This is a genomic window from Flavobacterium erigeronis, from assembly GCF_054075165.1.
The window spans coordinates 1-57,671 of the sequence record NZ_JBSKGP010000006.1; the positions used below are offsets into that span (position 1 = coordinate 1).

Here is a 57,671-nt window from a genome sequence, read left to right on the forward strand (position 1 = left end):
GCAAGATCAGCCCAGTCGTAAGTGTAAGGTCCAACTCCGCCAGATGCTGTAATGTTGATGGCGCCTGTTGCAGCTCCGAAACATAATACATCGGTCTGAGAAGTTTTAGCTACAGCTACGCCAGAAGCAGGCTGAGTGATAGTTATTGCAAGCGGTGCAGAAGCACATCCGTTATCGTCTTTTACCGTTACAGTATATGTTCCAGCAGGAATATTGGTTCTGTCTTCAGGATCGTTTGTTCCCGCAAGATCAGCCCAGTCGAAAGTGTAAGGCCCAACTCCACCAGATGCTGTAATGTTGATCGCGCCAGTTACGGCTCCAAAACACAATACGTCAGTTTGAGAAGTTTTAGCTACAGCTACGCCAGAAGCAGGCTGAGTGATGGTAACTGAGAGAGCCGTAGAAGAACAACCTTTTGAGTCTTTTACCGTTACGGTGTAAGTTCCAGTTGGAAGTGCTGTTCTGTCTTCAGGATCGTTTGTTCCCGCAAGATCTGCCCAGTCGTAAGTGTAAGGCCCAACTCCGCCAGATGCAGTTATGTTGATCGCGCCTGTTGCAGCTCCAAAGCATAATACGTCAGTCTGTGAAGTTTTTGCAACTGTTACCGCTGCAGCAGGTTGTGTTATCACAACTCCATTTACATTTGCAGAGCAGCCGTTTGCATCAACAACTTTGATGTTGTATGTTCCTGCTGTTAAATTTTGTAAAGTATTTGTAGTTGTTTCTCCGTTGATGTAATATTTAAATGGACCAGTTCCATTGGTTACATTTATTTGAATTTTTCCATCATTTCCTCCAAAACAAGTTACATTACTTGTTGTTCCAAGGGCAACAGTGTAAAATGGAGGCAATACTATAGTAGAAGTTACAAAGTCTCTATTAGCATACCACCAAGTATTTATGGTATTTAAATTACCATACTGTGGAGAGTTATTGTTGTCATCATTAAAACCATTCCATCTATGGCAATTGCCAGGAGGAGTGTTATTAGGTGTGCAGCCTGTAAGGTTTACTTTGGCATCAAATGAACCGCCAGTATACGTAATGGCACTATCATCCCAATAAAATTTTAACACATACCCAGATGGTGCGGCAGGACGAACGGTTGTACAGGAAAAACCATATTGATTTTCCTCAACATCATATATTGGAAAATGGAAAGCAGCTTGCCCAAAAGAAACCACAATAGGTATATTTGTTCCTTGTGCTATAGTATTTCCTAAACCATCTTTTCCATTCCATGGAACACTCACGGCATAGGGAGGTGCTCCCGATGCAGTCACAGTCTGAGTTGTCAATACATCTTTGGTTCCTGGAGTATAAACGCCATCTCCGCCATTAAAGTCAAGAAGTATTTCAATAGTTCCGCTTTTAAAAACGCTAATGTTTATATTGCTTTCACCAATACCGCAATTCGTAATTCCGTTAATTACGATGTTACCATTATACGTTCCGTTTTTCCAGATATTAATATCAGGGTCGTTTAAGAAAACTTCATATTTCGGACTCATTTTTGTAGCATCAGAAGCATTGTAAACACTTTTCTGATCATTAGCCGCATTTCCTGAATTTCCAGGACCGGTATTGTTAAATGCAACATTAAAGTACCAAGGTCTAAAACCTGCACCATTAAAATTGATTTTATTCACAAAACCATTTTGAGTTGCAGCTCCAGTTGTAGAACCGTTATCAGGAGCAAAAACATAGAAAGCTCCAGTAAAATCAATATTAACATTGTTCATTGCAAACGCCCAGCGTTTAGAATAAATACGGCCAGGAATAGATTTTTTAGAACTATTATTTGCTACCGTAATGTCATAATAATTATAGTAAAGTTCTGAGTAACTTGAACTATTACTTTCAAATTCGATCCAGTAATCACCAGCTGGCATTCCCGTCGGGTCAAAAATAATAGGTGTGTAACCAGCAGTAGTAACGCCATCTATTCCATTTGGTCCATTTTGGGCTCTTGAAAGGCGTTGACTTTCATTACCAGTTATGTTTGCAGTAGAGCTGGTCAAGTTATAACTTGCAAAAGCAATAGTACCATCAGGTTTCATGATTCTAAATTTAGAATCTATTTCGTTACTATTATCTGGTGCAGTTCTTCTAGCTCTAGTAAACCCTAAATATACTTTCTCGCTGTTAGGGTTCTGAATTCTGATATACAATCGCTGCACATCTGTCGAACCGTATCTGGCAAAATTTCCGTATTCATCGTTGTTTATAACAAGCGAAGCCCTGTGATTAACATCTGGAGTGGTTTGTTTAGAACCTTCTCCAGCATAAACACTGAAACACAAAGTGCACAATATAAGGCTTAAAAGAATTTGTAATTTGATCTTAAGTGTAAAGTTTTTCATATTAAATATTTTTAATATTGCTGTAAATTAAACTACGGGTAGAAACGTATTCAACTACATTTGAGAGTAGTGGTAAGCATAAATTGTTTTAGGATCCGTTATCTTTTTAAAATTTAAGATGGAGTCGCTAAACCCAATTCCCTTTGTTTTTTTTGGAGGGACATAGGTGTAAACAATTGTTTGGCTTTTGCTTTGAGGACAGGCAGAAGATGTTGCAGTAATCTTAGTGCCATTCCATTGGTCAAGTTTACTTATATCAGCAGGACTGAGCTTTACGTAAAATTCTTTGGTTTCTCCGGGAGCAAGTGTAATTGTTTTCTTTTCCAATCTGTTATTAAACAGTACATTGCTTTTTGAAGAGCTTCCATCTGGATTTTCATTGAAGTCTGAAAAGTTATCAGCAGATAATTGAAAAGTATCTGTTGTGGTTCCAGTATTTTTAATTTGAAGCACAAAAGAGGCTTCCGCACCTGTAAACTTTTGCTCATTAGATCCATCAATCGTGATTTCAGAACCACACGAACCAGACTGAGCAAATGAAACCGTCGTAATCAAGTAGAGTAGCAGTGAAAAAATGTTCTTTTGAAAGATATTTTTCTTTGAGAGAAAAATCATCTTACAATCGCTTACAAATTTCATTGCTTTTTCAAGAGTAGATTTAGTTTTCATAACTTAAGATTTTGTTTTAAACTATTTATGAAATTTTAACAGAATCAAAGTTATATTAGAGTTTTTCTAATATGTTTTTTTTATCTGTAACTAACCTAAAAACTCGTTGAAATGTTGTTTTTTTATAAAAAATTGACCCAAAAAAGCTTTTTTTTAACTCAAAAAAAAAAAATTTTTTCGTACAATTTTTTGCTTTTTTAGTGAAATTGACTTTGTTTGAAGTGATTTAAATATCTAATAATCAAGTATTTAGTTAAAATTTTAAAATATTGCATAATATCGACTAAATACTTATTTTATGGATGAATTACATAAAAAGCATTTTTTTGAATTTGCATTTTGTGTTAATGTTAAAGTTTTGAGAATTATATATTCCTGTTAAATTTTCACTAGAATGTTAACAGAAATAAAAAATAGAAAAGGTTTAAAATAACTTTTGTAAATTAGGAGTTAATTAAAAAAATGACCTGCAATCAGGTTTTAAATTTTGCTGCTTATGAAAAATCTTGTTTTAATTCGTCATGCCAAATCTAGTTGGGAAGCACCGTTGAAAGATTTCGATCGCCCTTTAATGAAAAGAGGAATTTTAGATGCGCATGATGTTTCATTAAATATTTCAGAGTATCTTCCTAAAACGTATATTATTTGGAGCAGTAGTGCCGCGAGAGCTTCAGAAACAGCTTTAATATTTGCGCAAAACCTGTCGTACCCTCTAGAAAGTATCATTTTTAGAGACGACCTTTATACTTTTGATGAGAAACAGCTCGAAAAAGTTATCAAATCGTGTGATAATAGTTTTGAAAGCGTTATTCTTTTTGGACATAACGAGGCTATTACAAATTTTGTTAATAAATTTGGGGATGTTTTTATAGAAAATGTTCCAACTTCAGGTTTTGTATCGTTGCAATTTGATGCCGAAAGCTGGGATACGATCCATAAGGGCAAAACACATAAAACTATTTTCCCCAAAGATTTAAAATAATAACCGTGTACGAACAGAAATATATCGATAGAGAAAAAAGCTGGTTAGCGTTTAATGCAAGAGTACTTCAAGAAGCAGCAGACAATACAGTACCACTTTTAGACAGACTGCGTTTTGTTGGAATTTTTTCAAACAATTTAGACGAATTTTTTAGAGTTCGATACGCAGCCATTCGGCGATTAAGCCTTTCGGGCATTTCTGGTGAAAAATATTTAGGGGGTATTTCTGCCCACCAATTAATTAAAGACATAACAGAAATCGTAATTCAGCAGCAATCTGAAAGTTTACGTATTTTAGGAAATATTGAAGCTGAGCTGGAATCTGAAAACATTTTTATTATAAATGAAACGCAGATTACGCCAAAACAAGAATGTTTCTTAAAAGACTTTTATACCCAAAAACTAAGTCCAGAATTGGTAACAATCATTTTAAATGATTTGGCCGTTTTTCCAATTCTAAAAGATACCTTAGGATATTTGGCAGTTCGTTTAGAATTGGCCAACGATGAGGTTCGTTATGCTTTAATCGAAATTCCAAAAAACATCAATAGGTTTGTTGTACTTCCTTCTGAAGACGAGAAGCAATATGTTATTTTAATTGATGATGTGATCCGTTTCAAACTGAAAAACATCTTTAATATATTTGATTATAAGAGCGTTTCGGCCCACATGATCAAAATTACCCGTGACGCACAATTGGACATTGATAGTGATTTGAGTAAAAGTATGCTCGAAAAAATCGCGACTTCTGTAAAAGACCGCCGAATCGGAGAGCCAGTTCGTTTTATTTATGATAATTTAATTGAAGAAGATACGCTGCAATTTTTCTTAGATAAAATGAAAATTGTAGAAACAGATAGTATAATTCCAGGTGGAAGATACCATAACCGCCGAGATTATATGAGTTTTCCAAACCTTGGCAGATACGATTTGCTTTATAAACCAAATGAGCCTATGCCGGTTCCAGGTTTAAGTTTGGAAGGTAGTATTTTAGAAAAAATCAGTAAAAAAGATTATTTAGTTCACGCACCTTATCAGTCATTTTCTTATTTGACTAAATTTTTGCGTGAAGCAGCTTTAGATCCTAAAGTAACAAGTATCAAAATAACACTATATCGTTTAGCTAAGAATTCGCAAGTAATTAGTTCTTTAATAAATGCCGCTAAAAATGGTAAAAAAGTAGTGGTTCAAATCGAACTTCAAGCTCGTTTTGATGAAGCTTCGAATATCTCGTATGCAGAACAAATGCAGATGGAAGGAATTGAACTTATTTTTGGAATGAAAGGACTGAAAGTGCACAGCAAAATTTGTGTAATCGAAAGATTGGAAGAAGGCAAAAATCGTCGTTACGGATTCATTTCAACTGGAAACTTCAACGAGTCAACAGCTAAAATTTATACAGATGTCACTTTGTTAACCTGCCATCAGGGAATTCTAAAAGATACCTCAAAAATATTTGAATTTTTCGATATCAATTACAGAGTTCACCGATACAAACATTTAATTGTATCGCCACATTATACGAGAACTAAATTTATCAAATTAATTGATCGTGAAATTCTTCATGCTCTTGCAGGTAGAAAAACACACATAAAACTTAAAATGAATAGTTTATCGGATTTTAAAATGATCGATAAACTATACGAAGCAAGTAATGCGGGAGTAAAAATCCAGCTTCAAGTAAGAGGAATTTGTTCTTTAATTCCTGGAATTCCTGGAATGAGCGAAAATATCGAAGCCATAAGTATTGTAGATAATTACCTAGAACATTCGAGAGTTTATATTTTCGGAAATGCTGGTTTAACTGAAGTTTACATTTCATCTGCCGATTTCATGACTAGAAATCTCGATGCAAGGGTAGAGGTAACCTGTCCGATTTATGACCTTGAAATTAAGAAAGAACTAATCGACAACTTCAATATTGGATGGAAAGGAAATGTGAAAGTAAGATATCATTCGTACAAATTAGATAATAAATATAAGCCGAAAAATCATCATGCCCCATTTAGAGCACAATTTGAAACCTATAAGTATTATCAGCATAAAGTAGCAAAGCTAGAAGAGGTTCCTCAAAAAGTAAATTAATAATAAAAACCAATTTCAAATCATAAAGTGAGCATGATTAATATTAGGAAGTTTGCAGCGATAGATATCGGTTCAAATGCCATGAGGCTTTTGATCGCTAACGTTGTGGAACAAGAAGGTAAAGAACCACAGTTTAATAAAAGTTCCCTTGTTCGTGTGCCAATTCGTTTAGGACAAGACGCCTTTACAGTTGGAGAAATTTCACAAGAAAATATAGATCGAATGGTTGATGCCATGAAAGCATTCAACCTTTTGATGAAAGTGCATAAAGTTGAGCGTTATATGGCATTTGCAACTTCTGCAATGCGCGAAGCTTATAACGCAAAAGAAGTAGTGGCTTTAATTAAGAAAAAAGCCGACATTAAAATCGAGATTATCGACGGTAAAAAAGAAGCGGCAATTATTGCTTCTACCGATTTGCATCATTTAATTAAATCTGACGAAACGTATCTTTTTGTTGACGTTGGAGGTGGTAGCACCGAGTTTACGCTGTTCTCTGATGGAAAAATGATTACTTCAAGATCCTTTAAAGCAGGAACTGTTCGTTTGCTAAACAATATGGTTCATGATGTCGTTTGGGATGAAATCGAAAAATGGATTAAAACCAACACAGCAGATTACGACGAAGTTACACTAATCGGTTCTGGTGGAAACATCAATAAATTGTTTAAAATGTCTGGAAAACAGCAGGAAAAACCACTTTCATACATTTATGTGAACTCGCAGTATGCATTTTTAAATTCGCTGACTTACGAACAGAGAATTGCCGAATTGGGTCTGAATTCTGACCGTGCCGACGTAATTATCCACGCAACACGCATTTATTTGAATGCGATGAAATGGAGTGGCGCACGCCAGATCTATGTTCCTAAAATCGGACTTTCTGATGGTATCGTAAAAGCAATGTATTACGGTAAAATTTAATATTTTATATTTTTTGTAAATGAATAAAGGCAGATTAGAAGCTTTTAGTGATGGTGTTTTGGCAATCATTATAACCATTATGATTTTGGAAATTAAAGCACCCGCAGGACACGAATTTGCAGATTTAAAAACGCTTATTCCGAAGTTTTTGAGTTATATTTTGAGTTTTATTTACGTTGGAATATATTGGAACAATCACCATTATTTGCTTCACGGTTTATCGAGAGTAAATGGGAAAATATTATGGAGCAATCTGCATTTTCTGTTTTGGTTGTCTTTAATTCCCGTTTCTACTGCATGGATGGGAGAACATAATTTTGCAAAGCCTGCAATGACATTGTACGGCGTTGTATTGCTTCTTTCTGCAATCTCTTACATTATTTTGCAATATACGATTATGTGTAGTGAAGGAGCCAATTCTGCTTTAAGAAAAGCGCTTAATAAAGATTATAAAGGTAAAATCTCCTTAGTTTTATATGTAATCGGAATTGTAACAGCATTTTACAATCAGTGGGTTTCTGGAGCGGCTTATTTTACAGTTGCAATGTTATGGCTTATTCCAGATAAAAGAATTGGCAAGATTTTTTCTTAAATGAATAACTTATGAAATCTATTTTTCAGTCTATTCAAGATTTTTCTGCGGACGAATTAAATCTTTTAGACGATTTAATTACATTTCGCACCTTAAAAAAAGGAGAACTTCTATTGACTGAAAATCAGGTTTGCAACGAAATAGTTTTTATAGAAAAAGGAATTCTCCGTTCTTTTTTTGTGAATCATAAAGGAGACGAAATCACCAATTGTTTTGCTTTTGAAAATGAATTTATGGCGTCATTTGCCAGTTTTATAACCCAAGAAAAAGCAGAAGAAAATATTCAAGCGCTAACCGATACAGAATTGCAGATTCTAAATAGAAAAGGTCTCGAAAAACTCTATCAATCAGGTTTTAATTGGCAGGAAACGGGCAGAAAATTGACCGAATTAGAATTTGTAAATCTTCATAAGAGAATGATCTCTTTTCAAAAACTTTCAGGCGCACAACGTTATCAAGAATTATACGAAAATCATCAAAAATATCTACAGTTAATTCCATTGCAATATTTAGCCTCTTATTTAGGAATCACACCCAGACATTTAAGCCGAATTAGAAAAGCGGTGGTTTAATTTTCATTCTTTTTAAAAGAAATCTGCGGAATCAATTTACAGCAAACAAAATCTGCATAATCTGCCAAATCTGCGAGAAAAAAAGTATCAAGTGCATAAGATTTAAAAACCAATTTATTGATTTCACTCTCCCAATATATCTCGGCATTTAAGCAGCTTGCTTGATTTTTAAGTTTTATTAAAAATCAAGCAAATCTAAAGCAACAGCAAAATCTCCATAATCTACCAAATCTGCGAGAAAAAAACAGCAAAGAAAGATTAGGCACATTTATAGACATTTGTCCAGTAAAAGAAAATATACGAACAGTATTTTTGAAAAAACTTCGATATGAAAAAAATACTAATTATAAACGGGCACCCAAATCCTGAAAGTTTCAATTTCGGAATTGCAGAATCGTATAAAAACGGAGCCATCGCTTCTGGCGCCCAAATAGAAACCATAACAATTGCTAATTTAAACTTCAGTCCAAATCTTAAATTCGGTTACCAAAAGCGAACCGATTTGGAGCCAGATTTAGTAGAATCATGGGAAAAAATCAAAAGAGCCGATCATTTAGTTTGGATTCATCCCGTTTGGTGGGGCGGACTTCCAGCGATTACAAAAGGATTTATTGACCGATTATTTTTACCTGGAATGGCTTTTCAATATAGAGAAAATTCTGTCTGGTGGGATAAGTTGCTTAAAGGAAAAACAGCTCACATTATCACAACCTTAGATCAGCCAAGCTGGTATTATAGATTGATATACGGAAGACCAAGCGTCAATCAGTTAAAGAAATCAACTTTAGAATTCTGCGGCGTAAAACCAGTAAAAGTCAGTTACATCGGAATTGTAAAAGGGTCCAGTGAAGAACAAAGAAAAAAATGGCTCGAAAAAGTCTACAATTTCGGACTTAGAAATAAATAATTTGAGCAATTTTTATAACAGTAGCAAAGGACATTTAGTGATAAAAAAAATTCGTGAATTCGTGGCGAATAAAAATTAACTATTCAATTCCAATCCAAATGTTGAGCGCAAAAGTTCAATATTTGGGTTGATTTCTAAGAAACGATTATAGCGATCCTGGTCATTAAGAGTTCTCTTCAGTTCTACGGTCTCATTTACAATAACATCAATAGTAATATCATGATTGTGCAGATGCCCTTTTAAATGCCCTAGCAAACCATTTATCATGCCTTCAAATTCAAGTTTAGAACCTTCATTTGGAAGCTCATAAGTAATTGTTGTTCCATTCAAAACTGGATCATTGATCAACAAGATAGATTCCATGATTTTGAAACCTTTTTGCCCTAAACGCTCCGCATATTTGTTCCAATGAAGACGCATATCGGTTTCGTTAAATTCTTCTGTCATAAAAACGGAAGAAGAAGCTGGCTTAACGTACGATTTACTGCTTTCTTCCATTTCTTTTTTCTTGCGGATGCTGGCAAGAGAAAATGCAGAAACTTTTGGAGCACCGCTTGTGTCTGTTTTAGGAGCTTCTGGAGTCTGAACTTTTGGTTCTACAGTAGGAGTTTGAGCTGTGTTTTGAGTATTTGTAACAGTATTACCATTGCCATTTTCCGCAGAAGTTGGAATTTGGGATTTTATATTTGGAATTTCTGTCTTTGAAATTTCGGTCTTTGGACTTACAACTTCAACAATAGAATAACCTCCATTTTTAAAGTAAACAGGAGGAATTATGAATTGCTCAGCTTTTTTTTTTCTCCATCAAAGTTGATAGAGGCCAGTTGCATCAAGCATAATTCTACTAAAAGTCGCTGATTCTGACTTAATTTGTATTTTAAATCGCAGTCGTTTGCAATGTCAATTCCTTTCAATAAAAATTCTTGAGAACACTTTTGCGATTGAGTGGCATACATTTGCTGCGCTTGTTCTCCAACTTCTAATAAAGCAATAGTTGAAGGCGTTTTACTTACTAATAAATCTCTAAAATGCGAAGCCAGACCAGCAATAAAATGATGTCCGTCAAAACCTTTAGCTAGAATATCATTATACGCTAATAAAAGCTTCGGAATTTCATTTTCAAGAAGTAGATCTGTAATAGAAATATACGTTTCGTAATCTAAAACATTCAGGTTTTCAGTTACTGCCTGACGTGTTAGATTAGTTCCGCAATAAGAAACTACACGGTCAAAAATAGACAACGCATCACGCATAGCACCATCTGCTTTTTGAGCAATAATGTGCAGCGCATCATCTTCAAAAACGATTCCTTGACTTTCAGCAACATCAGCCAAATGTTCTTTAGCATCTTTTACTGTAATTCTTTTGAAATCGAAAATCTGACAGCGAGATAAAATCGTTGGAAGGATTTTATGTTTTTCTGTTGTTGCTAGAATAAAAATAGCATGTTTTGGCGGTTCTTCTAACGTTTTAAGAAAAGCATTAAAAGCGGCAGAAGACAACATGTGTACCTCGTCGATGATATATACTTTGTACTGTCCAGTTTGTGGCGGGATTCGAACCTGATCGATAAGGCTACGAATATCATCAACCGAGTTGTTGGATGCAGCATCCAGCTCAAAAACATTAAAAGCAAAATCTTCTGTAGGATCGTCATATCCAGGCTGATTTATCTTTCGAGCCAAAATACGGGCGCAAGTCGTTTTACCAACTCCACGCGGTCCTGTAAATAAAAGAGCAGAAGCCAAGTGATTGGTTTCTATGGCATTCAACAAAGTGTTGGTAATGGCTTTTTGCCCCACAACATCCTTAAAGGTCTGCGGGCGATATTTACGAGCCGATACTACAAATTGTTCCATATTCTCTTTTATTGGATAGCAAATATATGACTTTTGTTTCGTTGTTTAAAACCGATTTTATTTATTTGGCGAAATTCTTTTTCTTCAAAATAACAAAGACTAAACTAAGGAATAATACGATGTTGACAATCAAAGAAATGATGATGTATTTGCTGTATGTTTCCAATTTTGTTGCGATTATTTCTTTATCAGAAATTTCTTTTTGTGCTTTTTTATAGATTCTTAATTTTTCTAATTGATAAATCCAATTTTGTAAATTTCGATTTTCAAAACTCAAATTCCAAGCATAAAAAGTCAATGTTTTTAGTTGGTCTTCTACCTTTTGAGAAATATGGATTTCTGGTGGAGAAGGCATGGAACCACTTCCATAAGGTTTGAATCCAGTACTTGGAGAACAACCGCTCACCTCAATAGTCTTATCATCGTTAAAATCAGCATAAACAATCCAAAATTGTTTTACTGACGGAATAATAGAACAATTGCCAGAGTATTTATGTGTAATGAATTGAGAATTGTATTTCCCTTTAAAAAGTTCAATAATTTTAAAAGTGTAAATCCTTTTTATAGAATCTACTTTTATAACTTCTCCGTAAAATACAATTTCGGCTTTTTTTAATCCAAACTCAACCATATTTTCTCTATCGATCGGTTTACATTCGCAAGAAAAAGAATAATTGTAAAGACATAAAAACAATAAAAGGAAAAAGCATTTTAATTTCATGCGAAGTTTTTTAATTACAATGATAATCTTTTTGAATGATTCTCAGCTAATAAAATAATAGTATTTTTAGCACGAATTTGAATTCAATAACATTTTCTACTCTTTAATTAATCCTAAAAAAAATATGAACGCAAAACAAATTGTCAGATTAAGTAATATTATCGGAATTACATCTATTCTTTTATTGGTTTATTGGGTATTTACCTTTATTGTAATTCAGGTTTTCGGACTAAAAGTGTTTAGAGAAAACATGACCGAAAGCTTTTATTTTAGTATTCTCGGGATTCTTGCACTCATGACAGGATCTCTTATTGTAAACCTGATGTTTAATTTGACAAGAATTGCAGAAAGAAACAATGAAGATGCCGTAAATGCAAAATCTAATAAACGCAAGTTTATTACGTTGCTTTTAATTTTTCCTTTAATTCTGATCATTCTTTTTGGCGGAGATTATTTAACTTCTTCAAAAAAAGAAAAAATGCTGATTGACTCTGCAAAATCAATTGTAGAATCTAACAAATCCAATAGCGATAAACTTTTGAATTACGCTTTTTCTAAATCCTACATTAAAGAAACAACAGGAATTTTAAGAGTTTTATCTGAAACAGATAAAAACTTTCCAGGCGTGACTTTAATTGTAAAAGATTCAATTAAAGACTCTCCTGTTTTTCTTGGTTTTAATGCTTTCTATAATGAAGCTTTGGATAATGATACCATTCAGCCACAAAAAATAAATTATATTTATCAGACTACTAAAGAAGAAAGAATTTATCTGAATGAAGTTTTTAATGAAGATAGCGATAAGCTAAGATACAGTTCAGATAAAGGGAGCTATGAATTATTCTATCCTTATAAAAAGAATGGAAAAACGATTATTATCTATTTTTCTGAGCAGCAACGATATGGTAAATTAGGTAGTTAGATTTATGATAAGCAAGATTTTAAATAAAATTTTAGCTGCTTTAATCATCTTTAAAAGTTTAATCGTAAATAAAAACTTTCTTCGTTCAAAATAAATTGTAAGAATATTTGTAATATTTAGTTGATTGTTGCGTTATGCTAATTAAATAATCAATTAAAAAAAATATTATGAAAACTAAATCTATTTTATTGGGAGTTTGTCTCTCTTTGGCTTTGGTAGCCTGCAAACCGAACGATGGGCAAATTCAAAAAGAAATCACTTCAAAACTAAGTGCTTTTCCAGGTGTTGAAGTTACAGTAACAAAAGGAGTTGCTACTGTTTCTGGAACTTGCAAAGACGATGCCTTTAAACAAAGCGTTGAAAGCATGGTGAAAGGCATTAAAGGAGTTAAATCTGTGGTAAACAACTGCGAAATACCTGCTCCTGAACCAGTAGTAGAATCTACTGTAACTATTAACCCAGATGCTGTTTTGACAACTTCTATTAATAAAGTAGTAAAAGCTTACAGCGGTGTTAGCGCTACAGTTAAGGATGGCGTAGTTACGTTGACAGGAGAAATCAAAAAAGCGCAATTGCCTAACTTGATTAAAAGTGTGCAGGAATTAAAGCCTAAAAAAGTTGAAAATAAGTTAACCATTAAATAAAAAGCCATGACTTTAGTAGATAAATACAGAGAGCTGACAGATTTAGCGGTTAATTTAGGAACGGCAGATCTGCAGGTAAGAGAAGAAGATAATGTCTTGTATATTGACGGAACAGCAAAATCTGCTGATGATAAAGAAAAATTGTGGGAAGCTTACGGAAAACTAGATCCAGACTTTAGATCGGCTGATGTAGTGATGAATATTAATGTAAGCGAAAGTGCTGTAACCGAATATACCGTTAAAAGTGGCGACTCGTTATCAAAAATTGGGAAACAGTATAATGTTTCTTGGCAATCAATTTATGAAGCCAATAAAGACATCATAAAAAATCCAGATTTAATTCAGCCAGGCTGGAAGTTAAAAATACCTACAGCTTAAAAATAATGCAAAGTCCGTCTTTTATGACGGACTTTTTCTTTTTTATTGAATGCATAACGCATCAATTACTGGAAACCATATAATACCTTAGGCATATCTTATAAAATAGTACATCATAATCTGTTTAATTTTAACTAGTTAATTATTAAAAAAATGTATTATGAAAATGAGATCCATTTTATTAGGAATGAGCCTTTGTATTGCCTTGGTATCCTGCAAGCCTAACGATGCCGAGATTGAAAAAGCAATTAGTGAAAAACTTGGAGATACTCCAGAAGTGCAAGTTGCCGTTCATGATGGTGTGGCTACCATCACAGGAACTTGTGAAGATGAAATTTTCAAAAAAAATATTGAAAAAAGCGTAAGAGCTGTTAAAGGCGTGAAATCTGTTGTAAATACCTGTGAACTTGCCAGAGCCAACCAAGAGCCAGCTGCAGCGACTGTTGTAATTAACTCTGATGCAGAATTAGATAAATCGGTTCATAAAGTTGTAGATGCTTATGATGGCGTTAGCGTGACTGTTGTTGGTGGTATTGTTACACTTTCGGGAGAAATTAAAAGAGACAAATTGCAGCCTTTAATGCAAAGTATTCAAGAATTGCATCCTAAAAAAGTAGACAATAAATTAATTATTAAATAAGGAAATTATGAGTTTGCAAGATAAATACAGAGAAGTAACAGATTTAGCTTCAGAACTTGGAGTGTCAAATCTTCAAGTGAGAGAACAGGATAATGTTTTATACATCGACGGAACTGCCCAGTCTGCGATGGATAAAGATAAAATTTGGGATGCTTATAATAAAATTGATCCAGATTACAGATCTGGAGATATGGTAATGAATATTGACGTTGCTCTAGGCGCTACAAAAGAATATACTGTTGAAGTAGGAGATTCATTGTCGAAAATCGGAAAGGCGTATGGTGTTTCTTGGCAGGATATTTTTGAAGCCAATAAAGATATAATTTCAAACCCTGATTTAATTCAGCCGGGTTGGAAACTTAAAATACCGACCGTTTAAAAACTGAAATTCCAATAAAAAAAATCCAAATTCCAATTTCATAGATTGATTGGAATTTGGAATTTTTTAGTTTTAGATTTTAATTTTTTTACCTCCCTCTAATACTCAAATCAAATAAAAATTTTGCTGTTTCTTGATCTGAGTCGGCTGAAAAGCCAGCTACATAGACTCCTTTTTTTCCAGAAGTCGATTTAATTCCGTATACAACTGCCTCATCCGCCGGGTCCGACTCACCCTCGTATCGATACACATGAACAATTTCAAATTTCTCAGGATTCTTTTTAATCGCATCAGCATTTCGATTAAAATCGCACGTAAATCCTTTTTCATTCAATTGATCTAAAGCCTTTGAAACAGTTGCGTAATGATACATTCTTTTCATGATAAACTGAATTTAAAATTATAGATTTCTAAAGATAACTATTTTAGAATTAAAAAGTTAGGATAAAAATCATAAAATCTGAAATTTAAAATCATTATTGTTAGTTCTTAAATCGCTACTTTTGCAGCGCAGACCGCCTTATCGTCGTTCCGATTTATCGGGAGGGAGGAAAGTCCGGACACCACAGAGAAGCATAGCGGGTAACGCCCGTCGGCTCCGTCTCGTTCTTTAAAACGAGACGGGGTTAGGACAAGTGCAGCAGAAAGTATGTACAGGTAATGCTGTAGTGAAACCAGGTAAACTCTATGCGGTGAAATACCAAGTATATCGGCATTTAAGGGCTTCTCGTCCGTTGCCGAAGGGTAGGTAGATTGAGTCCAGTAGTAATGCTGGATCTAGATAAATGATAAGGTATTGTTTCGAATTAAAAACGAGGCAAGAACAGAATCCGGCTTACAGGTCTGCATTTTTTATATATTTGTGAACATCTAACTTCTTTTCATGAATATTACCACTCCAAATTCTTCTGCAAAACCTAAAAAAAGCCTTTTTAGAACCATTGCCACCAATCTTACATTTTGGGTTTTAATTGCCATTATTGCAGGCGTTTTGCTTGGACATTTTTCTCCTGAAAATGGTGTCAAGATGGAATTTCTGGGCAAGAAGTTTATTCAGCTTATTTCTCTTTTTATCGGACCAATTATTTTCCTGACTATAGTTTTGGGAATTTCAGGAATGGGAAACTTAAAGAAAGTCGGCCGAATTGGTGTAAAAGCACTGACTTATTTTGAAGTAGTTTCGACAGTTGCTTTGGCAATTGGCGTAGCAGTTGCTTACATATTTAAACCTGGAAAAATTGACAAATCGGGACTTACTTTTGGTGATGCAAGCCAATATACTCAAGGAGCTGCAAAAGATTTTTCTTGGTTGCAGTTTTTCTTATCCAATTTTACCCTTCAAGTATTACTGGCCGCAATTATCTGCGGAATTGCATTGAATTTTTATCAAAAAAGAGAACAGACGATTTTAGTTTTAGAACGATTTTCCAAAGTCGTTTTCTTCGGTTTAAAATACGTTATGTACCTCGCTCCAATTGGTGCTTTTGGCGGAATGGCATACACAATTGGGAAATTTGGTCTGGCAACTTTAATTCCGTTAGGAAAACTGATGCTTTGCGTTTATTTGACTATGGCGTTATTTGTCTTTTTAGTTTTGGGAAGTATCTTGAAATATTATAAAATAAGTATTCTTTCTGTTTTAAAATATATAAAAGAAGAACTTTTACTCGTTCTCGGAACTTCCTCGTCAGAAGCTGCTTTGCCAAGTATTATGGTCAAATTGGAAAGAATGGGATGCAGTAAATCGGTTGTAGGATTGGTAATTCCGACGGGATATTCTTTTAATCTGGACGGAACTTCGATTTATCTTTCGATGTCAGTATTGTTTATCGCGCAATTGTACGATGTGCATTTGAGTTTCTTCGAAATTCTAACCGTTATCGGAATTCTAATGATTACTTCGAAAGGCGCAGCAGGCGTAACAGGAAGCGGATTTATAGTTCTAGCTTCGACCTTAACAGCTTTGCATAAAATTCCAGTTGAAGGTTTAGCGTTTTTATTAGGCGTAGACAAATTCATGAGCGAAGCCAGAGCCATTACCAATTTAATTGGAAATACAGTCGCAACCATTATAATCTCCAAAACAGAGAGAGACTTCACAGAATTAAATCTTGATCCTGTAGCAGAAGTATAGTCTTTTGCCAATATTTTGTGATGTGTTTTGCCACGAAGGCACAAAGGCGCTAAGTTTTTAAGTCACAACCATACTGATTATGTTAATGATTTTTCTCTCGCAGATTTTGCAGATCTAGCTGATTTTTTTATCTCCATAATCTGCCCAATCTGCGAGAGAAATAAAAACTTTGCGCCTTTGTGCCTTCGTGGCAAGTTTTTAGCTTTCGTCTTTTGTAGTTCGCACCAAGCTGATTCCCGACATGAAAAACACAATTCCTAATATTCCGTAAATAATAAGCGATTTTATATCTCTGGTTTCCCCAGAAGTGCCAGCAAAAATAACGGCTGTATAAATAAGTCCAATGATTCCGAGGATTGTAAGCAATCCGCCGAAAAATCTTTTTAGGTTCATGATTGTTAGATTTAAAAGTTCTCTAACAAAGTTAAATTCCATACAGTTAATTGCTGTTATACAATTGCTTATGAAAAATTATATGATTTGCAGAATGCTATTTTTCAATTTTAAATTCTAAACCAATATTACGCGTACTTTCGATCTTGATTTTCGGATCTGAATTAAAATATTTTCTCAATCTGCTGATAAAAACATCCATGCTTCGTCCAGAAAAATAATCATCTGTTTTCCAGACCGACATTAAAATCTGCTCTCTCTTTAATAATTGGTTATGGTTTAAAAATAAATATTCAATAAGAGAAGCTTCTTTCTCCGTAAGCTTCTGAACATGATTTTTATTATTAAGAGTTAAACGCTCGTTATCAAAGATATAAGAACCAATTTCAATGGTATTGTTTCCGTTAAGCGTTCTCTTTTGTTCCAGTCTTTTTAAAATATTCTGTAAGCGAAGAATTAACTCATCGGCTTCAAAAGGCTTTGCGATGTAATCGTCTGCTCCAAGCTTCAATCCAATGATTTTGTCTTCCTGTAGCTTTCTAGCCGTTAGAAAAATAAAGGGAACTTCTGGATTGATTTTTATGATTTTTTCAGCCAAAGAAAAACCGTCCAATTTGGGCATCATGACATCAAAAACACAAATATCAAAAGTCTGGTTTTTAAAATAATCCAAAGCTATTTCGCCATTTTCTGCCCAAATTACTTCAAACTGATGCAGTTCTAAATATTGTTTTAAAATCGCGGCAAAATCAAAATCGTCTTCGGCTAAAAGTAATCTTTTCAAAATAAGGGAATTAAACTTTTAATAAAATAGTAAACTGAGCACCTTTTCCTAAATCGCTAATAACATTAATCGAGCCTTGATGTGCTTTTACAATTTGATCAACATAATACAAACCAAGACCTAAACCTTTTGTATTGTGAATATTTCCTTGTTCAACGCGATAAAATTTTTCAAAAAGAAGTGCTTGTTTGTTTTTAGCAATGCCAATTCCATCATCTTCAAAACTAATCGAAAATTGTTTTTCGATAATTTTTGTTCTGACAGTAATCGTATTCGAACCATATTTTACAGCGTTTTCTAGTACATTTAAAAATGCTGTCGTTAAATGAAATTTATCCAGCACCAAAATAGTTTTCTCCGTCTGAAAATCAGTTCTAAGATGGATTTTAGGAAAAGTGGTTTTAAAATCATTTACGATAGAAAGCAGAAAATCTTCAGCTTCTATTTTTTCTTTTTGCAATTCAATTTCATTTTCAGCCAGCGAATTGGCCATAACCTGATCAATTAAATTCTGAAGACGATTGTTCTGACGCGAAATAGTATTTACTATCGAATTAAAATTTTCATCGTTATCACGAATGTTCCTCTGCGCTAAAATTTTGGTCGAAATGCCCAAAGTTGCCAATGGTGTTTTCAGTTCGTGCGTAATATTATTGATAAAATCAGTTTTAACGTCGCTTACTTTTTTCTGTTTAATTAAAGCTCTGATAGCAATTACAAAAAGACCAATTAAGGTTGCAATCGAGAACAGCGAAAGAATCAGGATAAAAGTCATTCGTCTCAAAATAATCATTTCCCAATCAATAACAGAAACATACATTGAATCTTCGGTCAATAACTGATATTCGTTATTTTCAAAAGTTCCGTTTGTCGTGCCTACATAACTTCGCACTAAAAAAGCATGGTTTAAAGAAGACAGATTTCCGTACAATTTGTTTTGAATAAAAGGTTTTTCAGAGAAAATCGTATCCGCTTTTTGTTGGTTTTTATACAGAATAAATTTGTTTAGAACAACAGCAAAATCAATTTTGAAATTCGGTAAATCTCTTTCAAATTTTCTTTTAATTTTCTGCGTAATAATGTTCTGAAATTCGGTATTCAAAACACCATTTTTAATATCCAATCGGCTATTTTTCCCCTTCATATATTTTTCTGAAAGGCTTTTGTAGAGCGTTTCTTTTTTAGAAACCAAAGCCGAATCGATATCGCTGTAATTATTGGTGATTTGAGCAATTTCGTTTTTAATCTGCGTATGAAACTGTGCGACTTTGTATTCGTAAGCCGTTTTTACCAAATAACATTGCACCGTCATAAGCACGAATAGCGCTACAACAGAAAATGCGATTAATAAATTGATTCTTTGTTTCATACTCATTTTAAAATCTGGTTCAAAAATACAGCTTTTGCTAAACAAATGGGAGATTAACGCTGTATTAACCTACGATTAACTTTCAGAATTGAGTTTTCAAAGCATTTTTGCAGCAATGCTAACCCAATTTAAATTTTAAAATGAATTTTTATCTGCCCTTAAAATTGCTTATTACGCTGTTGCTTTTCTGCCTTTCTTTTTTTGCGAATGCTCAAAATGAAACGCCAAAAGATTCAATTTCTAAAGAACTGAATGAAGTTGTAATTACTCAAAATAAAAACACGTTTACGAACTCAAACGGAAACATAAAAGTAGACGTTGCCAATTCGGTTTACAATGCAATTCCGAATCCTGTTGATCTAATTTCGAAATTACCGACAGTTCAAGTAAGTGCCAATCGCGAAAATATTTCAGTAGTAGGAAAAGGAACGCCGCTAATTTACATTGACAACCAAAGAGTAGGAATGAACGAATTGAATGCTTTGGTTGTAGACGATATTAAAACAATCGAAATCATTCAGAATCCATCTTCTAAATACGAAGCAGAAGGTCGCGCCGTTATCTTGATTACTAGAAAGCTGAGTAAAAAAGACAGTTTTAAAACTGATATTTCCGAAACCGCTTCTTTCAAAAGGAATTACAATAATTATTTAGGTTTTAATTCGAGTTTTAAAAAAGGGAAACTAGAATGGAAAGCTAACTTTAATTATAATCGCTTAAATCCTTGGGAAAACCATAGTATTGCTTACCAAATTCCGCAAGCCAATATTATTTCAGATTATGATGTATCGGCAACGACCTATCGAAACCAATATATTTTTGGTGGAGGTTTGTTCTATAAAATAAATGACGACGATTATTTTTCTTTTAGTGTAAACGGGAAATCTCAAAACGACACTTTTGATATTAACACCTTTACCTTCAACAAAAATCAAGAGGAAGAAAATAATGTTTTTACATTAAGCGATAATTCAAGCTCAAAGAATTTTATCAATTCATTTGTAAATTATTCAAAGAAAATAAAAGCGATTGACACCAAGCTGTTTGCTGGTTTTCAGTTATCCAATTTTAATCAGCATTTGTGGAGTTTGGTTCAAAATAATTTTAACGAAACAGATTTTCAATTGTCTCAAAACCGAGATCAGAAGTTTAATGTTGATGTTTTTTCGGGTCGAATAGATTTAGAAAAAAAGTTTAAAAACGAAATGAATTGGGAATACGGCGCGCTGTATTCTGCAGCAAAATCAAAATCTGATTATGATATTTTTGATTATGAAAAAAATGAAAGCACAGCTTTTCGATATAATTTTAAAGAAAAAAATGCTGCCGCATATTCGCAGCTTTCGGGTAAAATCAAAAAAGCAGATTTTTCATTGGGACTGCGAATAGAAAATACGAGAGTAAATGGAAAATACAGTACAGAAAGTACGGCGTTAATTGATAAAAATTATACAAATGTATTTCCGAAAGCGCAAATTTCATTTCCAATTGACAGTACAAAAAGCATTAGTATAGATTATTCAAAAAGCATTTCGAGGCCTAATTATTCGGCTCTAAGTATGATTGCGACCTATATAAATCCTTATTTTATTTACGGAAGCAATATCAATTTGGGACCAACATTTATGGATGTAATTTCTACTACTTTCCAATATCATAACAAATCGGTTAAGCTGACTTTGTATCAAAATAAAAATCCAATTTATCAAGATTTTGTTTTTGATAATCAGACCAATGTATTGACTTTTACAGAGAAAAATTTTGAAAAAGAATCGGGTTATAATGTAGAGTTTACGCTTCCTTTTAGCTACAAAATCTGGGAATCGACTAATTCTTTAATTTTTGCAACCAATAAAATTGAAGACAAATTAGCCGTTTTTAATTCTTCTAAAACCTATTTGTATTACTATTCTAATAATACTTTGAAGCTGCCAAAGAATTTTACATTCGTTCTGTCTTTTTGGGGAGCTACAAAACAAAAAGAAGGTGTTTTTGAACGAAATGCAAAGCTAATTTTTGATCTTTCGTTAGCAAAATCATTTGGCAAAAATTGGAACTGTACTTTGAGTTACAATGATATTTTCAAAAACACCATTTACACCGAAAGATTTACAGTCAATAATATAAGTTCGAGAGCCAGATATCTGGTTGATGCAAATGAAATTGCTTTAACGCTTCGTTATTCTTTCGGAAAAATAAAGGATTCTGAATTTAAAGAAAAGAATGTGAATGAAAGTGAAAACCGCATTCGATAAGAATTAGAAATTCCAAAATAAAAATTCCAAATTCCAATCCCATGCTTAGGAAATTGGAATTTGGAATTTAGGATTTGAAATTTTATTTTTTAAAATTATCCTTCGTCTTCCTCAGATTCTTTTTTAGAAATGTCGTGCGGTAATTCTTCATCGTCGTCGGTAGAATTTAGTTCGAAGAAACTAAAAAAAGAACCGCCATAACTTTTCTGAAACGAAAAATTACTCATATGATCGAGTTTGGTATATTTAGAATGCTCGATAATCATCATGCCGTCGTCTTCCAATAATTCTTTTTCAAAAACAGTCGAAACAATTTTCTCAAAAGTAGCCTGATCCAATCCGTAAGGCGGATCTGCGAAGATAATATCGTAAGTCGTTCTGCAATTTTCTAAAAATTTAAAAACATCGCTTTTGGTTGCGGCAATATCAAAATCATATTCTGACGAAACCTGTTTGATAAATTTAACGCATCCAAAGTCACCGTCAACTGACGTAATAGGAGCACTTCCGCGTGAAGCAAACTCATAGCTAATGTTTCCCGTTCCCGAAAATAGATCTAAAACCTTTAAACTGTCAAAATTAAAATGATTATTCAAAACATTAAACAATGCTTCTTTACTCATGTCAGTCGTAGGTCTTACAGGTAGATTTTTTGGCGGAAAAATTCGGCGTCCTTTGTATTTTCCTGAAATGATTCTCATGATTGAAATAAGATATAATGTTTTTGATTTTGAGCGGCTGTAAAATTGTTTCTTTCCTGAAGTTTAGTAACATCTAAGAAAGAAATATGGCGTACATATTTGTAAGCGATAGCATAAAAAGGATCATTTTCTGAAATAGTTCCTAATAATTCTAATTTGAAACTTTCCGGATTCATGCTCATTTGTTCTGCTGTAAATAAAATATAGTAGATAAAATCTTCTGGAGTTACGTATTCAAAAGAATTAAACAGCAAAAGTTTCTGATTTTGCACCACGATAATTTCGAAATTACCTGGATTAAAATTGACGATCATTTTCTTGTCGTCGTTGTTTCTTGAACTGTCTAGAATTTTTTCGACCAAAATACTATTGGCGTGTTTATAATCAAAAGACCCCACATTATCGATCAGGAAATTGTTGATATTCACATGTGGAATATAAACCGAATTCATCTGATAATTAGGAATTTGATCAAAATTAAAATGGTCTGTTTCAAATACTTTTGTAGTGTATTGCAGATAACTTCCTAAATAATTTTCATCAAACAAAGCAGTCGGAACAAAAGTCGAAAGGTTATTGTTATGAATAACCATTACTTCATCGTAAGTGTTTTTTAATTCAGGATTGTTTTTGAAAGCATCACTGAATAAATCCTCAATTCGATGTGTTTTGGAAGTATCAAATTTTATTTCTTTAAAAGAAGTAATAATATTATTTAAAGTATCAAAACAGCAATAAGAAAATCCAGTCAGAGAAACCTGAATAGAAAGTTTTCTGTAATTTTTTGAAGTAATGTTAGTGTTTTGTAATGACATAGTTGATTTACAATTCGTTACCTGTTTTAAATCAAGAAAGAATTTAAGCGACCACAAACTTACAAATTAAAAAGGAACAATTATAATTGCAATTTCGAAAAACAATTTCAATTAAACTTAAAAGAAAGGTTAAGAAAAGGTTTGGTTAAGGTGCTTTTGAACCATATAAGTGCATATAAGACATTTAATAGAACGCTGATGACGCAGATTCGCTATCGCGAAGACGCTGATGAAACGGATTTCTTTTAGTAAAATGCTAAAAAAATTAGCGAAAATCCGCGTCTTTGCGATAGCAAATCCGTTTTATCCGCGTCCAATATATATGCATTCCAGCCTAAATTAACTTATATAACTTATATGGTTTAAAAAAATAAAAGCCGAACTTTGTATTTCAATATTACTTTATGAATTCTGCACAGTTTTACGGCACTTTACAAAAACGATTTCCTTTTGCACCAACTTACAAACAGGATATTTTTTTTCAGAAAATAGCAATCTTTCTTACCGAATCTCAAAACGACACCATTTTTGTTTTGAAAGGATATGCCGGAACGGGAAAAACGACCGTTATTTCTACCATTGTCAATAATTTGGGCGACATTAATAAAAAATACGTTTTGCTAGCTCCGACGGGACGCGCGGCAAAAGTAATTGCCAATTATTCGAATAATCCAGCCTTTACAATTCATAAAAAAATATATTTTCCGAAGAAAGCATCTGGCGGCGGAGTGGCTTTTACAAAGCAGGTCAACAAGCATAAAAACACCATTTTTATCGTCGATGAGGCTTCGATGATTTCAGACAGCACTTTAGACAGCGGATCGCTTCTCGACGATCTGATTAATTATGTGTATTCTGGAAACAATTGCAAAATGATACTTTTGGGAGATACCGCTCAGCTGCCTCCCGTTAATTTAGATATAAGTCCGGCGCTTGATATTCAGACTTTGGGCGTTCATTATGATAAAGAAATCGAACATATCGAATTGGACGAAGTAATGCGTCAGGAAGAAAGTTCGGGGATTTTGTACAATGCAACCGAATTACGCGAATTATTGAAGGAAAGTTTTATTACGGAATTTAGATTCAATGTCAAAAAGTTCAAAGACATTGTTCGTTTGACGGACGGTTACGATATTCAAGATGCCATAAATACGGCCTACAGCGATTGGAGCATTGAAGATACGGCGTTTATTGTTCGTTCTAATAAAAGGGCAAATCAGTACAACGAACAGATTCGAAGCCGAATTTTATTTAAAGAAAGCGAACTTTCGGTTGGCGATTTCCTGATGGTGGTAAAAAACAATTATTTCTGGCTAAAAGAAACAGACGAAGCTGGATTTATTGCCAATGGAGATATTATTGAAGTTCTGGAAATGTTCGGTATCAAGGAACTGTACGGATCTAAATTTGCAAAAGTAAAAATTAGAATGGTGGATTATCCGAACCAAAAACCTTTTGAAACGGTTTTGATTTTAGATACTTTAACCAGTGAATCTCCATCTTTAACCTACGAAGAATCGAATCGTTTGTACGAAGAAGTGATGAAAGATTATGAAGATGAACCAACGAAATACAAGAGATTCCAGAAGGTAAAAGAAAACGAATATTTTAACGCATTACAGGTTAAGTTCTCTTACGCCATTACTTGTCATAAATCGCAAGGAGGGCAGTGGAATACGGTTTTCATTGAACAGCCGTATCTTCCAGACGGAATTGACCGCGACTATATCAGATGGCTTTATACTGCTATGACACGTGCCAAAAATAAGTTATATTTGATAGGCTTTAAAGACGAGAGTTTTGAGGAATAAAAACACGAATTTCACAAATTAGCACGAATTATTTTCACACCAGAATTAGTGCAAATCGGTGCAATTTGTGTTTAATTTTTTTACATTTTAAAAATTCGACTAATTTGTGCAATTCGTGGCAAAAAACAACTGCAATGACAACACTAAACGACTTACATTCGATTTCATCTGCGTTTTCGAATACCGATAAAATGCCGGTTCTGTTTTTAGGACACGGCAGCCCGATGAATGCTATTGAAGAAAATCAATTTGTGGCGGGTTTTCGCAATCTGGCAAAAACATTGCCGCAGCCCAATGCTATTTTATGTGTTTCGGCACATTGGTTTACAAAAGGAACAAAAGTGACCGCAATGGAAATGCCAAGAACGATTCATGATTTTGGAGGTTTTCCGCAAGCGCTTTTTGATGTCCAATATCCTGCAAAAGGAAGTCCAGAACTGGCTGTAGAAACACAGAAGATTTTAGATCCAGTTATAGTCGAATTAGATGAACATTGGGGATTGGATCATGGTGCTTGGAGCGTTATTAAACACTTATATCCAAATGCAGACGTTCCTGTAATTCAGTTGAGTATTGATTATACTAAATCGGGACAATATCATTTTGAATTGGCTCAAAAACTGCAAGCACTTCGTTATAAAGGCGTTTTAATTATCGGAAGCGGTAATATTGTGCATAATCTTCGAATGGTCGATTTCAGAAATTTTGATAAAGATAATTATGGTTACGATTGGGCAATTGAAGCGCGAGAAACGATAAATAATTATTTGCTGGACGGAAATTTTCAGCCGTTAATTGATTTCGAAAAAATGAATAAAGCCGTTCAATTGGCAGTTCCAACTCCAGAACATTATCTTCCGCTATTGTATACTTTGGGTTTAAAAGATAAAACAGATGAATTGGATTTGTTTAATGATAAATTATTGGCAGGTTCTTTAAGCATGACTTCTGTAAAAATCATGTAAAACTTAGTGAATCTCTGTGGAAAATCTTTGCGAATCTCTGCGAAATAGCTATAGCACAAAGTTGCACAAAGATTTTTCGCAGAGATTCACAAAGAAAATTAGTTATTTCGCTAGTTTATACGCATAAAGATAACCGTCTGAACTTCCATAAAAAATAACATTATTGCTGACGAATGGAGAAGAAACAATAGGGCCCAATTTGTAAAATTCATTCATTATCTTTTGGTTTTCGGCATAAATCGATAAATCGGCTTGTTTGGACAAGAAACCAAAATCAAGATGATTATTGTTGAGAATAGTTGCGGCGTATTTATTTCTGTTTTCTGTCGGAATGGTATTCGATTCTTTTCCGTCAGAAAGCAGATTTAAATCAAAGAAATTTCCTGAAAAGTCACCGAAATAAATCGTGTTTCCCGCAATTGCAGGCGAAGAATACACATAACCATTGCCTTTAAATCGATATTTTTCTTTTCCTGTTTTTGCATCTAATGCCAACAAAGCATAAGTGTCTGAAGTTCCAACATAAACCGTATGGTCTTTAACGACAGCCGAACTCAAAATCCAAGAGTTTTCAGCATTGTATTTCCAGATTAGTTTTCCTGTTTCGGCGTCAAGAGCAAAAAAATACGGATCTCTTGCACCAAAATAAACAATACCGTCAGAAACTGTTGCTGAAGCTTGAATTCCAGTAAAACCCATTTTAATTTCGGTAGAAAATTTCCATTTTTCTTTTCCAGTCTTGCAGTCCAAAGCATAAAATATTCCATCCCAACCGCCAAAAAATAAAGTTGATTTTTCTATAACAGCTGTGCTATGAATTGGTTTATCGGTTTTAAAAGTCCAATTTAACTTTCCTGTTTTAGCATCAACAGCGTACATATTTCCGTCACTGCTTCCAAAAATAGCCAATACCGATTTATGGTCTAAATAAATAATGGGTGTAGAAAGATAAAAATCCCATAAGTCAGCCATAAGCAAGTCAGTTGGTTTCATTCCCCACATTCCAATTTCGCTGTACCAATGTTCGCCTTTGGTTTTAAAGCGCCAGATTTCTTTTCCTGTTTTCGAATTTAAAGCATAATAATAGCCGTCAAAACTTCCGAAATAAACTATATCATTATAAATGCTTGCTGAACTATGTACAGCGCCATTTGTTTTAAATTTCCACTTTAAACTTCCAGACTTTTCATCAATAGCATAAAAATAGCCGTCTTCACTCCCTATGTAAACCAAGCCGTTTTGTACAATTGGAGAAGAAAAGATTTTACTTTCAGTCTTGAATTTCCATTTTAAATCTTGAATTGGCTGATATCCTTTTCCTGAAAAAATGCGGTTCGAAAAAGAATTTAAAATTTTAGAATTGCTGTTTTGTGAAAAAGCATTCGAAGTAAAAATTAAAAAGAAATAGAGCAGGAGTGAAGTAACGTTTCTTTTCATATTTTTTCTTATAAAAGTAAAAATATTATAACATATTAAAATGCAATGCTTTAAGAAATATGTTAGAAATAAATTCAGCGAAATATTAAAATCTTTTATTTAAATTTGTTTGTGTTTTTATTAAGTATTTGTTTGTCAGTTGGTTATTTTTATTTTTTCTTCCTCTTTTTTCCATTCTTCTTTTTGTAATTAATGATTTAAGCGCCTTTGTGATTGACTGATGATGAGACGTTTAAAAAATTAATTAAAAGTGCGGCATCAGCACTATAAACACTGATAAAAATAAGATGAATCCGAACAAAGCATTATGGGAAAAGGGCGATTTTACACGCATTGCAGAAACGATGAGAGAGAGCGGTGCGGAATTGGTTGCTAAAATTGGAATTAAAAAAAATCAAGACGTTTTAGATCTTGGCTGCGGCGATGGGACAACCGCAATACCTTCAGCAAAATTAGGAGCCAATGTCTTAGGCGTTGATATAGCAAGAAATCTAGTGGAAGCGGGAAATATTCGAGCCAAAAATGAAGGACTCAATAATATTGTATTTAAAGAAGGAGACGCAACCGATTTGAATGAATTGAAAGATCAATCATTCGATATTTCGATGAGTATTTTTGGGGCAATGTTTGCGCCAAAACCTTTTGATGTGGCTAAAGAAATGGTTCGCGTTACACGGCCAGGAGGTAAAGTTATTATGGGGAATTGGATTCCAGGTGACCCAACGTTGATTGCGCAAATCTTGAAAATTAGTTCTGAATATACACCTCCACCTCCTGAGGGTTTTGTAAGCCCAATGCTTTGGGGTATTCAAGATAATGTTATCGAAAGGTTTACAAATGCAGGAGTTCCTAAAGAAAATATTTCTTTTGAGAGAGACACCTTTACGTTTGAAGCTGCATTTCCGCCTTCAGATTGGCTAAATAATTTAAAAAATTACTACGGTCCAACAATGAATGCTTTTGAAGCAGCAGAGCAAAATGGGAAAGCTTCTGAATTGTATGCTAAGCTCGAAGATTTAGTTAACAGACAAAATACTAGTAATGAAAATTCTACATCAATTCCTGCAACGTATCTTCGCGTTACGGTTTCGGTTTAATTTTTAATAAACTATTGCATATTGTTTGCTGAGTGTAGAAAATTCAACGTAAGATTTAGATCCCGTACAAAGAGATGAAAAACAGGAAACTTAAAAGCAATTTTTGCATATTTGCAAAAGGTTAAGCCTGAAAAAAATCAGGCACTACATTTTCAGAATAACAAATACTAAATTTTGAGTTTTTTAACTCAGTAAAACAATATAATGAAGGTAATAGCAGTAATTCCCGCAAGGTACGCCTCAACACGTTTTCCCGCAAAATTAATGCAGGATTTAGGAGGTAAAACGATCATATTAAGAACTTATGAAGCAGCAGTTGCAACAAAACTGTTCGACGATGTTTTTGTAGTAACCGATTCTGATTTGATTTTTGATGAAATTGTTTCGAATGGCGGAAAAGCCATCATGAGCATAAAAGAACACGAATCTGGAAGCGACCGAATTGCAGAAGCTGTTGCAAATCTTGATGTGGATATTGTAGTAAATGTGCAAGGTGATGAACCTTTTACTGAAGCTGGACCATTAGAACAAGTTTTATCGGTTTTTAAAAACGATCCAGAAAAAAAGGTAGATTTAGCTTCCTTAATGCGTGAAATCACAGATGAAGAAGAGATCAATAATCCGAATAATGTGAAAGTGGTGGTAGATCAATCACAGTTTGCCTTGTATTTTTCTAGATCTGTAATTCCGTATCCAAGAGAAAAGAATGTTGGAGTGAGATATTTTCAGCACATCGGAATTTACGCTTTTAGAAAACAAGCCTTATTAGACTTTTACAGCCTTCCAATGAAATCTTTAGAAGCTTCTGAGAAATTGGAACAGCTTCGTTATTTAGAGTTCGGAAAACGAATTAAAATGGTAGAAACCACTCACGTCGGAATCGGAATTGATACGGCAGAAGATTTGGAAAGAGCGAGAGCTATGCTGAGAGATCTTTAGTTATGGTTTTAATTCAGCTTTTGGAATTAGACGCGGATGAAACTGATTCGCTTTCGCGAAGACGCTGATTTATACGGATTTTTTATTGTTTTTGATATTGATTTCCATTAAGTTTGTCATTTCGACGAAGGAGAAATCTTCGCAAGTAGCTCGACATGTAAAATCGCCAATCTTTGTAGAGTTTCTCGCGAAGATCCCTCGTTCCTCGGGATGACAAACTGTAAGTGTAAAAAATAAAAAAAGCTCCAGAGGAGCTTTTTTTATTATATAGTAAAATCTAAAATCTAATACAAAGCAGGAAACTTAGAAGGATTCACTTCATGCATCATAGCGTAAACTTTCTCGTAGATATCTTCTGCAGAAGGTTTAGAGAAATAGTCACCGTCAGTGCCGTAAGCAGGTCTGTGTGCTTTTGCTGCTAGAGTTTGCGGTTTGCTGTCTAAATGTTTATAAGCGTCTTGCTCTTCCAAAATCTGCTGTAAAATAAAGGCCGAAGCTCCTCCAGGAACATCCTCGTCAATCACTAACAAACGATTTGTTTTCGCAACACTTTTTACAATGTCTTTGTTAATATCAAATGGGAGTAAAGATTGAATATCAATAACCTCACAATCAATTCCTTTTTCAGCCAATTCATTAGCCGCTTGCATAACCAATCTTAAAGTCGATCCGTAAGAAACTAAAGTGATATCAGAACCCTCTCTTAAAGTTTCTACAACACCAATTGGCGTTTTAAATTCACCAAAATTCAAAGGCGTTTTTTCTTTTAAACGGTATCCGTTCAAACATTCGATAACCAAAGCAGGTTCGTCACATTCTAACAAAGTGTTATAAAAACCTGCAGCTTGTGTCATATCTCTTGGAACCAAAACGTGAATTCCGCGAATCGCGTTGATGATCATTCCCATTGGCGAACCAGAATGCCAGATTCCTTCCAAACGGTGTCCACGAGTTCTAATGATTAACGGTGCTTTTTGTTTTCCAACCGTTCTATATTGTAAAGTAGCTAAATCGTCACTCATGATCTGAATAGCGTACAATAAATAATCTAAATACTGAATTTCAGCAATTGGGCGTAAACCTCTAAGAGCCATTCCGATTCCTTGACCAATAATAGTCGCTTCACGAATTCCGACATCGGCAACACGAAGTTCTCCGTATTTTTCCTGCATGCCTTCTAGGCCTTGATTTACGTCTCCGATGTTTCCAACATCTTCACCAAAAATTAAAGTTTCCGGATATTTAGCAAATAAAGCGTCAAAATTGTCACGCAAAATCATTCTTCCGTCTAAATCTGGTTTTGCATTTTCTGCATATTCTGGAAGAACTTTTTCTACAGAAAACACATTTTGAGCAGATTCAGAGTGCAGATTACTGCTGAATTTTTCCTGAGTTTCACCCAAGAATTTCGTAATCCAATTCGATAAAAGAACTTTGCTGTTTGGAACTTCAATAAAACGAAGAATCTTTCTGGCATAAACCAAAATTTCCTTTTTTAAAGGCGCTTTAATCGCCGCTAATTCAGAAATTAATTTTTTGATTCTTTCTTTATGATTGATGCTTGCTTCAGCAATTTGCTCCAATAATTCTAAAAGATTTTTTTGATCTTCAATAATCGGATTAATAAAAGCATTCCAAGCCTCTTTTTTAGCTTCTAGAACTTCTTTCTTTAATTGGAAATCAAGTTCTGCCAATTCTTCTGGAGAAGCAATATTAATGGCGATCATCCATAAACGCATTTGGCGAATACAGTCATAATCTCTTTCCCAAGCCAGTCTTTCTGCACTTTTGTAACGTTCGTGAGAACCAGAAGTAGAGTGGCCTTGCGGTTGTGTCAATTCATTTACGTGAATTAAAACGGGTATATGTTCTTCGCGCGCGATTGCTCCGGCTCTTTCGTAAGTCGAAACCAGTTCGGCATAATCCCAGCCTTTTACTCTAAAGATTTCGTAACCTTTAGAATCTTCATCGCGTTGGTATCCTTTTAAAATTTCAGAAATATTTTCTTTAGTAGTCTGATGTTTAGCATGAACAGAAATTCCGTATTCATCATCCCAAACGCTCATTACCATCGGAACCTGAAGAACTCCTGCAGCGTTTATGGTTTCAAAAAACAAACCTTCAGAAGTACTTGCGTTACCAATAGTTCCCCAAGCCACTTCATTTCCGTCAACAGAGAATTTATCTTTAATAGTAATTCCGTCAACGTTTCTGTAAATTTTAGAAGCTTGAGCCAAACCTAATAATCTTGGCATTTGCCCTGCGGTTGGCGATATATCTGAACTTGAATTTTTTTGTTTCGTTAAATCTTTCCAAGATCCGTCTTCGTTTAAACTGTGCGTTACAAAGTGTCCGCCCATTTGTCTTCCCGCAGACATAGGATCAAAAGCTAGATCGGTATGACCATATAAACCGGCAAAAAACTGTTTGGCATCCAATTCACCAATAGCCATCATAAAAGTCTGATCGCGATAGTATCCAGAACGGAAATCTCCGTTTTTAAAAGCTTTTGCCATTGCCAGTTGCGGAACTTCTTTTCCGTCGCCAAAAATTCCAAATTTAGCCTTTCCTGTTAATACTTCTTTTCGACCTAAAAGACTACATTCACGGCTTGTTACAGCTATTCTATAGTCATTCAATACCTCAGTTTTGAAATCTTCAAATGTCAGTGTAGTATTGTTTTTTTCTTTTATCATCATCTTGAAGGGGGTCATTGTTTATGACGCGAAATTACTTAAAAACAATCAATAATCATAATTCTTTGAAATAAATATAATTTAATTATTTCTATTCAAAACCAAAAAACTACGTATTTTATTTGTGTTATTTTTACTTAAATTTTTATATTGTTGATAATTTCGCAAGTTTTTCTTTAATTTTTATTTGATTAAAACCATTTTCGAGTAAAAAGAGTAACTAATGTTCTTGGGGAGAAAGTGATTATAAATCGTATTTTTTCATTGTATCTAGGTTGTGATATTTCCCATCCATTATTAGAATAAACAGGGAAATAAAGTTCAAAATAGTCAGGAACCAAGTTTAAGCGTACTCCAGTGTCGTAAGCAAAGAACTCGCTTTGATGTTTGTTTTTCAAGAAACCAATGTCGCCATAAAGCTCTACCCAGTTCCATACCGCATAACTGGCATTCAAAGTAGTCATCCATTGATTGGCATACGATGGTTCAAGTTGTGATTTGAATCCTCCTTCTGCAATAACATACTGTTGGCTAAAAAAGCCAGTGCTTTCCGATCTTCCAAATAAATTATAATCAAATAAATAATCTGTCGGACGGTCTAAATTAAAACTAAAATAATCTGAGTTTGTTGTGTTGTACAAGAAACTTCCAACGTATAATCTTAAATTTAACTTTTTGTTGTTTTCAAATAATCTTCTGTATTCTATTTCTCCAGAAACTTTCCCGAATCCGCTAGAAAACTGCAAATCGGTCATAAAGTTAAAATGATCTATTAATTCTGTTTTTGTATTCGAATAGCGGGCATTGAAAACAGAGTAATTAGGTGTTGAATTATCTGTTATATATTCGCTCGCTTCACGGTTTACGATAACCTGACGGAATAAAAACATTTGCTTTCTGTTGTCTCTGAAATCTTTTTCGCGAATGCGAAACTGCACCATCGGATTTAATCTCAAATATGTCGCGTCTGGAGCATAATGAAAATAATTCTGGCTGATAGAATATCGAACATTATATAAAGTGTTATTTCTATAATACTGATTCCATGAAAAAGCTGATGAACCGGAAAGCGTTCCTGCTTTTATAGAATAGGCTGGATTAATGTCAAAATTAAAGGGTTTGTCTAAAATGGTCTTATTGCTAAAACGGATTCCCGGCGTGATACCGTCATAGTAATTGTAATTAAGCGTCGGAAGATAGAGTATTTGATTATAATCTGGATCTTCTAAATCTTTGGCAAAATTGAATTTTATAGGACGATTCAGTGCAACATGTTTTAGTGATCTCCAGTTATTTCTCTGGTTGTATTCTGGCACTTCATTATCATAATTGATTACAATTTTGTCTGCGTTTTTTCGGCTGAAAGTATAAACAGAATCTTTTGTTTTTGGTTCAATCCATTCTTTAAAAACAACTTCTTTCTTTTTGATTCCGTAAATCGGAATAGGGGCGTAGATTCCAGTTTTGTTTTTAACAGAAAAGGTAATACTGTCTGCTGTTCTAGAAACATCAGAAAATTTATAGTCGATAATATCTCTCGAATCGATAATGATTTTAAAGAACCAATCAATATCTTTTGGACTTTTTTGAATTAAGATTTTTTCAAAATCATAACGATTCGATTGTCCAATTTGGTTCAGGTTATAAAATTCTTTTACGCTATTCGGAACAATGTCGTGATTAAGATAATCGTCTAAATAGCTCAAACTTAACCCTGCACGATACTTACTAGCAATCTGTTCGTTAAACTTTATTAGCGTATTTTTCGGATCTCCAAGCGGCTGATCTAGATTTTTACGCGCCATCAGCATATAATAATAGCTGTATTGCTCGTTAAAAGTCAGATTAGTGATATTGTAACTTTTAAAGAGCTTCATGTCTGAAAGCTTGCCAAGCATTTTTTCATCCTGATGATGCTCTTCCATATACTTCATCATCGAATAAATCTGAATGGCATCGTAAACCCAATTGTCTTTTCTCGGGTCTAAACGGAGACTGTTTTTAAGATAATTATTTAAAAAAGTCTTTAAAAATTGAATCTCAAACATAAAGTCATCCTCAAACGGACTAATAAATGAAGGCAACTGATTTAAGCCATAAAACGGATTTCGATCATAATCGGCCTGAGAAACGGTTATTTTTTCATGCGGATATTTGCCAATAAATTTTTCCGCATAAGAAACCACACGATTGATTATAATCGCTTTCTGAATTTCGTCTATTTTTTTATTTTTTAAATTCGTCTCAACCAGTAAAGAGCCATTATCATAAGTTCTAAAACCGTTTTGTTTTTCAATATAAAGACTAAAATCGGTTCTATTTTTTCCAGAAAAAGAGTAAACGCTATAGTTTTGATTGGTGATATCTTTTGAAACCGAATTTAAGTCGGTCGTAATAGAATATTCGTTCGGAATTTTAATTTCAACTTCGTAATCGCTTACGGCATTTGCAATATCATCCAGATTGTAGTTGTTGTACTTTACAAACAGACCATTTTCAAAACGAGCAGGACTTATAAACCAGTTTTTTAAAGCCATACCGCCATTTTGATCAAAACCAAAATGAGTGAATTTGTCGTTTGGTATTTTGGCAATATAATTAAGATGCAAATCGATTTTTTCGTTTGGAAGAAGTTTGCGGTTTAGTTTGACAATAATATAATCAGGATCCTGAGCGCTTCTTTCCCATTCTAAAGCCGAAAAATTAGTTTCGGTTAAACCAATAATGGTGGTTTTTCCTCTGTCTGCGGCTTTTGCCAAATGAAAACCTCTGTAAAATTCATCAGAAAAGCGTTTGGCCAGAGGTGTGTTTTTGTCAGCAAAAGCATTGTTCCAATCGTTTAAAACAATCGAGACCAAAGTATCATTCGTAGTATTATGATACGTAATATCTTGTTTAATATTTAGTGTTTTTAGCTCAAGATTTACCGCCACTTCCATCTTAGACTGATGTTGTGCGGTTAGTTTTATCGAAAAGGATAAAGCTAAAAAGAGACAAATAATTTTATAAAGTGCTTTCAAATAATGGCTTAAAAAATTATCAGATATATTATGTTACGGACATATTACGATTTCGGATTTTTGTAAAAATAGTATAAAAAAAGCTGTTTAAAAAAACAGCTTTCAATTTTTGCGATACTTTATGGTATTTTAACCATATAAGTGATATAACTTCACGTAAAATGGCTTTGTGAGCTCGAATTTAAATTTACTGATATCACTTTTATGTTTTCAAAATTTTTAGAAATTCGGACTTAAATCGTATTTTTTATAGAATTTATCCAAAACGTCAACAACATCATCTTCCGTGTCTACGATTTTAAACAGATCTAAATCACCCGGACTTACGGTTTGCATTTTTTCTACCAAAACCGTTTTAACCCATTCAATCAATCCAGACCAGAATTCAACTCCAACTAAAATAATTGGGAACTTTCCAATTTTCTTAGTCTGAATCAAAGTAATCGCTTCAAACATTTCGTCTAGAGTTCCAAATCCTCCTGGCATCACCACAAATCCTTGTGAATATTTGACGAACATTACTTTTCTAACAAAGAAATAGTCAAAATTCAAGTTTTTATCGTGATCAATATACGGATTAAAATGCTGCTCAAACGGAAGCTCGATATTCAAACCAACCGAAGTTCCGCCTCCCAAATGCGCACCTTTATTTCCAGCTTCCATAATTCCGGGACCACCTCCTGTAATCACACCGTAACCCGCTTTACTGATTTTGTAAGCGATTTTTTCAGCCAATAAATAGTACTTATCATCTGGTTTTGTTCTTGCAGATCCAAAAATTGAAACACACGGACCAATACGTCCCATTGCTTCGTAACCATTTACAAACTCAGACATAATTTTAAAAATTGCCCAGCTGTCATTGGTTTTAATTTCATTCCACGTTCTTTGTTTCAAACGGTCCTGAATTACTTTATCTTCGTCATTATCAAAATCTTCTAATCTCATTTTAGGTATTTTAATTTATTATTCATTTATGTTTTTGGCGGATTTATAAGGAGCTTGATCCTGCTGTCCGCTATAATCCCGATTTAGAAAAACAAGGCTTTTTAGCCATAGTTTTTGTTAATCGGGAGATGCCACTCCCGTCACGGCTAGGGCATTTGGTTTCAAATAAACGACAGGTTTAATTGAAAGATTTTTTTCTTTAAATCATGGAATTTTTCAGAAAAAGCGGATACTAAATTAACGCTTTTTTCTAGAATTGTTACAGAAATGTATATTTATTAATTTAAATGTAACATTTGTTCGTGAAATAATTTTGCTTGTATTTCATTACCAATAGGTTAATGATTCAGTGATTTCTTTGCTTTTTGTAGAAATGACAAGTATCATGTAAAACACACAGTAACCGTAGAGTTTGTCATTTCGACGAAGGAGAAATCTTAGCAAGTAGCTCCATGTAGAAATTCGCCAATCTTTGTAGAGTTTCTAACGGAGATTTGCTTCGCCTATTCGCTATCGCTCGGGTCTCCTTCGTCGAAATGACAAAAATGCGGAAGAGAACTGTTGTTATATCTTATTTTGTAGCGACGGATTTTAATCCGTCGAAACGGAATAGCACATAATCAAAAGAACCGTAGGTTCGGCTAATATTATAAGCATAGTTTATAATCTTTGGCAAAGTTTTAAACTTTGCCAAAGATGTTTGTTTTACTCCAACTCTTTTTTCAAAAACTTAGCCGTATAACTCTTTTTATTCTTCGCAACTTCCTCAGGAGTTCCTTTAGCAACAAGCTGTCCTCCACCTTTTCCTCCTTCAGGACCAATATCGATAATGTAATCCGCAAGTTTAATTACATCCATATTATGCTCGATCACTAAGATTGTGTTTCCTTTGTCAACCAATTTATTGATTACTTCCATTAAAACTCGAATGTCTTCAAAGTGTAATCCTGTAGTTGGTTCGTCCAGAATATAAAATGTATTTCCAGTATCTTTTTTAGATAATTCTCCTGCTAATTTAATACGCTGTGCTTCACCGCCAGATAAAGTTGTACTCTGCTGGCCAAGTGTAATATAACCTAAACCCACATCCTGAATCGTTTTGATTTTTCTGTAGATTTTCGGAATATTTTCGAAGAACGGAACAGCTTCATCAACCGTCATATCCAAAACATCTGAAATAGATTTTCCTTTATATCTGATTTCTAAAGTTTCTCTATTGAAACGTTTTCCTTGGCACGTTTCACATTCTACATAAACGTCTGGAAGAAAGTTCATTTCAATCGTTCTTACACCAGAACCTTCACAAGTTTCGCATCTTCCGCCTTTCACATTAAAACTGAAACGTCCCGCTTTATAGCCACGAATCATACTTTCAGAAGTCATTGTAAACAGGTTTCTAATTTCAGTAAAAACCTCTGTATAAGTCGCTGGATTCGAACGCGGCGTTCTTCCAATCGGACTTTGGTCGATATCAATTACTTTGTCTATATGTTCTAAACCTTCAATCTTTTTATAAGGCTGTGGTTTTTTAACGCCATTAAAATAATACGCATTCAAAATAGGGTAAAGCGTTTCATTGATCAAAGTCGATTTCCCGCTTCCAGAAACTCCTGTAACGCATGTCATTTGTCCAAGCGGAATCTCAATGGAAACATTTTTTAAGTTGTTTCCAGTAGCTCCAGTCAATTTCAAGAATTTACCGTTTCCTTTTCTTCTTTCTTTCGGAATGTCAAATTTCATTTTACCATTCAGATATTGAGCAGTAATAGTATTTGATTTTAAAGTTTCTTTTGGAGTTCCAATGCTGATGATTTCACCTCCATATTTTCCAGCCTTTGGACCAATATCAATTACATAATCTGCTGTTTCGATCATGTCTTTATCGTGTTCAACCACAATTACAGAGTTTCCGATATCACGCAATTGTTCTAGAGACTGAATCAGTTTTTCGTTATCTCTTTGGTGTAAACCAATACTTGGCTCATCCAAAATATACAAAACTCCAACTAATTGTGATCCAATTTGAGTTGCTAGCCTAATACGCTGTGCTTCACCACCGGAAAGCGATTTTGAACTTCGGCTTAAAGCCAAATAATTCAAACCAACATTCATCAAAAAGTTCAATCGGTCTTTGATTTCTTTTACAACTTCAGAAGCAATTAAAAGCTGTTTGTCAGTCAAATGATTTTCTAAATCTAGAAACCAAGCCGTCAAATCTGAAATGTCCATATCACACAATTCTGTGATATTTTTTCCATTTACTCTAAAAAATAAAGCTTCTTTTTTAAGTCTCGAACCTTCACAAACCGGACAAGGAATTTCGTCCATAAAATCTTTTGCCCAGCGTTTTATAGAGGTTGTAGCGCTTTCGTCGTATTGATTTTTAATGAAATTAGAAATTCCCTCAAAGTCAATTTTATATTCTCTAGTAACGCCAAGATCTTTTGAATTAATCGAAAATTTGTCTTTTCCACCATACAAAATCATGGTCAAAGCTTCTTCAGGAATTTTCTCGATTGCGTCTGTTATTTTAAATCCGAATTTTTCTCCAATCGTTTCCAATTGTTTGAAAATCCATGAAGATTTATATTCGCCAAGAGGCGCAAAACCACCTGCTTTAATAGATAATTTGGGATTCGGAATAATCTTTTTAACGTTGATTTCATGCACCGTTCCTAATCCGTTGCAATGCGGACAAGCTCCTTTTGGAGAGTTAAACGAAAACAAATTCGGTTCTGGATTCTGATACGATATTCCTGTCGATGGGCACATTAAATTTCTACTGAAATAACGCACTTCATTAGAATCCTGATCCAAAATCATTAATACATCTTCGCCATGATGCATCGCTGTATTAATGCTTTCTGCCAATCTTTTTTGAGTGTCAGGATTATCTTCGATCACCATTCTGTCGACTACAATCTCGATATCGTGCGTTTTGTAACGGTCTAATTTCATTCCTGCAACCAAATCCTGAACTTCTCCGTTTACGCGAACTTTTAAGAAACCTTGTTTGGTAATCTGTTGGAACAATTCGGCGTAATGCCCTTTTCTGGCTTTAATAACAGGCGCCAGAATATTAATGCGTTTTCCGTTGTAATCCTGAATAATCAAATCTTTAATTTGCTCATCAGAATACGAAACCATTTTTTCGCCTGTATTATAACTGTAGGCATCTGCACCACGAGCGTACAAAAGTCTTAAGAAATCGTAAATTTCGGTAATGGTTCCAACTGTAGAACGCGGACTCTTACTCGTCGTTTTTTGTTCAATTGCAATTACGGGAGAAAGTCCGTCGATTTTGTCAACATCAGGACGCTCTAAACCGCCAAGGAATTGTCTAGCATAAGCCGAGAAAGTTTCTACGTAACGGCGCTGTCCTTCAGCATAAATAGTATCAAATGCCAAAGATGATTTTCCAGAACCTGATAAACCGGTAATAACAACCAGTTTTTCACGCGGAATAGATATATCGATATTTTTTAGATTATGAACTCTTGCACCAAGAACTTCAATAGTATTGTCTTTATCTAGCATAATTTTGAGCAAAACGCAAAGTTACCACTTTGATTTGTTCTTTTAGTGCTCGATAGCAAAACTTTATGTTACAAATAGTAACAAAAACGCTGATTTAATATCAGCGTTTTCTTTTTCTTGTTGCCATATATTCTTCGATGGCTTCTTTAGAGGTGTACCAAGTTCGTCCTTCTTTGTAAGCATCAATTTTACCGGTTCGGGCAAGCAAACTAATGTATTCTTGGCCATAAGGGCTTTCGGGCTCGTTCACAATATTTACTATCGGCTGAAAATCATAACTGCTTCCAGGCATTGAATTTAAGTAAATGTTGAGTGTGCGTTCTAAAGCTTGGCACATCAAAAGAATTAGTTTTTGATAATTGCCATTGTTAGCCTGATTAAGCGCTTCGTAATATTTTTTACGGTCGTTTTTAAGAATAATGGCAGGCGGAAACCCACAACGCATTAATAGCAAATTCATACTTAAGCGAACTGTTCTTCCATTTCCATCAAAAAAAGGATGAATCCAGACTAGTTTATGATGATAAATCGTTGCGAGTTCAATGTCGTTTGAACCTAAAGGATTTGTATTGATAAAATCAATCAGTTCATCCAAATAATCAGAAACTTTATTGGCGTTTGGAGGCATGAAATTGGCACCAGAAATTCTAACGCCACCATTTCGAATTCTTCCAGCAAAATCATCTTCAATAGATCGTAAAACCAAACCATGAATAGATAGAATGTCAATGCTTCTTAGTTTGTAATCATCGCTTACAATCGAGTACAAATAATCAATCGCTTTATCGTGATTGTGCGTTTCAAAATGCTCTCTAAGTGATTTTCCTTTAATTGTAATTCCTTCTTGAATAACCATTTGAGTTTCTCGTAAACTCATGGTATTTCCTTCAATACTATTAGAATTATATGTCCATTCTAAGGAAAGGCTTTCGCGAATTTTGTTCAAAGCGATGTTAGGCAGTGGTCTGCTGTTTTGCAAATCCTGTCTTTTTTGATACAATCTTTCAAAGGTTGATTCAAATTCTGAGCGGTATGTTAAATCTATATTCCACATGCCACAAAGGTATGTCTTAATATCGGATAAATAAAATTTTTAACTTATCCGATATTAAGCTTATTCAATTGTCATAGAACGAAGTTTTGTTCTATAAGCTTCAAGCGCTATTGATTTGGAAATGAAGCCATAATATTTTCCATCTCTTAAAACAGGAAGAAATGCCGATTTTGAAGTTTCAAACTTACGCATTACAATCTCCATACTGTCGAGTGTGGAAATAGTAGCTAATGGCGCTTTCATTACATCTCTAATGAATGTGTATTTTACGCGATAAGAATTGAAAATAATTTCTCGAATGTCATTAAAATGAACGACTCCAACTAGATCTTTATCGTTATTGACAACGGCAAAAACTACCTGATTGGAATGCGAAATAAGATCGACTAATTTGCTTAAATTTTCATCTGGATGAACGGTTAAATAATCGCATTGAATGATGGTGTCAATATCTAAAGTCGATAGAATATTAGAATCTTTATTACTCGTAAAAGCATGTCCTTTTTTAACTAATCCTTTTACGTCAAGCGAATACTTTTCGTAACGTTTAGAAATAGCAAAACTGATGGAAGAAACAATCATAAGCGGAATCATTAATCCGTAACCTCCAGTAATTTCAGCAATTAAGAAAATAGCCGTAAGCGGAGCATGAAATAAACCGCTTAGAATTCCAGCCATTCCGACCATTGTGAAATTGGAAATTGGAAGTTTAGATAAACCCACTAACGTAACTAATTTAGAAAAGAAATAGCCCAGATAAGAACCTAAGAATAGAGAAGGAGCGAAGTTACCTCCGTTTCCGCCGCTTCCGATGGTAAGTCCAGAGGCAAAAACCTTAACCATCATAGTAGCTCCTACAAATAAAAGTAAAACCCATTGATTGTTTCTAAAATCGGCAAATAAGGTGTTATCCAATATTTTTCCTGGATCTGCCTCAGAAAGTGTTCTAATGCTCTCATAACCTTCACCAAATAAAGTTGGGAAAATAAAGATCAGTAACGCTAAAAGTGAAGAGCCAATTAAAGCCTTTTTGTAGGGATTAATCTGCTGTTTGGCAAAATAATGTTCGACCTTCTGGAAGTTTCTCGAATAATAAATCGCGGCCAATCCAGTAAGAACTCCCAAAAGAACATAGAAAGGAATATTATGAAAATCGAAAGTTTCTTGCTTTTTGAAGCTTAATAAAATGCTTTCGTCTAAGACAATCGCAGAAACCAAAGCACCTGTTGCGGCAGAAATCATAATAGGGGTAAAGGCAGAAATACTCACATCTACGAGTAAAACTTCAATGGCAAAAAGAACTCCTGCAATTGGAGCGTTAAATGCTGCTGCGATTCCGGCAGCAACTCCACAGCCAATTAATAAAGTTCTGTCTTTATATTGAAGCTTATAATTTTGTGCAAAATTGGAACCAAAAGCTGCTCCAGTTATCACAATCGGACTCTCTAAACCTGCCGAACCTCCTAAACCAACAGTCAAGGAACTCGTCACAATCTGCGCGTACATCTGCTTTTTCGGGATAATACTTGCTTTTTTTGCTACAGCATAAAGAATTTGTGACGTTCCTTTTTGAATGGTACCGTTAAGGACTTTTTTTACCACTAAAACCGTTAGCAAAATACCAATAATAGGTAGGATACTATTAATGAAACTTAATTTTAGTATTCCGTTAATGTATGTGGCAAAAGAAAAAACGCTGTGTGCGAAGGCTTTAAGAACAATTACGGCAAAAGCACATGATATTCCGGTTAAAACACTAGATAAAAAAAGAAATTGTTTTGGAGTCATTAACGATTGTGCCAAAGCAATTATACTTTCTAGTCTTCTGAAATATTTTCTTATCATTATGTCTTAAAATTATCTGTTTTACAAAATTAGGGTATAATCTTAGATAATAAAAACTATAAACGATTAAAATCCAACTGCAGTATCATCTCCTCTAAAATCGGCTCCCGCTTCTAGTTTATTATCTGGAAGAACCAAGATAGCATCCACCTTTCCAATTATAGGTGTTGGTTTTTCGTTAATGATATAACTTTTAGCTTTAAGACGGTCTATAGTTTTAGTTTCAAAAGTATTAGGCTCAAACGTAATTAAATCGGGCAGCCATTGATGATGAAAACGAGGAGCATTTACAGCTTCCTGCATGCTCAATTTATATTCGTAAACGTTTAGAATTGTTTGCAACACAGAAGTAATAATGGTAGAACCACCCGGTGTTCCCACAACCATAAACAGTTTTCCGCCTTTTTCTACAATTGTAGGCGTCATAGAACTTAACATTCGCTTTTGCGGCGCAATACTGTTGGCTTCATTTCCAACTAAACCAAACATATTTGGAGATCCAGGTTTAGCGCTAAAATCATCCATTTCATTATTTAAAAAGAAACCTAGTTCGTCGCAGTAATATTTAGAACCGTATCCGTCATTTAAGGTTGTCGTAGCCGCAATAGCATTTCCAAATTGGTCTATAATAGAGTAATGCGTTGTTTCTGTACTTTCGGCATAATTGACTTTTCCTTCTTTTATTTCGGTAGATAAAGTGGCTTTTTCAGGATTAAAACTCGCCATTCTTTCACGCAAATAATTTTCATCCAATAATTCTTTAACTGGAATTTTTACAAAATCTGGATCGCCTAAAAAATAACTTCTATCGGCATAAGCTCTTCTTTCTGCTTCAACAATAACCTGAATTGCCTCTGCCGAATTATGTCCCATTTTGGCTAAATCATAAGGCTCGAGCATTTTTAAAATTTGAGCCAGACAGATTCCACCGCTACTTGGTGGAGTCATTGAGGTTATTTTTAAATCTTTATAAGTAAACTGGAGCGGTTTTCTCCATTTGGCTTCGTATTTTGATAAATCTTGTAGCGTAATAATGCCGCCTTTTTCTTTAAGATAATGGACTAAGATTTTTGCCGTTTCCCCTTTGTAGAATTCGTTTCTCCCTTTTTTCTGAATCCTTCTTAAAGTCTTCGCTAGTGCAGGATATTTGATCGTGTCATTTTCTTTGTAAGCTTTTGATGCTGGAGAATCTTCACCATTTATATTTACAATGCTTTCATGATAATCTTTTAAGCTTTTCTCCTGTTTTTTGGTCACAACAACGCCTCTTTCTGCTAAAGCAATTACAGGCTCAAGAATTTTAGAAATAGGCATCGTTCCATACTTTTTATGTACAGCAAAAACGCCTGCAATTGTTCCGGGAACACCAATGGCAAGAGCTGTTTGGGTGCTTTTTCCTTTTATTACATTTCCTTCGCTGTCCAAAAACATGTCTTTTGTGGCTGCTAACGGTGCTTTTTCGCGATAATCTAGAGAACCGACTTCACCATTTGCTTTTCGATATACCATAAATCCGCCGCCACCAATGTTTCCCGCAAAAGGAAAAGCAACTGCAAGAGCTAATTCTGTTCCGACCATGGCATCAAAAGCGTTTCCGCCTTTTTTCATAATGTCAGAACCAATTTTTGAAGCTTCTTCGCGGGCAGAAACTACCATCGCTTTTGTCACTACTAATCCCGTTGGTTTCGAAACGGTTTCTTGTGCATGACTGCTGTTTAGATATAAAAGCGCTATTAGAAATGTAATTTTTTTCATGGGCAATAAATTTTAAATACGGGCTTAAAGAGAAAGCAGTTTTCCTTTGGCCTGTTCTCTCATTTCTTCAAAGAAAAGTGTAAATTCTTCTTCAAATTCATCATAAAATTCAATAAGCTCTTCAACTGCATATTGCATTTGAGAAATGTTTTTAGACCTTCTGTCCATTTGAGTCAGAATATTGTGAATTCCGTCAGTAGTTCGATAACTTAAAAGCCAGTTTCGTTCAATCATATACGGCATTAAACCCTGCGTTTTTTCGGTAAGAATATCGTAATTATCATGCAGCGAATGGTAAAAACGTTTCACAAAAAGCTCTAATTTTTCATCAGAATATTGAGTCCAATTTTTGGCAAGAAAATGATCGTAAACAATATCTACAATAACCCCCGCATAATGATGGTAGCGATCGTGAAGGCGTTTGGTGCTTTTTCTAAAAATATCGTGAGAATCGGTATAGGTATCTATGAATCGATGCAGTAAAATTCCTTTTTGAACATCTTCGGGAAAATGTTCGAAGTGCTTGCCGCGAATTCCGTCAGCCATAAAATTCCCGATTTTAATCAGATCATTTTCTCCAGAAAGGTATATGTGGGCTAAGAAATTCATGTTTTATTTTTAAGCTGCTAAGGTTCTGAGGTACTAAGAAACGAAGCTTATTATTGTAAATGTAATAAAACTTTTTTAAATGGTTTTGTTATATAAATTCAAAGTTGCTAAGCTACTAAGCTTCTGAGCTGCTAAGGTTGTGAGAGGCTTAGAAGCTTAGCAGCTAAGACCCTTAGAACCTTTTTTATTAAAACTTAGCATCTAAGAATCTCGGCAACTTTTCTATATTTGTAAAAAAATAACCATAACTCACAAAAATGACTTTAATAAAATCTATTTCTGGAATCCGTGGGACGATCGGAGGAAAAGTGGGAGATAATCTAACTCCTGTTGATGCAGTGAAATTTGCGTCGGCGTACGGAACTTTCTTAAAAAATAATATTGCTAAAGATAAATTGACTGTTGTAATTGGCCGTGATGCTAGAATTTCTGGGCCAATGATTCATAATTTAGTTGTAAATACTTTAATTGGTTTAGGAATCGACGTTATCGATCTTGGACTTTCTACAACGCCAACTGTTGAAGTGGCTGTTCCGTTAGAAAAAGCAGACGGTGGAATTATTTTAACTGCTTCTCATAATCCAAAACAATGGAATGCTTTAAAATTATTAAATGCTAAAGGAGAATTCTTAAGCGGAGCTGACGGAGCAAAAATCCTTGAAATTGCAGAAGCAGAAGCTTTTGATTTTTCTGATGTGGATAGTTTAGGAGAAGTGATCTCAAATGACGCTTATATGGATATTCATATCGATGAAGTTTTAAACCTTCCATTGGTTGATATCGAAGCGGTAAAAGCGGCTAAATTTAAGGTCGTAGTTGACGGAGTTAATTCTTCAGGAGGAATTATTATTCCTAAAATATTAAAATTAATGGGCGTTGAAGTAGTAGAATTATACTGCGAACCAAACGGACATTTTCCTCATAATCCAGAACCGTTAAAGGAGCACTTAACAGACATTTCAGAATTAGTTGTAAAAGAAAAAGCTGATTTCGGAATCGTAGTTGATCCAGATGTTGACCGTTTGGCTTTTATTAGCGAAGACGGAGAAATGTTTGGTGAAGAATATACTTTGGTTGCGGTTGCTGATTACGTTTTAAGCAAAACTCCTGGTAATACGGTTTCTAACATGTCATCTTCTCGTGCTTTGCGCGATGTGACAAATACGCATGGCGGAAGCTACGAAGCAAGTGCTGTAGGTGAGGTGAACGTAGTTGAATTAATGAAGAAAAACAATGCTGTTATCGGTGGTGAAGGAAACGGTGGAATTATCTATCCTGAATTGCACTACGGAAGAGATAGTTTGGTAGGTGTGGCATTATTCTTAACGCATTTGGCAAACAAAAAAATGTCTGTTTCTGCTTTGAGAGCTTCTTATCCAGAATATTACATGAGCAAAAATAAAATTGAATTGACGCCACAAATCGATGTTGATGCCATTTTAACTCAAATGACAGAGAAATATAAAAATGAAGATATTTCTACAATTGACGGTGTAAAAATTGATTTTGCTACAGAATGGGTTCATTTAAGAAAATCAAACACAGAGCCAATTATTCGTATTTATACAGAAGCGCCTTCTCAGGAAGCTGCAGATCAATTGGCACTTCGCATTATTGATGAAATTAAAGTAATTGCTGGAATCTAAGATTTTCAGTTTTGAAATAAAAAAAATCCGAAAAACTAAATGTTGTTTTTCGGATTTTTCATTTTATTACTTTACGCGGTGTTTCCATCTTTTGTGCGTCCATAAATAAAATTCGGGCTGTTCTAAAATTTGTTTTTCGACTTCTTTCAGATACATTTCTGTAATTTCAAAATCTTTAAATTCTTTCGGATTATCAGCAAGAGAAAGAAAAGTTGCTTCATAAAAACCTCTTTTTACCTTTTTCACTTTTACCATAATCACGGCCAGATCATATTTTTTTGCCAGCATTTCGGCTCCTGTATGAACAGGAACTTCAACTCCCATGAATTTCATCGAATGAAAAATTCTATCCAATTTTGGAGATTGATCACTTGCTAAACCGTACATGCTTAAAACCCCATTTCGCTGATTTTGAGCCATAGTCGGAATCGCTTTTCTGGTTTCGATCATTTCGGTATTGTATTTAGATCTGATTTTTCGAACCAATTTATCAAAATAAGGATTTGCCAGTTTTTTGTAAACCGCCACTCCCTGAAATCCAAGTTTAGGATTAATCGTTAAAAGCCACTCATAACTTGCATAATGCGAAGCGACAAGAATAACGCTTTTTCCTTTTTTAGCATAATCAAGGACAAGATCGATGTTGGTTACATGAAATCTTCTATCCATTTCTTCAGGAGATATGCTCATTGTTTTTACCATTTCCAAAAACATATCGCACATGTGTTTGTAGAATTTCTTTTCTACGTCTTTTCTTTCTGCATCACTTAAATGCGGTAAAGCAAGTGCCAGATTCTCACGAACTACCTTTTTACGATATCCGATAACTCTGTAAACCAGAAAATAGACAAAATCTGAGAAAAGGTAAAATACGGGAAAAGGAAGTATAGAGATAAGCCAAAGCAAAGGATAGGCTAAAATATAGACAAGAAACTGCATGTAAATTTTTTTTACAAAGATAAATTAAAAATGATTAGCTATTGATATTTTGCTTTCTTGCTAACTTATCTTTAAGAATGATTATATTTACAATTCACAATAATTAGTACTTATGAATATTATTTTAATAGCGATTATCATTGCGAACGTTGTTATTAGTTACAAAGGTTTTAACGATCTTTATTTTTTTAGAAAATACGAATTTCATGTAGGAAGCATTCGTTCAGGAGAGCAAATCAGAATGCTGTCTTCGGGTTTTTTACATGTAGATATGATGCATTTAATTTTTAATATGCTGACATTGTATTTTTTCGCACCCGTAGTTTTAGGCTGGCTTGGCAACTTTTCTTTTATTCTTGTTTATTTTGGAAGTTTAATCTTCGGAAGCCTTTTGACCATGTTATTTCATAAAAACGATTATAGTTATAGAGCTGTCGGAGCTTCTGGCGCTGTAACTGGAGTTTTGTATTCGGCAATACTATTGCAGCCCGACATGATGCTCGGAATCTTTTTTGTCATTCCGATGCCAGCTTATCTTTTCGGAATTTTATATTTATTATACTCAATTTACGGAATGAAGGCTAAAAATGACAATATTGGGCATACAGCACACTTTGGCGGCGCTATAGGCGGTTATTTGATTACTTTAATTAAAGTGCCATCCCTGCTTACAGACCACACATTGATGGTTGTGCTTTTGGCGATTCCGATTTTGATACTTTTCGGAATGGCAAAATTGGGAAAATTGTAATGCTGGCATAACTTTTGGAATGCTTTCTTCAAATATTAAAATGTAACAAAAATGAAAAAACTAGTATTATTTTTAACAATCATGTTTATGACTATGTCTTACGGCCAAGAAATCAAACAAGTACCTCTAATTAATGTTAATGGAGAAGGAAAAGTAAAAGTAGCACCTGATCAGGTTTGTATTTCAGCTTCTGTTGAAACAAAAGGGAATAATGCTAAAGACGTTAAAAAGCAAAACGATGAAAAGATGGATGCTGTTTTAAAATTCATCAAAAAAATGAATATTCCAACAGCAGATTTCAAAACAAAACAAGTAGCTCTTAATCCGCAGTACGATTATGAGAAAAAGAAAACTTCTTATAATGCTACGCAAACAGTAGAAATCGTAGTGAAAGATTTAGCTAAGTACGATGAGTTAATGGAAGGACTAGTTCAGCAAGGTATTAACCGAATTGACAGAGTTTCTTTTGAATCATCTAAATTAGCACAATACCAGTCTGAAGCTAGAAAATTAGCGATGAAAGATGCTAAAACAAAAGCAGAAGAATATGTGTCTGTTTTAGGACAAAAAGTAGGTAAAGCTTTTACAATCTCTGATAATTCTCAGGTTTACCACCCGCAGCCAATGTATGCAGCAATGAGAATGAAAGAAGCAGATTCAATGGGAGCTTCAAACGAAACATTAGCAATTGGCGAAATCGAAATTACAGCAAATGTTAGCGTTAGTTTTGTATTAGATTAAAAGTTTTAAATTCCAATATTAAAAATCCAAATTCCAATTAAAACTGGAGTTTGGATTTTTTTTATTTTAGATTTTAGATTTCGGACTTTAGATTTTTAGATTGGAATTTGGAATTTCTTTATTGGGATTTAAATAAGTTTCATCGGAAGCGTAAACCTAAAAATACTTCCTTTTCCTTCTTCACTTTCTACCCAAATTTCTCCTTCATGAATATTGATGAACTCTTTGCAAAGCAGAAGTCCAAGTCCGCTTCCTAATTCGTTTTCTGTTCCTTTTTGCAGCACCTTTCCGTTAATTTTGAATAGTTTTTCTTTAATATAATCAGGAACTCCGATTCCGTTATCTTTAATTGAGATTTCGACTTTCTGATTGGTTTTGGTGAGCTTTACTTTAATATCGCCGTTTTTGTCTGTAAATTTAATGGCATTACTGAGCAGATTGCGCAAAACTGTACTGATCATATTTTTATCCACTTCGGCTTCAATTAGATAAGCCGATTCAAACGAGATATTGATGTTTTTATTTAAAGCTACGTTCTTGCTCAATTCAATATTTTCCTCAATTAAAGCATTCAAAAGTGTCTTTTTTGGATTGAAAGTAATCATTCCCGTTTGCACTCTCGACCAGTCTAAGAGATTTTCAAGCAATTTGTAAATATTCTTATTCGAGTCGTGCAGCATTTCTGATATTTCTTTAATTTCTTCTCTGCTGTATTGGTCGATATTTTCGAGCAAAATTTCAGAAAGAGAAACAGACGATCCTAGTGGCCCTCGCAAGTCGTGAGAAATGATAGAAAAAAACTGGTTTTTATCGTTTAGAAGCTTTTTTATCTTGTGATCCTGCTTTTCTTTCACCAAAAGTAAAAAGCCCACAATTCCGATTAAAGTCAATAGAAACAGACAAATGCTGTACAAACTATCGAAAGTGTCTTTAGAAATAATAAGATCTTGAGGATATAAATAGCGGTGAATTGTTCGTATGGCAATTAAAATTTCAAAACCCATATAACACAAAACATAAAAAGTCTTGAAAAAGCTTTTTTGCTTTTCTGTAAAATAAGCTATCGTCGGCAATAAATAAATGGCAAATATGCCAATTCCGCCAATTATGACGCGCGTATTCATCGATGCGTCAAAAAGCGTTGCAATATTAAAAATTAGTATTGCCACTGCAGTAACGGCGATTTGAAATCGATAATGCCTTTTTGCATGCGATTTAATTAAGGAAAGCATGGCGATTGTCTCAAAACAGCAAGCGCCGAAAATCATAGAATTTGAAATGTTGATAGAAACAAAATCTGGAATAAGGCCTCGCATAAGCGCCATAATCCATGCGACAGTAAGTATCAATTTACCCAAGCCAAACCATCTTAACGTTTTTCTGTTATCGCTAGTGGCATACGAAAAAGAAAAACTGAAAATAAGAATGCAGGTAAATAAATTGCCCCAAAAGTAAAGTAGAAATATAGTTTTTGGATCTACTGGTAAGAGTTCGAACATTTACAGGATTTTGCTTTTTAAAAATCTATTTTACAAATATACGAATAAAGTAAACATTCAAGCCAGAGTTGGCGGGACGAGCGCGAGATTCTAGCATATTTAACAATTTGTTTTCTTTGAAATGGTCTGAAGCATTTATACCATTTTTATAAATTAACTGCAGTTTAAGGTTTAAATTAATCTGTTATATTTTGAATACATTTTGATTCTAAATTCTTTCATAAATTATAAAAAATAGAAAGAAAGAATTAAATTACATATTAAATGATTTCTTAGATTTGTATATAAGTACCACAAAAACTTCTGTTATGCCACTAATTGAACAATCAGAATATAATTCTCCTTCTATTATTCATCGCAACAGGCATGTTTCTACCATTTATGCTGCCTTGATTAAAAGGTTTGAAGTTCCTGAATATAAAAGAGAAAAGCATGAGTTAAGTGACGGTGATTTTATCAACATCGATTACATTATAAACGATCCGAAAAAAGCGGTTATTTTATGCCACGGTTTAGAAGGCGATTCGCGAAGAACGTACAACAATAGCTGCGCGGCCTATTTTCAGCAGAAAGGTTTTTCGGTTTTTGCTTGGAACAATCGTACTTGCGGAGGAGAAATGAACCGTCTGCCAAGATTGTATCATCATGGCGCTGTTGACGATTTGGATGAAGTAGTTCAGTTTGTTCTTCAAAAAGGAGCGGAGGATATTTATCTTATCGGATATTCTATGGGCGGCGTTCAGTTGCTCAATTATCTAGGCTGGACAAAAATTGATGAACGAATAAAAGCTGCAGTTTCTATTTCTGTGCCAACTCACATCGCGACCAGTGCCGAAGTGCTAAAGCAAGGTTTTAACAGAGTTTATCTAAAGAATTTTACCATTGACATCAAGAAAAAGCTGAAATACAAAGCGGCGCAATTTCCAGATTTCATTAACCGCGATCAGATTGACAAAATTACATCTTTTGATGAAGTAGATCAGTATTTTACAGCGCCTTTGCATGGTTTTGCCAGTAAAGACGATTATTACCATCGCGTTTCTCCAGAGTTTTCATTAAAAGATATTACAACACCAGTTTTAATCATCAATTCGCTCGACGATCCTTTTTTGGGCGAAAGATGTTACCCAAGATCCATTGCTGAAAACAGTGCATTTGTTTATTTAGAAACTCCAAAATATGGTGGGCATTGTGCGTTTCCGCTTCGCAATTCAACGTATTCTTATGCCGAGAAAAGAGCTTTTGAGTTTTTCGAATCTTTCAAGTCAGATCATACTTTGATCCATTAATTTCATTTCGTTTCAAAAATTATTTAAGGTTGAAAAAATGCCTTGAAATTTTTGATAATGTCGAATTAATCAAAATTTTTAATCATTTGATTAAAAAATATGTTTAACGTATTAAAAAATGATTTACATTTGTTGGTAAATGATTAAAATAGATTTTAAATGTCTGAAAATAAAGATGCTACGACTGAAGAAAAAATAAAAACAGCAGCCAAAACAGTTTTTTATAAAAAGGGTTTTTCCGCAACCAGAACTAGAGATATTGCAGAAGAAGCAGGTTTGAATTTGGCTTTGCTGAACTATTATTTTAGAAGCAAAGCAAAACTTTTTGAAATTATAATGACCGAAACCTTATCGGGCTTTATCGGCAGCATGAAAATAATTTTTGATGATGAAAAAACTTCTTTAGAACAAAAAGTAGCCATTATTGCAGAACGATATATCGATTTTATTGGTACCGAACCAGAAATTCCGATTTTTATTCTAACCGAAGTTCGAAATAATCCTGAAGGTCTTTTGAAAAAACTGCCCATTAAAGAAATCGTGCTTGACTCTGTTTTTATCAAACAATTTCAACAAGCCGTTCAAAATAAGAAAATAGCAGAACCTAATCCGTTGCACTTTATAATGAATCTTATGGGATTGATTGTGTTTCCGTTCATTGCAAAACCGATTATTATGGGAAGCAGAAATTTGCAAGCTTCTCAATTTCATGATTTAATGCAAGAGCGTAAGAAAAAAATCCCAATATGGATTAATATGATGTTTGCTGTCTAATATTAACTAGATTAATTTATTTATGATGAGAAAATTGTATTTAAAATATATCGGAATTTTGTTCTTTGCTTCGGCTCAAGCACAGACATTCACAATTGATCAGAGTTATAAAATGGCTGTCGAAAATTATCCTTTGATCAAACAATATGAACTGATTGAAAAAAGCAAAGAATATACTTTAAGTAATGCCAATAAAGCGTATCTACCTCAAATTAGTTTGACTGCGATAGAAGGATATGTTTTTGGAGATTTTCCAACAATGGGAAGTTCTGGAAACGACAGTAAATTCAAGTTCATCGGTTTAGGGCAGATCAATCAGACCATTTGGGATGGAGGGGCTACCAAAACACAAAAAAAGATTGCAGAGGCATCTTCAAACACCGAAAAAGCTTCTGTTGATGTTTCGCTTTACGATCTGCGTTCAAGAGTCAATCAGCTTTATTTTGGGATATTGCTTATTGATGAACAGTTGAAACAATTGCAAATTCAAAATACGATCCTTTCTAACAATATTGATAAAGTTAAAAAACTTCATGAAAATGGTTTAGCGTACAAAACAGATGTTGACGAAATGAAAGCCGAACAGCTTAATCTCAGCCGACAGAAAAAAGATTTTGAATACACTAAATCAGGCTATCAAACCATGCTCTCTTATTTGATAGGAAAAAATATCAGTCAAGAAAAATTAGAAAAACCTTTTAATTCTATCGGTCTCGATACCGTAATCAAACGCCCAGAACTACAGCTTTTTGCTAGTCAACGAAATCTGGTAAACGCACAATCTGATATGCAGAAAGTGAGTTTGATGCCTAAAGTAGGCTTGCTTGGCGCAGGTGTAGTTTTGGCGCCTGGAATTAATTTGGGAACTCAGAAAATTTCTACCATTGGCGTTGCTGGATTAAGCGTCGGCTGGGATATAAAAGGATTATATAAAAATTCAAACGAAAAAAATCTGACACAGCAGGAATTGAAGAAAATAGAAGTTCAAGAAGAAACATTTCTATTTAACACCCGATTTCAGATGAATCAAAAAACGGCAGATATTGAGAGACAAAAAGCGATTTTAATAGACGATGATGCTATTGTAAAACTTCGCCAGACCATTCGCGAAGGCTATCAGCTCAAATACGACACTGGAGCAGGACCGTTAATAGATTTGCTGAATGCGGCAGAAAAAGAAGGAAATGCGCGTGCAGAAAAGGCATTGCACGAAATTCAATTACTAATGGCAGAATACGAGTATCAAACAATCAAAGGAAATTAACTCTATATATTATGAAAAAGATCAAGCTTTTATATTTTCTTATCCCAATGATTTTCATGTTTTCGTGCAAAGACACCGAAAATGATTTTGATGCTTCTGGTTCTTTTGAGGCTGTAGAAACGATTATGTCAGCAGAAGCAAATGGCCAAATTTTACAACTGAATGTAGAAGAAGGCCAGCAATTGGAAGCGGGACAAAAAGTTGGGTTTATAGACAGTACACAATTGACTATCAGTAAAATGCAATTGCGCCAAAACGAAAAAGCAATTCTAAGTGGCAGACCGCAAATAAATGTTCAGACTGAAAGCTTAAAGAGACAGCTGGATAACGCAATTTTGGATCGAAATAGAACAGAAAAATTGGTAAAGGGCGGAGTAGCTTCGCAAAAGCAATTGGATGATGTAAATTCTAAAGTTGCGGCTTTACAAGCTCAGATCAAAGCACAGGAAAGTTCGCTGGAAACTACAACCGAAAACTTGAAACAGCAGGGAAATACGGTTGGAGTTCAGCTAAAAGGAATTGAAGACCAATTGAGTAAAAGTATTATTGTCAATCCGATTAAGGGAACTGTGCTGGCAAAATACGCAGAACAATATGAAATGGCAGTAATAGGAAAACCATTGTACAAAATTGCGAATCTTGAAACTTTAGATCTACGGGCTTATATTACAGGAACGCAGTTGCCACAAGTTAAAATTGGACAGCTGGTTAAAGTGCGTATTGATGAGGGTGAGAAGAAGTATAAAGAATATCAAGGTACAATTGCTTGGATTTCTAATAAATCTGAGTTTTCTCCAAAAACAATTCCGACGAAAGACGAACGTGCCAATTTGGTTTATGCCATTAAAGTAAGGGTTAAAAATGACGGCTATTTGAAAATAGGAATGTACGGAGAAGTTCTTTGGTCAAAATAAAACACCGCTATGGCATCAGTTACGCTAAAAAATATTACTAAAAAGTATGGTGATTTTGTCGCCGTAGATGACGTTTCTTTTGAGGTGCAGAAAGGAGAGCTTTTTGGTTTAATAGGTCCAGATGGTGCAGGAAAAACTTCGATTTTCAGAATCTTAACCACATTACTGCTTCCCGATGGCGGAACGGCTTCTGTTGAAGGTCATGATGTGGTAAATGAGTTTCAGGAAATTAGGAATAAAGTGGGCTATATGCCTGGGAAATTCTCCTTATATCAGGATTTAACCGTAAAAGAAAATCTAGAGTTTTTCGCCACTATTTTTGGTACTACGATTGAGGGAAATTACGAATTAATCAAAGATATTTACGATCAGATAAAACCTTTTAACGACAGGCGCGCGGGGAAACTTTCGGGCGGAATGAAGCAGAAACTGGCTTTGTGCTGTGCTTTAATTCATAAACCTGAAATTTTATTTTTGGATGAACCCACTACTGGAGTTGATGTAGTTTCTCGAAGCGAATTTTGGGAAATGCTGGCTAAACTCAAAAAACAAGATATTACCATCGTGGTTTCGACTCCCTATATGGATGAAGCCAAATTATGCGACCGAATTGCGCTGATTCAAAGCGGAAAAATAATGACAGTCGACACGCCTGATGAAATCATAAAAAGTTTTCCAAAACCGCTTTTTGCTGTAAAAGCAGCTAATATTTATAAGCTTTTGCAAAATCTTAGAACCGAAAAAGAAATTGAGAATTCGGATGCTTTTGGAGAATTTATTCACCTTACGCTTGTGTCTGAAGAAGCAGATTTGGAAAGAGTTAAAACGATTATTCAAAAATACAATCCAGAGAATTTAGAACTAAAAAAAATAGAACCCACGATCGAAGATAGTTTTATTCGTCTTATGCGCGAACAGGATAATTCAGATGAACCAAAAGAATTGCTGCATGGAAAATAAAGTTATTATTTGTAAAGATTTGACCAAACAGTTTGGCGATTTCAAGGCGGTTGACAGCATTAGTTTTGAGGTGGGCGAAGGTGAAATTTTTGGTTTTTTAGGTGCCAATGGAGCAGGAAAAACCACCGCAATGCGAATTCTCTGCGGCCTTTCTTATCCGTCTTCGGGACAAGCTACTGTTGCAGGATTTGATGTTTACAGACAGCAGGAAAAAATTAAGAAGAATATTGGTTATATGAGTCAGAAGTTTTCGCTTTATGATAACCTGACGATTTTGGAAAATATCGAATTCTTTGCCGGTGTTTATGGCGTTTCTCGACCTGAAATTAAAGAAAGAAGCAACGATCTGATTTCGACTTTAGGTTTGCAAAAAGAAGCTAAAAAACTCGTTGGCGGACTGCCTTTGGGATGGAAACAGAAATTAGCTTTTTCTGTTGCCGTATTCCATCGTCCGAAAATTGTTTTTCTGGATGAGCCAACTGGCGGCGTAGACCCGATAACGCGACGACAGTTTTGGGAAATGATTTATGAAGCGGCAGCCAGCGGAATTACCGTATTTGTAACGACGCATTATATGGATGAAGCCGAATATTGTGATCGAATCAGTATTATGGTCGACGGGCGGGTAGACGCGATAGATTCTCCGACTGCGTTAAAAAAACGTTTCAATGCCGCTTCTATGGATGAGGTTTTTTATGAACTGGCTCGAAATGCCAAAAGAACATCAGATTAGTATGAAAAAATTACTGGCTTTTATTCGAAAAGAATTTTATCATGTCTTTAGAGATCGGCGAACACTGTTGATTCTCTTTGGACTTCCTGGGGTGCAGATTATTCTTTTTGGTTTTGCCTTGAGCAGTGAAGTCAAAAATATCGGAATTGCCATTCAGGATAATTCACATGATATTTATACAGAAAAAATTATACGAAAGATAGAATCAAGCTCTTATTTTAAGGTTGAAAATCCGATTTTAAATTATAAGGATATTGAAAATAGATTTAAGGACGGAAGCATTAAATGTGCTGTCATTTTTCCGTCCAATTTTGGCTCTGATCTGCAGCGTCTCGGCGGAGCAAAAATTCAAGTCATTGCCGATGCATCTGATCCAAATACGGCAACAATTGTTATGAATTATCTAAATGTAATTGTTCGCGATTATCAGCAAGAATTAAACCCGTCCGTTGGATTAAATTATCAGATTGTTCCAGAGTTAAGACAGCTTTATAACGAAGAACAGAACGGTTCGCTTAATTTTATTCCCGGCGTGATTGCTTTGATTTTTATGATTGTGAGCACAGCGCTGACTTCTGTCGCTGTAGTGCGCGAAAAAGAATTGGGGACAATGGAAATTCTGCTCGTATCGCCTTTTAAGCCTATAATGGTATTAATTGCAAAGGCAATTCCGTATTTAGTGCTTTCCGTAATTAATTTCATTCTGATTATTTTACTTTCAGTCTATTTTCTTGATGTTGAGATTAAAGGAAGTTTTGTGCTTCTTTTTGCAGAAAGCATTTTATTTATTATTACCTGTCTTTCTCTCGGCTTGCTGATTTCAAATGTTACGGCTTCACAGCAAACCGCAATGCTGATTTCGATGATGGGAATGATGCTGCCAACATTACTGCTTACAGGATTTATGTTTCCGTTAGAAAATATGCCGTGGATATTTCAAGCCATTTCTCATTTAATTCCGTCGCACTATTATTATATTATCGTAAAAGCCGTTATGCTCAAAGGTTTAGGTTTTTCGTATATCTGGAAAGAAACGCTTATTTTGGTTGGAATGACGATTTTGCTGCTGGTTATTTCTTTGAAAAAATTTAAAATCAGATTGTCATGAAAGTGCTGCGTTTTATATTACAGAAGGAATTTCGCCAGATCTTTAGAGACAAAACCATATTGGCTATGATGTTTTTTGTTCCCATTTTTCAGCTCATTATTTTGCCTTTGGCTGCCAATTTTGAAGTGAAAAGTGTAAACATTGTTTATGTAGATAATGACCACAGTTCGTATTCTCAAAAACTAATTAATAAAATCGGTTCTTCAGGATATTTTCATATTGCAGGAACTCCAGCTTCTTATCTGGAAGG

General features: G+C 34.4%; 49 protein-coding genes, 1 other RNA gene and 1 pseudogene (1 of these 51 running past the window's edge). 29 read left to right on the top strand and 22 right to left on the bottom strand.

Annotated elements, in window-relative coordinates; genetic code table 11:
• Together ACWA1F_RS12745 and ACWA1F_RS12750 are read right to left on the bottom strand one after the other, a co-directional pair.
• Positions 1-2,363 (bottom strand): annotated as a pseudogene (locus tag ACWA1F_RS12745) (SprB repeat-containing protein); the annotation flags it as partial.
• Positions 2,364-2,417: 54 nt separating this feature from the next.
• Positions 2,418-3,032 carry a COG1470 family protein gene (locus ACWA1F_RS12750; RefSeq protein ID WP_456894083.1) on the bottom strand — a complete coding sequence of 205 codons (615 nt, stop codon included), beginning with the start codon at positions 3,030-3,032 and terminating at the stop codon, positions 2,418-2,420.
• A gap of 496 nt (positions 3,033-3,528) precedes the next feature.
• Between ACWA1F_RS12750 and ACWA1F_RS12755 the strand changes: the two genes are divergently transcribed.
• The 6 genes from ACWA1F_RS12755 (at position 3,529) to ACWA1F_RS12780 (ending at position 9,093) form a co-directional block, all read left to right on the top strand.
• Entirely contained in the window at positions 3,529-4,014 is a 486-nt protein-coding gene (locus ACWA1F_RS12755) for a SixA phosphatase family protein (RefSeq protein ID WP_306161414.1), read from the top strand.
• A gap of 5 nt (positions 4,015-4,019) precedes the next feature.
• On the top strand, positions 4,020-6,098 hold the full coding sequence (gene ppk1, locus ACWA1F_RS12760; protein ID WP_456894085.1) for a polyphosphate kinase 1: 2,079 nt from the start codon (positions 4,020-4,022) through the stop codon (positions 6,096-6,098).
• Between the two features lie 33 nt (positions 6,099-6,131).
• Positions 6,132-7,022: a Ppx/GppA phosphatase family protein gene (locus ACWA1F_RS12765; protein WP_125723695.1), complete on the top strand. Its 891-nt coding sequence runs from the start codon at positions 6,132-6,134 to the stop codon at positions 7,020-7,022.
• 19 nt (positions 7,023-7,041) lie between these two features.
• Positions 7,042-7,614 (top strand): TMEM175 family protein, encoded by a 573-nt coding sequence (locus ACWA1F_RS12770; protein WP_456894088.1) that lies wholly within the window; start codon positions 7,042-7,044, stop codon positions 7,612-7,614.
• Between the two features lie 11 nt (positions 7,615-7,625).
• Positions 7,626-8,186, top strand: coding sequence for a Crp/Fnr family transcriptional regulator (locus ACWA1F_RS12775; protein WP_456894090.1), 561 nt, complete (start codon positions 7,626-7,628; stop codon positions 8,184-8,186).
• A gap of 328 nt (positions 8,187-8,514) precedes the next feature.
• On the top strand, positions 8,515-9,093 hold the full coding sequence (locus tag ACWA1F_RS12780) for an NAD(P)H-dependent oxidoreductase (RefSeq protein WP_456894092.1): 579 nt from the start codon (positions 8,515-8,517) through the stop codon (positions 9,091-9,093).
• 75 nt (positions 9,094-9,168) lie between these two features.
• Here the strand turns inward: ACWA1F_RS12780 and ACWA1F_RS12785 are convergent, their stop codons facing one another.
• From ACWA1F_RS12785 to ACWA1F_RS12795, 3 genes are all read right to left on the bottom strand, one after another.
• The gene (locus tag ACWA1F_RS12785; protein WP_306161402.1) at positions 9,169-9,591 is read right to left on the bottom strand and encodes a DNA polymerase III subunit gamma/tau; all 423 of its coding nucleotides are present in this window, start codon (positions 9,589-9,591) and stop codon (positions 9,169-9,171) included.
• Between the two features lie 275 nt (positions 9,592-9,866).
• Positions 9,867-10,952 carry a DNA polymerase III subunit gamma/tau gene (dnaX, locus tag ACWA1F_RS12790; RefSeq protein ID WP_095930549.1) on the bottom strand — a complete coding sequence of 362 codons (1,086 nt, stop codon included), beginning with the start codon at positions 10,950-10,952 and terminating at the stop codon, positions 9,867-9,869.
• Between the two features lie 61 nt (positions 10,953-11,013).
• Positions 11,014-11,673 carry a hypothetical protein gene (locus ACWA1F_RS12795; protein WP_456894094.1) on the bottom strand — a complete coding sequence of 220 codons (660 nt, stop codon included), beginning with the start codon at positions 11,671-11,673 and terminating at the stop codon, positions 11,014-11,016.
• A 124-nt stretch (positions 11,674-11,797) separates the two neighbouring features.
• On the opposite strand from ACWA1F_RS12795, the gene ACWA1F_RS12800 reads away from it, so the two are divergent.
• From ACWA1F_RS12800 to ACWA1F_RS12820, 5 genes are all read left to right on the top strand, one after another.
• Positions 11,798-12,595, top strand: a complete 798-nt coding sequence (locus ACWA1F_RS12800) for a hypothetical protein (RefSeq protein WP_456894096.1) — start codon at positions 11,798-11,800, stop codon at positions 12,593-12,595.
• A 167-nt stretch (positions 12,596-12,762) separates the two neighbouring features.
• Complete coding sequence (locus ACWA1F_RS12805) at positions 12,763-13,239, top strand: BON domain-containing protein (protein ID WP_456894098.1); 477 nt, start codon at positions 12,763-12,765, stop codon at positions 13,237-13,239.
• 6 nt (positions 13,240-13,245) lie between these two features.
• Positions 13,246-13,617, top strand: coding sequence for a LysM peptidoglycan-binding domain-containing protein (locus ACWA1F_RS12810; protein ID WP_456894100.1), 372 nt, complete (start codon positions 13,246-13,248; stop codon positions 13,615-13,617).
• Between the two features lie 160 nt (positions 13,618-13,777).
• Positions 13,778-14,257, top strand: a complete 480-nt coding sequence (locus tag ACWA1F_RS12815; RefSeq protein WP_456894102.1) for a BON domain-containing protein — start codon at positions 13,778-13,780, stop codon at positions 14,255-14,257.
• A 7-nt stretch (positions 14,258-14,264) separates the two neighbouring features.
• A complete protein-coding gene (locus tag ACWA1F_RS12820; RefSeq protein ID WP_456894104.1) occupies positions 14,265-14,636 on the top strand; it encodes a LysM peptidoglycan-binding domain-containing protein in 372 nt (123 codons plus the stop codon).
• Positions 14,637-14,724: 88 nt separating this feature from the next.
• Here the strand turns inward: ACWA1F_RS12820 and ACWA1F_RS12825 are convergent, their stop codons facing one another.
• Positions 14,725-15,018, bottom strand: coding sequence for an SH3 domain-containing protein (locus ACWA1F_RS12825; protein WP_008467915.1), 294 nt, complete (start codon positions 15,016-15,018; stop codon positions 14,725-14,727).
• Between the two features lie 125 nt (positions 15,019-15,143).
• On the opposite strand from ACWA1F_RS12825, the gene rnpB reads away from it, so the two are divergent.
• Positions 15,144-15,490: RNase P RNA component class A (rnpB, locus tag ACWA1F_RS12830), an RNA gene on the top strand.
• 29 nt (positions 15,491-15,519) lie between these two features.
• Positions 15,520-16,770, top strand: coding sequence for a cation:dicarboxylate symporter family transporter (locus ACWA1F_RS12835; protein ID WP_456894107.1), 1,251 nt, complete (start codon positions 15,520-15,522; stop codon positions 16,768-16,770).
• Positions 16,771-16,968: 198 nt separating this feature from the next.
• Here ACWA1F_RS12835 and ACWA1F_RS12840 read toward each other — a convergent pair whose 3' ends face one another.
• From ACWA1F_RS12840 to ACWA1F_RS12850, 3 genes are all read right to left on the bottom strand, one after another.
• Positions 16,969-17,163 (bottom strand): hypothetical protein, encoded by a 195-nt coding sequence (locus ACWA1F_RS12840; protein ID WP_248727465.1) that lies wholly within the window; start codon positions 17,161-17,163, stop codon positions 16,969-16,971.
• Between the two features lie 97 nt (positions 17,164-17,260).
• A complete protein-coding gene (locus tag ACWA1F_RS12845; protein ID WP_456894109.1) occupies positions 17,261-17,947 on the bottom strand; it encodes a response regulator transcription factor in 687 nt (228 codons plus the stop codon).
• A 10-nt stretch (positions 17,948-17,957) separates the two neighbouring features.
• On the bottom strand, positions 17,958-19,316 hold the full coding sequence (locus ACWA1F_RS12850; protein WP_456894111.1) for a sensor histidine kinase: 1,359 nt from the start codon (positions 19,314-19,316) through the stop codon (positions 17,958-17,960).
• A 140-nt stretch (positions 19,317-19,456) separates the two neighbouring features.
• On the opposite strand from ACWA1F_RS12850, the gene ACWA1F_RS12855 reads away from it, so the two are divergent.
• Positions 19,457-21,571 (top strand): TonB-dependent receptor domain-containing protein, encoded by a 2,115-nt coding sequence (locus ACWA1F_RS12855; RefSeq protein ID WP_456894113.1) that lies wholly within the window; start codon positions 19,457-19,459, stop codon positions 21,569-21,571.
• Between the two features lie 95 nt (positions 21,572-21,666).
• On the opposite strand, the gene ACWA1F_RS12860 is transcribed toward ACWA1F_RS12855, so the two are convergent.
• Positions 21,667-22,272, bottom strand: coding sequence for an RsmD family RNA methyltransferase (locus ACWA1F_RS12860; RefSeq protein ID WP_456894115.1), 606 nt, complete (start codon positions 22,270-22,272; stop codon positions 21,667-21,669).
• Complete coding sequence (locus tag ACWA1F_RS12865) at positions 22,269-23,087, bottom strand: DUF3822 family protein (protein ID WP_306161379.1); 819 nt, start codon at positions 23,085-23,087, stop codon at positions 22,269-22,271. The genes ACWA1F_RS12860 and ACWA1F_RS12865 overlap by 4 nt, the downstream gene beginning before the upstream one ends.
• Positions 23,088-23,491: 404 nt before the next feature.
• On the opposite strand from ACWA1F_RS12865, the gene ACWA1F_RS12870 reads away from it, so the two are divergent.
• Positions 23,492-24,901: an ATP-dependent DNA helicase gene (locus tag ACWA1F_RS12870; protein ID WP_456894117.1), complete on the top strand. Its 1,410-nt coding sequence runs from the start codon at positions 23,492-23,494 to the stop codon at positions 24,899-24,901.
• Between the two features lie 134 nt (positions 24,902-25,035).
• Complete coding sequence (gene ygiD, locus ACWA1F_RS12875) at positions 25,036-25,866, top strand: 4,5-DOPA-extradiol-dioxygenase (RefSeq protein WP_456894119.1); 831 nt, start codon at positions 25,036-25,038, stop codon at positions 25,864-25,866.
• Between the two features lie 102 nt (positions 25,867-25,968).
• Here the strand turns inward: ygiD and ACWA1F_RS12880 are convergent, their stop codons facing one another.
• Positions 25,969-27,303, bottom strand: coding sequence for an outer membrane protein assembly factor BamB family protein (locus ACWA1F_RS12880; protein ID WP_456894121.1), 1,335 nt, complete (start codon positions 27,301-27,303; stop codon positions 25,969-25,971).
• A gap of 287 nt (positions 27,304-27,590) precedes the next feature.
• Between ACWA1F_RS12880 and ACWA1F_RS12885 the strand changes: the two genes are divergently transcribed.
• Positions 27,591-28,400: a class I SAM-dependent methyltransferase gene (locus tag ACWA1F_RS12885; RefSeq protein WP_456894123.1), complete on the top strand. Its 810-nt coding sequence runs from the start codon at positions 27,591-27,593 to the stop codon at positions 28,398-28,400.
• A 204-nt stretch (positions 28,401-28,604) separates the two neighbouring features.
• Positions 28,605-29,339: a 3-deoxy-manno-octulosonate cytidylyltransferase gene (gene kdsB / locus ACWA1F_RS12890; RefSeq protein ID WP_456894125.1), complete on the top strand. Its 735-nt coding sequence runs from the start codon at positions 28,605-28,607 to the stop codon at positions 29,337-29,339.
• 284 nt (positions 29,340-29,623) lie between these two features.
• Here the strand turns inward: kdsB and ACWA1F_RS12895 are convergent, their stop codons facing one another.
• From ACWA1F_RS12895 to ACWA1F_RS12930, 8 genes are all read right to left on the bottom strand, one after another.
• Positions 29,624-32,035, bottom strand: coding sequence for an alpha-ketoacid dehydrogenase subunit alpha/beta (locus tag ACWA1F_RS12895; protein WP_456894453.1), 2,412 nt, complete (start codon positions 32,033-32,035; stop codon positions 29,624-29,626).
• A 191-nt stretch (positions 32,036-32,226) separates the two neighbouring features.
• On the bottom strand, positions 32,227-34,974 hold the full coding sequence (locus tag ACWA1F_RS12900; RefSeq protein WP_456894127.1) for a gluzincin family metallopeptidase: 2,748 nt from the start codon (positions 34,972-34,974) through the stop codon (positions 32,227-32,229).
• 300 nt (positions 34,975-35,274) lie between these two features.
• Complete coding sequence (locus tag ACWA1F_RS12905; RefSeq protein WP_456894129.1) at positions 35,275-36,003, bottom strand: LOG family protein; 729 nt, start codon at positions 36,001-36,003, stop codon at positions 35,275-35,277.
• A 705-nt stretch (positions 36,004-36,708) separates the two neighbouring features.
• Entirely contained in the window at positions 36,709-39,540 is a 2,832-nt protein-coding gene (gene uvrA, locus ACWA1F_RS12910; RefSeq protein WP_456894131.1) for an excinuclease ABC subunit UvrA, read from the bottom strand.
• A 100-nt stretch (positions 39,541-39,640) separates the two neighbouring features.
• Positions 39,641-40,594 (bottom strand): Fic family protein, encoded by a 954-nt coding sequence (locus ACWA1F_RS12915; RefSeq protein WP_456894133.1) that lies wholly within the window; start codon positions 40,592-40,594, stop codon positions 39,641-39,643.
• A gap of 60 nt (positions 40,595-40,654) precedes the next feature.
• On the bottom strand, positions 40,655-42,439 hold the full coding sequence (locus tag ACWA1F_RS12920; RefSeq protein WP_456894135.1) for a chloride channel protein: 1,785 nt from the start codon (positions 42,437-42,439) through the stop codon (positions 40,655-40,657).
• A 66-nt stretch (positions 42,440-42,505) separates the two neighbouring features.
• Positions 42,506-44,194 carry a gamma-glutamyltransferase gene (gene ggt, locus ACWA1F_RS12925; protein WP_456894137.1) on the bottom strand — a complete coding sequence of 563 codons (1,689 nt, stop codon included), beginning with the start codon at positions 44,192-44,194 and terminating at the stop codon, positions 42,506-42,508.
• 24 nt (positions 44,195-44,218) lie between these two features.
• Positions 44,219-44,803 (bottom strand): acyl carrier protein phosphodiesterase, encoded by a 585-nt coding sequence (locus ACWA1F_RS12930; RefSeq protein ID WP_456894139.1) that lies wholly within the window; start codon positions 44,801-44,803, stop codon positions 44,219-44,221.
• 257 nt (positions 44,804-45,060) lie between these two features.
• On the opposite strand from ACWA1F_RS12930, the gene glmM reads away from it, so the two are divergent.
• Positions 45,061-46,449, top strand: a complete 1,389-nt coding sequence (gene glmM, locus ACWA1F_RS12935; RefSeq protein ID WP_456894141.1) for a phosphoglucosamine mutase — start codon at positions 45,061-45,063, stop codon at positions 46,447-46,449.
• 66 nt (positions 46,450-46,515) lie between these two features.
• Here glmM and ACWA1F_RS12940 read toward each other — a convergent pair whose 3' ends face one another.
• The gene (locus ACWA1F_RS12940; RefSeq protein ID WP_456894143.1) at positions 46,516-47,388 is read right to left on the bottom strand and encodes a lysophospholipid acyltransferase family protein; all 873 of its coding nucleotides are present in this window, start codon (positions 47,386-47,388) and stop codon (positions 46,516-46,518) included.
• Positions 47,389-47,500: 112 nt separating this feature from the next.
• On the opposite strand from ACWA1F_RS12940, the gene ACWA1F_RS12945 reads away from it, so the two are divergent.
• Together ACWA1F_RS12945 and ACWA1F_RS12950 are read left to right on the top strand one after the other, a co-directional pair.
• Positions 47,501-48,139 carry a rhomboid family intramembrane serine protease gene (locus ACWA1F_RS12945; RefSeq protein ID WP_456894145.1) on the top strand — a complete coding sequence of 213 codons (639 nt, stop codon included), beginning with the start codon at positions 47,501-47,503 and terminating at the stop codon, positions 48,137-48,139.
• Positions 48,140-48,190: 51 nt separating this feature from the next.
• Positions 48,191-48,880, top strand: coding sequence for an SIMPL domain-containing protein (locus ACWA1F_RS12950; protein ID WP_306160417.1), 690 nt, complete (start codon positions 48,191-48,193; stop codon positions 48,878-48,880).
• A 128-nt stretch (positions 48,881-49,008) separates the two neighbouring features.
• Here ACWA1F_RS12950 and ACWA1F_RS12955 read toward each other — a convergent pair whose 3' ends face one another.
• Positions 49,009-50,379, bottom strand: coding sequence for a sensor histidine kinase (locus ACWA1F_RS12955; protein ID WP_456894148.1), 1,371 nt, complete (start codon positions 50,377-50,379; stop codon positions 49,009-49,011).
• 308 nt (positions 50,380-50,687) lie between these two features.
• Here ACWA1F_RS12955 and ACWA1F_RS12960 point away from each other — a divergent pair, with 308 nt between their 5' ends.
• The 8 genes from ACWA1F_RS12960 to ACWA1F_RS12995 all read left to right on the top strand — a co-directional run.
• Positions 50,688-51,668: a YheT family hydrolase gene (locus tag ACWA1F_RS12960; RefSeq protein ID WP_306160413.1), complete on the top strand. Its 981-nt coding sequence runs from the start codon at positions 50,688-50,690 to the stop codon at positions 51,666-51,668.
• A gap of 159 nt (positions 51,669-51,827) precedes the next feature.
• Positions 51,828-52,442: a TetR/AcrR family transcriptional regulator gene (locus ACWA1F_RS12965; RefSeq protein ID WP_456894150.1), complete on the top strand. Its 615-nt coding sequence runs from the start codon at positions 51,828-51,830 to the stop codon at positions 52,440-52,442.
• A gap of 22 nt (positions 52,443-52,464) precedes the next feature.
• Positions 52,465-53,706: a TolC family protein gene (locus ACWA1F_RS12970; protein ID WP_456894152.1), complete on the top strand. Its 1,242-nt coding sequence runs from the start codon at positions 52,465-52,467 to the stop codon at positions 53,704-53,706.
• An 11-nt stretch (positions 53,707-53,717) separates the two neighbouring features.
• Positions 53,718-54,620 (top strand): HlyD family secretion protein, encoded by a 903-nt coding sequence (locus tag ACWA1F_RS12975; protein WP_456894154.1) that lies wholly within the window; start codon positions 53,718-53,720, stop codon positions 54,618-54,620.
• 9 nt (positions 54,621-54,629) lie between these two features.
• The gene (locus ACWA1F_RS12980) at positions 54,630-55,580 is read left to right on the top strand and encodes an ATP-binding cassette domain-containing protein (protein ID WP_456894156.1); all 951 of its coding nucleotides are present in this window, start codon (positions 54,630-54,632) and stop codon (positions 55,578-55,580) included.
• Positions 55,570-56,313, top strand: coding sequence for an ABC transporter ATP-binding protein (locus ACWA1F_RS12985; protein WP_456894158.1), 744 nt, complete (start codon positions 55,570-55,572; stop codon positions 56,311-56,313). The genes ACWA1F_RS12980 and ACWA1F_RS12985 overlap by 11 nt, the downstream gene beginning before the upstream one ends.
• A 1-nt stretch (position 56,314) precedes the next feature.
• The gene (locus ACWA1F_RS12990) at positions 56,315-57,421 is read left to right on the top strand and encodes an ABC transporter permease (RefSeq protein WP_456894455.1); all 1,107 of its coding nucleotides are present in this window, start codon (positions 56,315-56,317) and stop codon (positions 57,419-57,421) included.
• Positions 57,418-57,671, top strand: the beginning of a protein-coding gene (locus ACWA1F_RS12995; RefSeq protein ID WP_456894160.1) for an ABC transporter permease. It continues 871 nt past the right edge of the window; 254 of the gene's 1,125 nt are visible here — the first part of the coding sequence; the start codon lies at positions 57,418-57,420; its stop codon lies off the right edge, out of view. The genes ACWA1F_RS12990 and ACWA1F_RS12995 overlap by 4 nt, the downstream gene beginning before the upstream one ends.

Excerpts from the sequence above, each read along its gene's own strand:
- ACWA1F_RS12765 (WP_125723695.1), top strand. The coding sequence starts at position 6,132 with ATGATTAATATTAGGAAGTTTGCAGCGATAGATATCGGTTCAAATGCC.
- ACWA1F_RS12920 (WP_456894135.1), bottom strand. The coding sequence starts at position 42,439 with ATGATAAGAAAATATTTCAGAAGACTAGAAAGTATAATTGCTTTGGCA.
- ACWA1F_RS12970 (WP_456894152.1), top strand. The coding sequence starts at position 52,465 with ATGATGAGAAAATTGTATTTAAAATATATCGGAATTTTGTTCTTTGCT.
- ACWA1F_RS12930 (WP_456894139.1), bottom strand. The coding sequence starts at position 44,803 with ATGAATTTCTTAGCCCACATATACCTTTCTGGAGAAAATGATCTGATT.
- ACWA1F_RS12850 (WP_456894111.1), bottom strand. The coding sequence starts at position 19,316 with ATGAAACAAAGAATCAATTTATTAATCGCATTTTCTGTTGTAGCGCTA.
- ACWA1F_RS12950 (WP_306160417.1), top strand. The coding sequence starts at position 48,191 with ATGAAAAAACTAGTATTATTTTTAACAATCATGTTTATGACTATGTCT.
- ACWA1F_RS12885 (WP_456894123.1), top strand. The coding sequence starts at position 27,591 with ATGAATCCGAACAAAGCATTATGGGAAAAGGGCGATTTTACACGCATT.
- ACWA1F_RS12780 (WP_456894092.1), top strand. The coding sequence starts at position 8,515 with ATGAAAAAAATACTAATTATAAACGGGCACCCAAATCCTGAAAGTTTC.
- ACWA1F_RS12785 (WP_306161402.1), bottom strand. The coding sequence starts at position 9,591 with ATGGAAGAAAGCAGTAAATCGTACGTTAAGCCAGCTTCTTCTTCCGTT.
- ACWA1F_RS12895 (WP_456894453.1), bottom strand. The coding sequence starts at position 32,035 with ATGATAAAAGAAAAAAACAATACTACACTGACATTTGAAGATTTCAAA.
- kdsB (WP_456894125.1), top strand. The coding sequence starts at position 28,605 with ATGAAGGTAATAGCAGTAATTCCCGCAAGGTACGCCTCAACACGTTTT.
- ACWA1F_RS12775 (WP_456894090.1), top strand. The coding sequence starts at position 7,626 with ATGAAATCTATTTTTCAGTCTATTCAAGATTTTTCTGCGGACGAATTA.
- ACWA1F_RS12840 (WP_248727465.1), bottom strand. The coding sequence starts at position 17,163 with ATGAACCTAAAAAGATTTTTCGGCGGATTGCTTACAATCCTCGGAATC.
- glmM (WP_456894141.1), top strand. The coding sequence starts at position 45,061 with ATGACTTTAATAAAATCTATTTCTGGAATCCGTGGGACGATCGGAGGA.
- ACWA1F_RS12860 (WP_456894115.1), bottom strand. The coding sequence starts at position 22,272 with ATGAGAATCATTTCAGGAAAATACAAAGGACGCCGAATTTTTCCGCCA.
- ACWA1F_RS12855 (WP_456894113.1), top strand. The coding sequence starts at position 19,457 with ATGAATTTTTATCTGCCCTTAAAATTGCTTATTACGCTGTTGCTTTTC.
- ggt (WP_456894137.1), bottom strand. The coding sequence starts at position 44,194 with ATGAAAAAAATTACATTTCTAATAGCGCTTTTATATCTAAACAGCAGT.
- ACWA1F_RS12945 (WP_456894145.1), top strand. The coding sequence starts at position 47,501 with ATGAATATTATTTTAATAGCGATTATCATTGCGAACGTTGTTATTAGT.
- ACWA1F_RS12835 (WP_456894107.1), top strand. The coding sequence starts at position 15,520 with ATGAATATTACCACTCCAAATTCTTCTGCAAAACCTAAAAAAAGCCTT.
- ACWA1F_RS12870 (WP_456894117.1), top strand. The coding sequence starts at position 23,492 with ATGAATTCTGCACAGTTTTACGGCACTTTACAAAAACGATTTCCTTTT.
- ACWA1F_RS12800 (WP_456894096.1), top strand. The coding sequence starts at position 11,798 with ATGAACGCAAAACAAATTGTCAGATTAAGTAATATTATCGGAATTACA.
- uvrA (WP_456894131.1), bottom strand. The coding sequence starts at position 39,540 with ATGCTAGATAAAGACAATACTATTGAAGTTCTTGGTGCAAGAGTTCAT.
- ACWA1F_RS12985 (WP_456894158.1), top strand. The coding sequence starts at position 55,570 with ATGGAAAATAAAGTTATTATTTGTAAAGATTTGACCAAACAGTTTGGC.
- ACWA1F_RS12980 (WP_456894156.1), top strand. The coding sequence starts at position 54,630 with ATGGCATCAGTTACGCTAAAAAATATTACTAAAAAGTATGGTGATTTT.
- ACWA1F_RS12805 (WP_456894098.1), top strand. The coding sequence starts at position 12,763 with ATGAAAACTAAATCTATTTTATTGGGAGTTTGTCTCTCTTTGGCTTTG.
- ACWA1F_RS12960 (WP_306160413.1), top strand. The coding sequence starts at position 50,688 with ATGCCACTAATTGAACAATCAGAATATAATTCTCCTTCTATTATTCAT.
- ACWA1F_RS12810 (WP_456894100.1), top strand. The coding sequence starts at position 13,246 with ATGACTTTAGTAGATAAATACAGAGAGCTGACAGATTTAGCGGTTAAT.
- ACWA1F_RS12955 (WP_456894148.1), bottom strand. The coding sequence starts at position 50,379 with ATGTTCGAACTCTTACCAGTAGATCCAAAAACTATATTTCTACTTTAC.
- ACWA1F_RS12815 (WP_456894102.1), top strand. The coding sequence starts at position 13,778 with ATGAAAATGAGATCCATTTTATTAGGAATGAGCCTTTGTATTGCCTTG.
- ACWA1F_RS12915 (WP_456894133.1), bottom strand. The coding sequence starts at position 40,594 with ATGTGGAATATAGATTTAACATACCGCTCAGAATTTGAATCAACCTTT.
- ACWA1F_RS12755 (WP_306161414.1), top strand. The coding sequence starts at position 3,529 with ATGAAAAATCTTGTTTTAATTCGTCATGCCAAATCTAGTTGGGAAGCA.
- ACWA1F_RS12880 (WP_456894121.1), bottom strand. The coding sequence starts at position 27,303 with ATGAAAAGAAACGTTACTTCACTCCTGCTCTATTTCTTTTTAATTTTT.
- ACWA1F_RS12940 (WP_456894143.1), bottom strand. The coding sequence starts at position 47,388 with ATGCAGTTTCTTGTCTATATTTTAGCCTATCCTTTGCTTTGGCTTATC.
- dnaX (WP_095930549.1), bottom strand. The coding sequence starts at position 10,952 with ATGGAACAATTTGTAGTATCGGCTCGTAAATATCGCCCGCAGACCTTT.
- ACWA1F_RS12825 (WP_008467915.1), bottom strand. The coding sequence starts at position 15,018 with ATGAAAAGAATGTATCATTACGCAACTGTTTCAAAGGCTTTAGATCAA.
- ACWA1F_RS12905 (WP_456894129.1), bottom strand. The coding sequence starts at position 36,003 with ATGAGATTAGAAGATTTTGATAATGACGAAGATAAAGTAATTCAGGAC.
- ACWA1F_RS12770 (WP_456894088.1), top strand. The coding sequence starts at position 7,042 with ATGAATAAAGGCAGATTAGAAGCTTTTAGTGATGGTGTTTTGGCAATC.
- ACWA1F_RS12865 (WP_306161379.1), bottom strand. The coding sequence starts at position 23,087 with ATGTCATTACAAAACACTAACATTACTTCAAAAAATTACAGAAAACTT.
- ACWA1F_RS12965 (WP_456894150.1), top strand. The coding sequence starts at position 51,828 with ATGTCTGAAAATAAAGATGCTACGACTGAAGAAAAAATAAAAACAGCA.
- ACWA1F_RS12795 (WP_456894094.1), bottom strand. The coding sequence starts at position 11,673 with ATGAAATTAAAATGCTTTTTCCTTTTATTGTTTTTATGTCTTTACAAT.
- ACWA1F_RS12750 (WP_456894083.1), bottom strand. The coding sequence starts at position 3,032 with ATGAAAACTAAATCTACTCTTGAAAAAGCAATGAAATTTGTAAGCGAT.
- ACWA1F_RS12990 (WP_456894455.1), top strand. The coding sequence starts at position 56,315 with ATGAAAAAATTACTGGCTTTTATTCGAAAAGAATTTTATCATGTCTTT.
- ACWA1F_RS12820 (WP_456894104.1), top strand. The coding sequence starts at position 14,265 with ATGAGTTTGCAAGATAAATACAGAGAAGTAACAGATTTAGCTTCAGAA.
- ACWA1F_RS12975 (WP_456894154.1), top strand. The coding sequence starts at position 53,718 with ATGAAAAAGATCAAGCTTTTATATTTTCTTATCCCAATGATTTTCATG.
- ACWA1F_RS12900 (WP_456894127.1), bottom strand. The coding sequence starts at position 34,974 with ATGGAAGTGGCGGTAAATCTTGAGCTAAAAACACTAAATATTAAACAA.
- ygiD (WP_456894119.1), top strand. The coding sequence starts at position 25,036 with ATGACAACACTAAACGACTTACATTCGATTTCATCTGCGTTTTCGAAT.